The 57671-nt window shown below is 60.6% G+C and carries 47 protein-coding genes and 1 riboswitch (1 of these 48 only partly in view); of the genes, 18 read left to right on the forward strand and 29 right to left on the reverse strand.

The window, feature by feature from the left end; translation table 11 throughout:
- Positions 1-710, reverse strand: partial view of a nickel ABC transporter substrate-binding protein gene (gene nikA / locus BLU25_RS02035; RefSeq protein ID WP_016780699.1) — the beginning only. It extends 865 nt beyond the left edge of the window; 710 of the gene's 1575 nt are visible here — the first part of the coding sequence; it begins with the start codon at positions 708-710; its stop codon lies off the left edge, out of view.
- Positions 711-800: 90 nt separating this feature from the next.
- On the opposite strand from nikA, the gene nikR reads away from it, so the two are divergent.
- Positions 801-1208: a nickel-responsive transcriptional regulator NikR gene (gene nikR, locus BLU25_RS02040; RefSeq protein WP_029611385.1), complete on the forward strand. Its 408-nt coding sequence runs from the start codon at positions 801-803 to the stop codon at positions 1206-1208.
- Positions 1209-1263: 55 nt separating this feature from the next.
- On the opposite strand, the gene BLU25_RS02045 is transcribed toward nikR, so the two are convergent.
- Complete coding sequence (locus BLU25_RS02045) at positions 1264-2484, reverse strand: MFS transporter (RefSeq protein WP_016780701.1); 1221 nt, start codon at positions 2482-2484, stop codon at positions 1264-1266.
- A 247-nt stretch (positions 2485-2731) separates the two neighbouring features.
- Between BLU25_RS02045 and BLU25_RS02050 the strand changes: the two genes are divergently transcribed.
- Positions 2732-3916 carry a sugar transporter gene (locus BLU25_RS02050; RefSeq protein ID WP_016780702.1) on the forward strand — a complete coding sequence of 395 codons (1185 nt, stop codon included), beginning with the start codon at positions 2732-2734 and terminating at the stop codon, positions 3914-3916.
- Between the two features lie 45 nt (positions 3917-3961).
- Here the strand turns inward: BLU25_RS02050 and mntP are convergent, their stop codons facing one another.
- Entirely contained in the window at positions 3962-4531 is a 570-nt protein-coding gene (gene mntP / locus BLU25_RS02055; protein ID WP_083369494.1) for a manganese efflux pump MntP, read from the reverse strand.
- 6 nt (positions 4532-4537) lie between these two features.
- A riboswitch (yybP-ykoY riboswitch) is annotated at positions 4538-4711 on the reverse strand.
- Between the two features lie 794 nt (positions 4712-5505).
- On the reverse strand, positions 5506-6039 hold the full coding sequence (locus BLU25_RS02065; RefSeq protein ID WP_016780704.1) for a hypothetical protein: 534 nt from the start codon (positions 6037-6039) through the stop codon (positions 5506-5508).
- 169 nt (positions 6040-6208) lie between these two features.
- Between BLU25_RS02065 and BLU25_RS02070 the strand changes: the two genes are divergently transcribed.
- Genes BLU25_RS02070 through BLU25_RS02085 form a run of 4 tightly spaced genes read left to right on the forward strand, consistent with a single transcriptional unit; the run spans position 6209 to position 9901 of the window.
- Positions 6209-7105, forward strand: a complete 897-nt coding sequence (locus BLU25_RS02070) for a TauD/TfdA dioxygenase family protein (protein WP_016780705.1) — start codon at positions 6209-6211, stop codon at positions 7103-7105.
- Positions 7106-7130: 25 nt separating this feature from the next.
- Positions 7131-8150 carry an ABC transporter substrate-binding protein gene (locus BLU25_RS02075; RefSeq protein WP_016780706.1) on the forward strand — a complete coding sequence of 340 codons (1020 nt, stop codon included), beginning with the start codon at positions 7131-7133 and terminating at the stop codon, positions 8148-8150.
- Between the two features lie 5 nt (positions 8151-8155).
- A complete protein-coding gene (locus BLU25_RS02080; RefSeq protein ID WP_016780707.1) occupies positions 8156-9016 on the forward strand; it encodes an ABC transporter ATP-binding protein in 861 nt (286 codons plus the stop codon).
- 18 nt (positions 9017-9034) lie between these two features.
- Entirely contained in the window at positions 9035-9901 is an 867-nt protein-coding gene (locus BLU25_RS02085; protein ID WP_029611387.1) for an ABC transporter permease, read from the forward strand.
- Positions 9902-10193: 292 nt separating this feature from the next.
- On the opposite strand, the gene BLU25_RS02090 is transcribed toward BLU25_RS02085, so the two are convergent.
- From BLU25_RS02090 to BLU25_RS02130, 9 genes are all read right to left on the reverse strand, one after another.
- Positions 10194-10814 (reverse strand): TetR/AcrR family transcriptional regulator, encoded by a 621-nt coding sequence (locus tag BLU25_RS02090; protein ID WP_016780709.1) that lies wholly within the window; start codon positions 10812-10814, stop codon positions 10194-10196.
- Between the two features lie 50 nt (positions 10815-10864).
- Entirely contained in the window at positions 10865-11953 is a 1089-nt protein-coding gene (locus tag BLU25_RS02095) for an endonuclease/exonuclease/phosphatase family protein (RefSeq protein WP_016780710.1), read from the reverse strand.
- A 76-nt stretch (positions 11954-12029) separates the two neighbouring features.
- On the reverse strand, positions 12030-13289 hold the full coding sequence (locus BLU25_RS02100) for a NupC/NupG family nucleoside CNT transporter (RefSeq protein ID WP_016780711.1): 1260 nt from the start codon (positions 13287-13289) through the stop codon (positions 12030-12032).
- Between the two features lie 41 nt (positions 13290-13330).
- On the reverse strand, positions 13331-13747 hold the full coding sequence (locus BLU25_RS02105; RefSeq protein WP_016780712.1) for a cytidine deaminase: 417 nt from the start codon (positions 13745-13747) through the stop codon (positions 13331-13333).
- Complete coding sequence (locus tag BLU25_RS02110; protein WP_016780713.1) at positions 13744-15477, reverse strand: bifunctional metallophosphatase/5'-nucleotidase; 1734 nt, start codon at positions 15475-15477, stop codon at positions 13744-13746. Before BLU25_RS02110 ends, BLU25_RS02105 begins: the two co-directional genes overlap by 4 nt.
- A gap of 19 nt (positions 15478-15496) precedes the next feature.
- On the reverse strand, positions 15497-16144 hold the full coding sequence (locus BLU25_RS02115; RefSeq protein ID WP_016780714.1) for a MotA/TolQ/ExbB proton channel family protein: 648 nt from the start codon (positions 16142-16144) through the stop codon (positions 15497-15499).
- Positions 16145-16209: 65 nt separating this feature from the next.
- A complete protein-coding gene (locus BLU25_RS02120; protein ID WP_016780715.1) occupies positions 16210-18450 on the reverse strand; it encodes a TonB-dependent receptor family protein in 2241 nt (746 codons plus the stop codon).
- 45 nt (positions 18451-18495) lie between these two features.
- A complete protein-coding gene (locus tag BLU25_RS02125) occupies positions 18496-19254 on the reverse strand; it encodes an energy transducer TonB family protein (protein WP_016780716.1) in 759 nt (252 codons plus the stop codon).
- 3 nt (positions 19255-19257) lie between these two features.
- Entirely contained in the window at positions 19258-19665 is a 408-nt protein-coding gene (locus BLU25_RS02130) for an ExbD/TolR family protein (protein WP_016780717.1), read from the reverse strand.
- Positions 19666-20143: 478 nt separating this feature from the next.
- Here BLU25_RS02130 and BLU25_RS02135 point away from each other — a divergent pair, with 478 nt between their 5' ends.
- The gene (locus BLU25_RS02135; RefSeq protein WP_016780718.1) at positions 20144-21130 is read left to right on the forward strand and encodes a hypothetical protein; all 987 of its coding nucleotides are present in this window, start codon (positions 20144-20146) and stop codon (positions 21128-21130) included.
- Between the two features lie 13 nt (positions 21131-21143).
- Here the strand turns inward: BLU25_RS02135 and BLU25_RS02140 are convergent, their stop codons facing one another.
- The 5 genes from BLU25_RS02140 to BLU25_RS02160 form a co-directional block, all read right to left on the reverse strand.
- A complete protein-coding gene (locus BLU25_RS02140) occupies positions 21144-21581 on the reverse strand; it encodes a YqaA family protein (protein WP_016780719.1) in 438 nt (145 codons plus the stop codon).
- A gap of 147 nt (positions 21582-21728) precedes the next feature.
- The gene (locus BLU25_RS02145) at positions 21729-22610 is read right to left on the reverse strand and encodes an alpha/beta hydrolase (RefSeq protein WP_016780720.1); all 882 of its coding nucleotides are present in this window, start codon (positions 22608-22610) and stop codon (positions 21729-21731) included.
- Positions 22611-22629: 19 nt separating this feature from the next.
- Entirely contained in the window at positions 22630-24852 is a 2223-nt protein-coding gene (locus BLU25_RS02150) for a TonB-dependent siderophore receptor (RefSeq protein WP_083369496.1), read from the reverse strand.
- Positions 24853-25045: 193 nt separating this feature from the next.
- Positions 25046-26392, reverse strand: coding sequence for a HAMP domain-containing sensor histidine kinase (locus BLU25_RS02155; protein WP_083369497.1), 1347 nt, complete (start codon positions 26390-26392; stop codon positions 25046-25048).
- A complete protein-coding gene (locus tag BLU25_RS02160) occupies positions 26392-27090 on the reverse strand; it encodes a response regulator transcription factor (protein WP_016780724.1) in 699 nt (232 codons plus the stop codon). The genes BLU25_RS02155 and BLU25_RS02160 overlap by 1 nt, the downstream gene beginning before the upstream one ends.
- A 218-nt stretch (positions 27091-27308) precedes the next feature.
- Between BLU25_RS02160 and BLU25_RS02165 the strand changes: the two genes are divergently transcribed.
- Positions 27309-28520 carry a M24 family metallopeptidase gene (locus BLU25_RS02165; RefSeq protein WP_016780725.1) on the forward strand — a complete coding sequence of 404 codons (1212 nt, stop codon included), beginning with the start codon at positions 27309-27311 and terminating at the stop codon, positions 28518-28520.
- A gap of 301 nt (positions 28521-28821) precedes the next feature.
- Complete coding sequence (locus BLU25_RS02170; protein ID WP_371838251.1) at positions 28822-30063, forward strand: MFS transporter; 1242 nt, start codon at positions 28822-28824, stop codon at positions 30061-30063.
- Between the two features lie 652 nt (positions 30064-30715).
- On the opposite strand, the gene BLU25_RS02175 is transcribed toward BLU25_RS02170, so the two are convergent.
- Together BLU25_RS02175 and tauA are read right to left on the reverse strand one after the other, a co-directional pair.
- Complete coding sequence (locus BLU25_RS02175) at positions 30716-31711, reverse strand: GlxA family transcriptional regulator (RefSeq protein ID WP_083369498.1); 996 nt, start codon at positions 31709-31711, stop codon at positions 30716-30718.
- Positions 31712-31856: 145 nt separating this feature from the next.
- Complete coding sequence (gene tauA / locus BLU25_RS02180) at positions 31857-32831, reverse strand: taurine ABC transporter substrate-binding protein (protein ID WP_016780728.1); 975 nt, start codon at positions 32829-32831, stop codon at positions 31857-31859.
- Between the two features lie 269 nt (positions 32832-33100).
- Here tauA and BLU25_RS02185 point away from each other — a divergent pair, with 269 nt between their 5' ends.
- On the forward strand, positions 33101-35143 hold the full coding sequence (locus BLU25_RS02185; RefSeq protein ID WP_016780729.1) for a c-type cytochrome: 2043 nt from the start codon (positions 33101-33103) through the stop codon (positions 35141-35143).
- Between the two features lie 131 nt (positions 35144-35274).
- Here BLU25_RS02185 and mrdA read toward each other — a convergent pair whose 3' ends face one another.
- Positions 35275-37170 carry a penicillin-binding protein 2 gene (gene mrdA / locus BLU25_RS02190; protein ID WP_016780730.1) on the reverse strand — a complete coding sequence of 632 codons (1896 nt, stop codon included), beginning with the start codon at positions 37168-37170 and terminating at the stop codon, positions 35275-35277.
- A 155-nt stretch (positions 37171-37325) separates the two neighbouring features.
- Between mrdA and BLU25_RS02195 the strand changes: the two genes are divergently transcribed.
- Entirely contained in the window at positions 37326-38240 is a 915-nt protein-coding gene (locus BLU25_RS02195) for a 1-aminocyclopropane-1-carboxylate deaminase/D-cysteine desulfhydrase (RefSeq protein ID WP_016780731.1), read from the forward strand.
- A 1325-nt stretch (positions 38241-39565) separates the two neighbouring features.
- On the opposite strand, the gene BLU25_RS02205 is transcribed toward BLU25_RS02195, so the two are convergent.
- Together BLU25_RS02205 and BLU25_RS02210 are read right to left on the reverse strand one after the other, a co-directional pair.
- A complete protein-coding gene (locus tag BLU25_RS02205; RefSeq protein WP_016780733.1) occupies positions 39566-40114 on the reverse strand; it encodes a cytochrome b in 549 nt (182 codons plus the stop codon).
- 93 nt (positions 40115-40207) lie between these two features.
- Complete coding sequence (locus BLU25_RS02210) at positions 40208-41164, reverse strand: DUF1853 family protein (protein ID WP_083369500.1); 957 nt, start codon at positions 41162-41164, stop codon at positions 40208-40210.
- 101 nt (positions 41165-41265) lie between these two features.
- Here BLU25_RS02210 and BLU25_RS02215 point away from each other — a divergent pair, with 101 nt between their 5' ends.
- The 6 genes from BLU25_RS02215 to pepN all read left to right on the forward strand — a co-directional run bounded on the left by BLU25_RS02215 (position 41266) and on the right by pepN (position 47898).
- Positions 41266-42156: an NAD(+) kinase gene (locus BLU25_RS02215; RefSeq protein ID WP_016780735.1), complete on the forward strand. Its 891-nt coding sequence runs from the start codon at positions 41266-41268 to the stop codon at positions 42154-42156.
- The gene (locus BLU25_RS02220; RefSeq protein WP_083369501.1) at positions 42156-43127 is read left to right on the forward strand and encodes a metallophosphoesterase; all 972 of its coding nucleotides are present in this window, start codon (positions 42156-42158) and stop codon (positions 43125-43127) included. The genes BLU25_RS02215 and BLU25_RS02220 overlap by 1 nt, the downstream gene beginning before the upstream one ends.
- The gene (locus BLU25_RS02225) at positions 43124-43996 is read left to right on the forward strand and encodes a rhomboid family intramembrane serine protease (RefSeq protein ID WP_016780737.1); all 873 of its coding nucleotides are present in this window, start codon (positions 43124-43126) and stop codon (positions 43994-43996) included. The genes BLU25_RS02220 and BLU25_RS02225 overlap by 4 nt, the downstream gene beginning before the upstream one ends.
- A 144-nt stretch (positions 43997-44140) precedes the next feature.
- Positions 44141-44401 carry a YeaC family protein gene (locus tag BLU25_RS02230; RefSeq protein WP_016780738.1) on the forward strand — a complete coding sequence of 87 codons (261 nt, stop codon included), beginning with the start codon at positions 44141-44143 and terminating at the stop codon, positions 44399-44401.
- A complete protein-coding gene (locus tag BLU25_RS02235; protein ID WP_016780739.1) occupies positions 44398-45228 on the forward strand; it encodes a DUF2797 domain-containing protein in 831 nt (276 codons plus the stop codon). The genes BLU25_RS02230 and BLU25_RS02235 overlap by 4 nt, the downstream gene beginning before the upstream one ends.
- Positions 45229-45240: 12 nt before the next feature.
- Positions 45241-47898 carry an aminopeptidase N gene (pepN, locus tag BLU25_RS02240; RefSeq protein ID WP_016780740.1) on the forward strand — a complete coding sequence of 886 codons (2658 nt, stop codon included), beginning with the start codon at positions 45241-45243 and terminating at the stop codon, positions 47896-47898.
- Between the two features lie 121 nt (positions 47899-48019).
- On the opposite strand, the gene BLU25_RS02245 is transcribed toward pepN, so the two are convergent.
- From BLU25_RS02245 to alr, 3 genes are all read right to left on the reverse strand, one after another.
- Positions 48020-49255, reverse strand: a complete 1236-nt coding sequence (locus BLU25_RS02245; RefSeq protein ID WP_016780741.1) for an alkaline phosphatase family protein — start codon at positions 49253-49255, stop codon at positions 48020-48022.
- A 92-nt stretch (positions 49256-49347) separates the two neighbouring features.
- Entirely contained in the window at positions 49348-51459 is a 2112-nt protein-coding gene (locus BLU25_RS02250; protein WP_016780742.1) for a TonB-dependent siderophore receptor, read from the reverse strand.
- A 797-nt stretch (positions 51460-52256) separates the two neighbouring features.
- Positions 52257-53486, reverse strand: a complete 1230-nt coding sequence (gene alr / locus BLU25_RS02260) for an alanine racemase (RefSeq protein ID WP_016780743.1) — start codon at positions 53484-53486, stop codon at positions 52257-52259.
- Between the two features lie 324 nt (positions 53487-53810).
- On the opposite strand from alr, the gene BLU25_RS23690 reads away from it, so the two are divergent.
- Positions 53811-55079 carry a hypothetical protein gene (locus BLU25_RS23690; RefSeq protein WP_228795868.1) on the forward strand — a complete coding sequence of 423 codons (1269 nt, stop codon included), beginning with the start codon at positions 53811-53813 and terminating at the stop codon, positions 55077-55079.
- A 40-nt stretch (positions 55080-55119) separates the two neighbouring features.
- Here the strand turns inward: BLU25_RS23690 and BLU25_RS02270 are convergent, their stop codons facing one another.
- Genes BLU25_RS02270 through BLU25_RS02280 form a run of 3 tightly spaced genes read right to left on the reverse strand, consistent with a single transcriptional unit; the run spans position 55120 to position 57606 of the window.
- Complete coding sequence (locus BLU25_RS02270; protein WP_016780746.1) at positions 55120-55560, reverse strand: EamA family transporter; 441 nt, start codon at positions 55558-55560, stop codon at positions 55120-55122.
- A gap of 49 nt (positions 55561-55609) precedes the next feature.
- The gene (locus BLU25_RS02275) at positions 55610-56965 is read right to left on the reverse strand and encodes an ATP-binding protein (protein ID WP_016780747.1); all 1356 of its coding nucleotides are present in this window, start codon (positions 56963-56965) and stop codon (positions 55610-55612) included.
- Entirely contained in the window at positions 56941-57606 is a 666-nt protein-coding gene (locus tag BLU25_RS02280) for a response regulator (protein ID WP_016780748.1), read from the reverse strand. Before BLU25_RS02280 ends, BLU25_RS02275 begins: the two co-directional genes overlap by 25 nt.
- Positions 57607-57671 lie beyond the last annotated feature (65 nt).

The raw sequence follows: 57671 nt of genomic DNA on the forward strand, positions 1-57671 counted from the left end.
AGGTCAATCTCGCCGGTTTGCAAGGCGATGGCGCGGCTGTCCGGGTCGGAGATGACTTTCACCAGTACTGAACCGTAGCCCGGTTTGGCGCCCCAGTAGTGCGCGTTGCGCTCAAAACGGTCGAACTCGCCACGGCGGGTTTGGGTCAGTACCCAGGGCCCGGTACCCACCGGCACACCGGGCTTGGCGTCGGGAGCGGCAAAGCGCAGCGGACGCACCTGCGCCAGTTCCATCAGGGTCGGGTAATAAGGGTGTTTGAGGGTGAGCACCAGGGTGTGTTCGTCCGGTGCCTCGACGCGTTCCAGGGTAGAAACCAGTTCCATCCACTGATGGCGCTTGCTGTTGGCGAGCACCGCGTCAAGGTTGGCCTTGGCGGCGCTGGCGTTGAAGGGGCTGCCATCACTGAAGGTCACACCTTCGCGCAGGGTAAAGGTGTAGGTCTTGCCGTCGGGCGACACTTGCCATTGCGTGGCGAGCCAGGGCTCCAGGGTGCCTTGGGCGGTGTAGCGCACCAGGGGTTCATAGACCATCGCCTGGGCATACATCTGGTTGGGCGAGTAGCCACGAGGGTCGAGCGGGCCGGCGTTGGTCGGCCAGGAGTAGGTAAGCGTGGGGGCCGGCTCGGCGGCCCGGGCCGTGGAAATACCTGTACTCAGGCAGGCGCCAATCATCCACAAGGCCAGCTGTTTTTTAGTCCGTGACTGCTTCACACTGCGTCTCCCTCAATTGATGGCGGTTAGCCTCATCAGATGTCGGGTATGAAGTCTATGTCAAAAGTTCATAACTGCGAGGCCAATCAGATGCAACGGGTCACTATTTCGCTGGACGATGCCTTGTTGGCAGCGATTGATGAGCGGGTAGGCAGCCACGGCTACCAGGGGCGTTCGGAGGCAATACGTGATTTATTGCGCGCCGGGCTGCTGGAGCCGGAGCAGGGCAACCCCGCCAGTGCTTGTGTTGCGACCCTGAGTTATGTGTATGAGCATGGCACCCGGGAGCTGTCCAAGCGCCTGAACACGGCGTTTCATGAGCACCATGACCTGACCCTGTCGACGTTGCATGTGCATCTGGACGAGGGCAAGTGCATGGAAGTCTCGGTGCTCAAGGGATCGGTGGCGGAGGTCACGCAACTCACGCGCCAGGTGATGGCCGAACGCGGAGTGCGACATGGCAGTGCGCAGATCATTCCGTTGGGGGATATTGAGTGAGCCCAGGCCTCTGCGGCAGCGGCAGGCTCGTGTTGAAGGCGTGACGGTATTGCCGTTAAACCGCGCCCGAACCTGACGACACCGCACACGCTCCGGCCAAATCCCGACTGCGCCGCCACACCAGCCGCCCCAGGGTAATCGCCCAGTTGCCCAGGGCGATCAGCAGAATGATCCACAGCGATGCTGTCATCCCGTAGCTGACAATCACTCGCCCGGCCAGCCACGGAAAACCGAATACCCCGACAAAATACCCCATGCTGAACAGCACCAGTGCCTGTGGTGTGTAGCCAGTGGGCGCTTCGTTGGCGGCCAGCCCGTTGATCACCGAATAGGTCAGGCCATAGCCGACCCCAAGCACCACCGCAGCCAGCAGATAGGTGAGAGCGCTGCTGACAAAAAATATCAGCATCAGCACCGACACCACGATCAGGGCCGTCAGCAGGCACGACATCAGATATGGATCGCGCTTGACGATAAACCCTGCGACCAGCAAGCGGCAGGAGATCGCTGCAGTCATAAAGCCCAGGAAAAATAATGCATAATCCAGCTGGTTAAGTGCGGCATACGAGGTCTGAAAGCTTGACAGTCCCCCGAAAATCGCGCCACCCAGCCCGACCATCACAATGGCAAAGACCGCTTTGGAGCGCAGCACCAGCGCGGCGGCCCGGGGCGTGATCTTGCACACCGTGACCGGCCCCTGACCCTTGATCTTCGGGCCAAGCAGCAAGAACAACAGGCCACCCAGCAGGCTGGCGCCGGCCGCCACCGCAAATGCCGCCGCCAGCGGATAACCCAACCCCTGTGCTACACGACCGAGCAGAGGGCCTGTGCCGATCCCGGTCATCATGCTGCCCGACAGCAAGGCGAAGTACTTGACCCGTTGCGCGGGCTCAACCAGCAGGGCCACGACAATTGGCCCCAGGGTGTAAAACACCCCCCAGCCCAACCCCAGCAGCAAACCGAAGGCCAGCACCGCCGCGCCATAGTCTGGCACGCAGGCGAACCCCACGCAGGCCGCAGCCAGCAGCAACGCACCGGCGGCGATGGTGCGGGGCGCACCAAAGCGGTCAGTCAGGTGCCCGGCAAAAACCACCGCAAAAAAGGTACTGAGCATGGCCGCCGAGATGATCGTACCCGCATCCGATTCAGTGCCGCCGTGAGCGCTGAGCAGCATGGCCAATAAAAACGTAATGCCGTAGGCCAGTGACAACAGGTAGCTGGCAAGGCAGAACAGGCCGAAAACAACCTTGGCCTGAGCGGGTTGGGGGGATGACATGGGGTCTTCCTTGAGTTTCGATTATGGTTTTGCGTCGAACCTTAATAACAGACAACCCGGCAGACTCAGGATGCAAACCTTTGAATCCTGAGATGGGCCTGTTCTAAACAAACCCGTACAGAAAATTGCCTGATGTTCACCACCGGCCTCGCGAGAAGGCTATAAACTACAGACCCATGTGGTTCTGGCTCGAAACCCCCGGTCATGAACCTGTCAGATTACCGATAGCGAGTAGCGCCCCCCTTAAATGACCAACCCCACTTCTACCTCCCAGACCAACTGGCAGCCGGTTATCGCGCTGGCACTGGCCGCGTTTGTGTTCAATACCACCGAGTTCGTGCCTGTGGGGCTGCTCAGCGCCATCGGTGCCAGCTTTGACATGACCACGGCCAATGTCGGGTTGATGCTCACCATTTATGCATGGGTGGTATCGCTGGCTTCCCTGCCGATCATGCTGGTGACGCGCAACGTCGAACGGCGCAAGTTGCTGCTGGTGTTGTTCGGGCTGTTTATCGTCAGCCATGTGTTATCGAGCCTGGCGAACAGCTTTGGCGTCCTGTTGGTTAGCCGTATTGGGGTAGCGTTGTCCCACGCCCTGTTCTGGTCGATTACCGCCTCGCTGGCAGTGCGGCTGGCGCCGGAGGGCAAGCAGGTGCAGGCGCTTGGCCTGCTGGCCACCGGTACTTCGCTGGCGATGGTGATGGGGGTGCCCCTGGGGCGTTTGCTCGGGGAGGCGATGGGCTGGCGTACCACCTTCCTGGTGATTGCCGGTTTGGCGGTGCTGCTGGTGCTATGGCTGGTGCGCACCTTGCCGTTGTTGCCGAGCCAGAATTCGGGCTCGCTCAGAAGCCTGCCGGTGCTGTTCAAACGCCCGGCGCTGGTGGCGGTGTATGTGCTGACTGCGCTGGTCATTACTGCGCAATTCACTGCTTACAGCTATATAGAACCCTTTGTGCAAAACGTGGCGGGCATGAGCGGCAGCACGGTGACCTTGGTCTTGCTGTTGTTCGGCGGTGCAGGGATTATCGGTTCGTTATGCTTCAGCTGGTTTCACAAGTACGGCCCGCTGGCTTTCCTGCTGACGGCGGTAGGCCTGCTTGCGCTGTGCCTGTTGCTGTTGTTGCCGGCCAGTAGCTGGATTGGCACCCTGGGGGCGCTGAGCATTGTCTGGGGGGTTGCGATCATGGCATTCGGGCTGGCGATGCAATCCCGGGTGCTGACACTGGCCCCTGATGCGACCGATGTCGCAATGGCGATGTTTTCCGGTATTTACAATATCGGCATCGGCGGTGGAGCGCTGCTGGGCAGCACGGTGGGCAGCCACCTGGGCTTTGCATGGATCGGTCTGGTGGGGGGGACGCTGGCGGGGCTGGCCCTGGCGTGGTTTGCCTGGACCATGCAGCGGCTCAACCGCAGCGGCTCGACGACTTGAATAAAACGGGGGGGGCTGGCGCAAGGCCGGCCCCCCCCGGCAGTGTCATGCAACGCTCAGATGTTCATACAGGATCGTGGCACCCACGATCATCAGCACCACCCCTCCGACAATTTCTGCGCGCTTGCCGACCAGGCTGCCCAGCGCGCGACCCAGCATGGTGCCGATAATCACCATGGTCATGGTTGCCAGGCCGATGGCGGCTGCGGCGACGAAGATATTGACGTCGACAAAGGCCAGGCCTACGCCGACTGCCAGTGCATCGATGCTGGTCGCGATGGCGGTGACTACGAGAATCCAGAACGAGTGTTGCGAGGGTTTGTCCTCGGGTTCGTCTTCATCGGGTTTTACCCCGTTGTAGATCATGTACAGGCCCAGGCCCAACAGCAGAGTGAAGGCGATCCAGTGGTCCCATTGGGTAACGTAACTGCTGGCTGCCTGGCCGATGGCCCAGCCGATCACGGGGGTGATGGCTTCGATCACACCGAAGATCAGGCCGGTACGCAGGGCTTCGCTGAAACGGGGTTTGTGCAGGCTTGAGCCTTTGCCGATGGCGGCGGCAAAAGCGTCGGTGGACATGGCGAATGCCAGGAGAATCAGGGCAATTGGGTTCAATTGAGTCATCCAGCCGGGCTTGAGACAACGACATAGCACTGCGCGCCCGACTTCAGCACAGGTATGACGTTGGTCTCGCAAATCCAGATGGATGCTGTGGCCACGGCAGGTTGCCGAGAATGTTGACCAGAGCGCCGCCACTTGCATGACGGCCAGCTACTCCCCAAAGAGGGGCCGAGGATAACAGCAAAATGTGCAGGAAGGGTGAAAGGGTAAATTTTGTGTTGGGTTGTTCGTTTGTAAGGTTGCGCAAAAACGCTAGCCGCTGACGCCCACCATGAGGCCCCAAAGGGTGAGCGCACCCCATCGCTGGTGGGAGCTGACTTGCCTGCGACGCAGACAACACGGTCTGGCAGGTACACCGCAGCGATGCCATCGCGAGCAAGCCCGCTCCCACAATGATCCTGCAAGCCGTGAATTCTGCTGGCCATGCATAACCTGTGGGAGCTGGCTTGCCTGCGATGCAAGCGACGCGGTCTGTCAGGTATTGCGCGGCGATGCCATCGCGAGCAAGCCCGCTCCCACAATGATCCTGCAAGCCGTGAATTCTGCTGGCCATGCATGACCTGTGGGAGCTGGCTTGCCTGCGACGCAGGCGATGCGGTCTGTCAGGTATTGCGCGGCGATGCCATCGCGGGCAAGCCCGCTCCCACAATGATCCTGCAAGCCGTGAATTCTGCTGGTCATGCATAATCTGTGGGAGCTGGCTTGCCTGCGATGCAAGCGACGCGGTCTGTCAGGTATTGCGCGGCGATGCCATCGCGAGCAAGCCCGCTCCCACAATGATCCTGCAAGCCGTGAATTCTGCTGGCCATGCATAACCTGTGGGAGCTGGCTTGCCTGCGACGCAGGCAACACGGTCTGGCAGGTACACCGCAGCGATACCATCGCGAGCAAGCCCGGAACCACAAGAGTTTGGCGTTGTAGCCACTCGATTGTAATACCGGATCTCTACCGGGATTACCTGTCACCCTTCATGCCGACGTGCTGACCATCGACCCCGAGCTGCCGCTGCCCTGGGCCGTCAGTGCTTGCAGCAAGGCGGCCGTCGCCGCCTGCAAGGCCGCTGCCGTCGCCGTCACTTGGGCCTGCGCGCCAGCCACTGCCGCGGCCTTGCTGGCCTCGTTCTGGTCACTGGCCTGAATGCTCTGCAGCGCCTGCATCTGCTGCTGAAGTTGCTTTTGCAACTGCGCGATCTGCTTTTTAATTTGCTTGACCGTGTCCGAGCTGTCGTCATCCGTGTCAGCCGGCGGAGCTGCATTGGCGTCTCGCGCTGCCCGCGGCTTGACCTGTTCGGTGGCCGTCGCGCCGGCATCACTTACGGCGGTGCTGTCCGTCGCCTTGCTGGCCGTAGCGGCGGGCGTGCTCTGAATGTTCAGGCTCGATGCCAGGGGATTGATGCTGCCAACCATGTCGATGCGTCCTTTAGACTCGTTGTCATACAGGCCATCGGCAGGTTGCGCTGGCTCTTTAACGGCGCGGCTGAAAAAAGCCGGGCAAGCGCTCATATGCTTATGCAATAAAAGTATTTAAACTTAATTTCTTATATCTATAAAGTCATACCCCTGCGTACAGGTCGACCAATCGACGCGCCGCACGAAATGAACCAGCACGGAGCCTCCGTGAGTTTCTGATCGATCAGCGCGCCATTGGGCGTGCTCTGCGTGGGAGTGATTTATGTCTGCACCGTCTGCCTCTGCGATTGCCCTGAGCATCGCCCCTCAAGCCTTCGACATCCGCCCGTTCAACGGCGCCGTGGGAGCCGAGATCATCGGTCTGGATCTGGCGCTGCCGGTCAGTGACCAGGACTTTGCGCGTATCCATCGCGCTCATCTGGAACATCACGTTCTGGTGTTTCGTGACCAGCGCATTACCCCGCAGCAGCAGATCGACTTCAGCCGTCGCTTCGGCATCTTGCAGATCCATGTGCTCAAGCAGTTTTTGCTGACCGGTCACCCGGAAATTCTTATCGTCTCCAACATCATTGAGAACGGTCAGTCCATCGGCCTGGGCGATGCGGGTAAATTCTGGCACTCGGACCTGTCTTATAAAGAACTGCCAAGCCTGGGCTCGATGCTGCATGCCCAGGAGCTGCCCGCAGAGGGCGGCGATACCCTGTTTGCCGATATGCACAAAGCCTGGGACGGCTTGCCGCAAACCTTGCGCAAGGCGGTTGAAGGGCGCTCGGCCGCGCATTCGTATACGGCGCGCTACAGCGAAACAAAATTCGAAGGCAACTGGCGCCCGACCCTGACCCCGGAGCAACTGGCGCAGGTGAACGAGGTGGTACACCCGGTGGTGCGTACCCACCCGGAAAACGGCCGCAAGGCGCTGTTTGTCAGTGAAGGCTTTACCACTCGCATTGTCGGCCTGCCCGAGGACGAGAGCCGCCAGTTACTGGCCGAGCTTTACGCCCACAGCGTGCTGGAGCAGAACATCTACCGCCATCAGTGGCAGCCCCATGACCTGGTGTTCTGGGACAACCGCTCGCTGATCCATCTCGCCGCCGGATGCCCAGCCCATCTGCGCCGCAAGCTCTATCGCACCACCATCCAGGGCAACGCGCCTTTCTGATTGACTCATTTCAAGGAGCATTGCCATGCCCGCATCGTTCAAAACCGTGGCCGCAAGTCTGGGTCTGAGTATCAGCCTGCTTGCCGGCAGCCTTGTGGCGCCGAATGTCGCCCGGGCCGAAGGTGAAATCCGGATTGCCGAGCAGTTCGGCATTGTTTACCTGTTGCTCAATGTGGTGCGCGATCAGAACCTGATTGAAAAGCACGGCAAGGAGGAGGGCATCGATATCAAGGTCGACTGGACTCAGTTGTCCGGCGGTGCTGCAGTCAATGATGCCTTGTTGTCCGGTTCCATCGATATTGCCGGGGCCGGGGTCGGCCCGCTGCTGACCATCTGGGACCGCACCCACGGCAAGCAGAACGTCAAGGCCGTGGCCTCGCTGGGCAACTTTCCGTACTACCTGCTGAGCAATAATCCGCAGGTCAAGACCATCGCCGACTTCACCGAAAAAGACCGTATCGCGGTACCGGCCGTAGGCGTTTCAGTGCAGTCGCGCTTTCTGCAATACGCGGCTGCCAAACAGTGGGGCGACAAGGACTTCAACCGCCTGGACAAATACACCATCGCCGTCCCGCATCCGGATGCCACCGCTGCGCTGATCGCCGGTGGCACGGAGCTGAGCGGGCATTTTTCCAACCCGCCGTTCCAGGATCAGGCGCTGAAAAACCCCAACGTGCATGTGGTGCTCAACACCTACGACTTGCTCGGCCCCAACTCGCCAACGGTGCTGTTTGCCACCGAGAAATTCCGCAACGACAACCCGAAAACCTACAAGGCTTTTGTCGAGGCCCTGGCTGAAGCCGCCGAGTTTGCCCAGAACGACAAGGGTGCTGCTGCGGACACTTATATCCGGGTGACCAAGGCCAATATCGACCGCGCCGAGCTGCTGAAAATCATCGACAACCCGCAGTACGAGTTCAGCGTGACGCCGAAAAACACCTACCCGCTGGCCGAATTTTTGTACCGCGTGGGGGCAATCAAAAACAAACCTGATTCCTGGAAGGATTACTTCTTCCAGGACGCAAAACCGCTGCAGGGGAGCTGACAATCATGAATGCCTGCGTGCAAGGCCACACGGCCAGCCACTTGAGCGCAACAGGGCCAGCCCTGTTGTCGGTCGACCGGGTCAGTCTCGAGTACCGCACGCCCCAGCGTGTGGTGCGGGCGACTCATCAGGTCAGTTTTGAAATCGATCCGGCCGACCGCTTTATCCTGCTGGGTCCTTCGGGGTGCGGCAAGTCGACATTGCTCAAGGCCGTGGCCGGTTTTCATGCCCCCTGCGAAGGGCAGATCCGTCTGCAAGGCCAGCCTGTGACGGCGCCGGGGCCGGACCGCATGGTGGTGTTCCAGGAGTTCGACCAGCTACCGCCCTGGAAAACCGTCAAGCAAAACGTGATGTTCCCGCTACTGGTGTCGAAAACCCTGCCACGGCGCGAGGCCGAGGAACGGGCCCTGCATTATTTGGACAAGGTCGGCCTGGCCGCGTTTGCCGATGCTTACCCGCATACCTTGTCCGGTGGCATGAAGGCCCGCGTGGCCATTGCCCGGGCCCTGGCCATGCAGCCGAAAATCCTGTTGATGGACGAACCCTTTGCCGCCCTCGATGCCCTGACCCGACGCAAGATGCAGGAAGAACTGCTGCTGCTCTGGGAGGAGGTGCGCTTTACCCTGCTGTTTGTCACTCACTCCATCGAAGAAGCGCTGGTGGTCGGCAACCGTATCCTGCTGCTGTCGCCGCATCCGGGACGGGTGCGGGCCGAGATCAACAGCCATCAATACAACCTGCACAGCCTTGGCGGTGCGCAATTTCAGCATACGGCGCAGCGCATCCATCGCTTGCTGTTCGATGAAGCTGACGCCGGCAGCGGCGAACAACCATTGAACTTCGCCGATATCCGTATCGCTTATTGAGCCGTGGAGGATTGCCCGATGAGCCAATCATCATCTGTACGCCAGGAATATGAAGTGGTCCTGGAGCCTTTGCTGAGCGTACCGCTTGAGCGTGAACTGCCCTTGGGCCAGCGCCTGTGGCAGCAGGGCTGGTTGCGCAAGAGCCTGATCCTGATCGTGCTGGCAGTGCTGTGGGAACTGGTGGCCCGCTACCAAAACAACGACTTGCTGCTGCCAACGTTTTTGCAAACCGCCAGTGCGCTGTATGACGGCCTGATCAGCGGTGAGTTGCTGAACAAGGTGGGTATTTCCCTGGTGGTGTTGCTCAAGGGCTACCTGATCGGCATCGTGCTGGCGTTTGCCCTGACGACGCTGGCGGTTTCCACCCAGTTGGGCCGTGATCTGCTGAGTACCTTGACCTCGATGTTCAACCCGCTGCCGGCCATTGCCCTGTTGCCGCTGGCATTGTTGTGGTTCGGCCTGGGGCAGAACAGCCTGATCTTCGTGCTGGTGCATTCGGTGCTCTGGGCCCTGGCGCTGAACACCTACGCAGGATTTCTCGGGGTGTCGGAGACCCTGCGCATGGCCGGGCGCAATTACGGGTTGAAGGGGATTCGCTTTGTGCTGTTTATCCTTGTTCCGGCGGCGCTGCCCTCGATTCTCGCTGGCCTGAAAATCGGCTGGGCCTTTGCCTGGCGCACGCTGATCGCAGCCGAACTGGTATTTGGTGCCACCAGCGGCAAGGGTGGCCTGGGCTGGTACATCTTCCAGAACCGCAACGAGCTTTACACCGACAAGGTATTTGCCGGTTTGGCGGTGGTCATCCTGATTGGCCTGTTGGTGGAGAACCTGGTGTTCGATACCCTGGAACGGGTCACGGTCAAGCGCTGGGGCATGCAGCGCTGACCACCAAAACAGGACCGTTGCAGTTTGTAGTCGTTGACGAACCGTGCGAGGCTGCGATCGACTGCGGCTATCGAATTCACACCCGGATTACGCTTGCACCTGTAGCAGTTGACGAGTAGTACGAGGCTGCGTCCGGTTTGGTGCGCCACTGCGACGCAGCAGTCGTAAAACCAGACGCTTGCGGTGTGCCAGTTGGACCCGACTCCCTGGCTTCACGGCCGCTACGCAGCCGGACGCAGCCTCGCTCCGCGAGTCAGCTGCTACAAAGAGCCCTTGATCGGCAGCAGAATGTTTACAGGCTCAGCCCCACGCCGCGCAGAATCACGGCGGTAATGGTCTGTGTCGCCTGATAAAACTGCTGGTCGGACAGCGGCTGATGGCCGTTGAGGGCGCAGACCTGATAGTCAAAGTCGGCATAGTGCTGGGTCGAGGCCCAGATCATGTACAACAGCGCCGAGGGCTCGACCGGGTTGATGCGTTTCTCGTCCACCCACTGGCGTATTTTCAGCTCCATGAGTTTGGCGCCCTTGGCCATGTGCTCGTCGAGCATGTCCTGGAACAGCGGCGCACCGCGCATGATTTCGTTGGCCCACAGTTTGGAGCCATAGGGGCGGGTACGTGAATGGTTCATCTTTTCCATGATGTAGCTGGTGAGCACCACCCGCGGGTCGTCGAAATTCTCGAAACACGCGCCTTCCAGCTCCCAGGTATCCAGCAGGTTGACCAATACTTCGCGGTACAGCTCGTCCTTGGTGGAAAAGTAATAATGCAGGTTGGAGCGCGGCAGCTGCGCCTGCTGGGCGATATCGGCCATCTTGGTTCCGGCATAGCCCTGCTCGGCGAACACCTTCTCGGCTGCCAGCAGGATCTTCTCTATGTTCTTGCGGCGGATCTTTACTTTGGGGTTGGTCATCGGGTTCCTGACTTAAGGCGATGAGGTGCGAGGCAGACAGTGAGCATAGATCAATTGCCGTTGCGAAAGATCTCGGCGTACAACGGCCAGTGGTCTGAAACGCCTTCGCCGCGACGGCCGCCATCGAAGCGCGCCGGCGAGCCCCAGCGGTTGACCTGATACGGGCTCTGATGGACCAGGCGAATGCTCTGCGGGTCGACCTGCCAGCCGTTGAAACCGCTGGCGCTGGTCATTTGCGGTGGGAACAGAAGCATGTCGAAGAACGACCACTCGCGTTTGCTGTGGTAGTAGTAACTGCCCTTGCAACCCTCGCAGCCGATCAACTGGGACACCGCCCAGGTGCTGGCCAGGTCTTTGGCGATATAGCCGTGCTGTTGTTCTTCGCCGGCATTGATATTGAAATCGCCGCCGACAATGGGCAGCACATCGGCGGGCAGCTCGCGCTTGAGTTGGGCCAGGTAGGTCACGGCCTGCTGGCGCAGGTAGCCCGGGGCGCCGCCGGAGGGCAGGTGCAGGGAGAAAATCGCCGCCTTCTGACCGTCGGGCAACAACAGCCGTACTTCGAGAATACCCCGGGTTTTACTGACCCGCGCCGGGTCGTCATTGCCCAGCGCCTGGTAGGGCACAGTGTGCAGGCGGGCGCTGTCCCATTGCGCCAGGCGGCTAAGCACGGCGGTATCGATACCGCGTTCATCCTGGCCTTCGATCAGCACGCGGGTCTGGTAGCCGGACTGTTCAAGGCGCGCGTTGAGCTGTTCGATCACCGCGATGTTCTCGACTTCATTGAGCATCAGGATGTCCGGGCCGCGGCCCTGGTCGATCTGCTTGATCACTGCGCTCAGGCGCTTGAGCTTTTCGTCGAGCAAGGCCTGGGTCCAGTCGTTTTCTTCACATTCCTTGCGCCACGCCCGGACTTCGATTTTGGCGCAGCTGGCCAGGTACTCCGGGTGGGCGCGTTTCACGCTCAGGGGCAGGTAGGCAAAGTCTTCTTTTCCGGCATCGTGCTCGGTGTCGAAGAGGTTTTCGACGTTCCAGGTCATCAGCGAGACGCGCGCGGCCTGAGGTTCGGTGTGGTGGGTGCAGGCGCTCAAAAACAGGGCGCCAAGGGCGATCAACAGCGGGTTACGCAAAATAATCATAGGTGCTTATCCGGGATACCGTTTTTTGATGGTGGGAGCCAGCCTGTGCTGTGAGTGGCTCAAGACGGGATTGGGTTCACAGGGAAATAAACACCCCTGCCAACGCAGCACTCATCAGGTTGGACAGGGTCCCGGCGATCACGGCGCGCAGGCCCAGGCGGGCGATATCCTGACGCCGGGAGGGCGCCATGACGCCCAGGCTGCCCAGCAGGATGCCGATCGACGACAGGTTGGCAAAACCGCACAGGGCAAAAGTGACGATCACCTGGGTGGGCCCCGACAGCACCTGGATGCCTTTGGCGGCGGCTTGTACCGGGTCAAGATAGGCCGCGAAATCGACGTAGGCGACGAACTCGTTGAGCACCAGTTTTTCGCCGATAAAACTGCCTGCCACCATCGCTTCACTCCACGGCACACCGAGGACAAAAGCCAGCGGCGCAAACACATGCCCCAGGATCAGTTGCAAGCTCAGGTGGGCAAAGCCGAACCAGTTGCCCACCCAGCCCAGGATGCCGTTAAGCAGGGCAATCAGGGCAATAAAGGCCAGCAGCATTGCGCCCACATTGAGGGCCAGTTGCAGGCCGTTACTGACCCCCAGTGCGGCGGCGTCGATGACATTGGCGGGTTTGTCGTCGGGGTAGATTTCGATATCGCTGAAGCTGTCGCGCGGTACAGCGGTTTGCGGCTCCATCAGCTTGGCCATCAGCAAACCGCCGGGGGCGGCCATAAAGCTGGCGGCAATCAGGTATTTTAGTTCTACCCCGAGGCTGGCGTAGCCGATCAGCACCGAACCTGCGACCGAGGCCATGCCACCGACCATGACTGCAAACAGTTCGGAGCGGGTCATGCCGTCCAGAAACGGGCGCACCACAATGGGCGCTTCGGACTGGCTGACAAATATATTCGCCGTGGCCGACATCGATTCGGTACGGCTGGTGCCCAGTACGCGCTGCAACCCGCCGCCGATCACGCGGATGACCACACTCATGATGCCCAGGTAATAGAGGATGGCGATAAAGCTGCTGAAAAACACAATCAGCGGCAGCACCTTGATCGCAAACACAAAGCCCTGGCTGCCAAACACTTCGCTCATCTGGCTGCCTGCCAATGGCCCAAACACAAAACTGATGCCTTCGTTGCCATAGTCTTGCAGCAGGGCCACCGAATCGCTGATTGCAGCCAGAGTTGCCTGGCCCCACGGCACATAAAGGGCGAAGGCCCCCAGGCCTGCCTGCAATGCGAATGCCCCGGCTACGGTCTGCAACTTGATCGCCCGGCGGTTACTGGACAACAGCACCGCCAGAACAATCAAAACCACCACTCCAATAAAGCTCATTGAGCATATTCCCGTCTGTTGCGCATCAAGGTCGCAGCGGTTCAGAAACCGAAGGCACCGGGCAGCAATTGCTCGACCGTCCAGTCGCGGGCGGCCGTCGCATCGTGGCCGACGCAATACACCGGGCAGCCAGCGCTCATCAGTTCATGCATGACCTGGCGGCAGGCACCGCACGGGGCGATCAGCGCCACTTTGGGGGCATACACCAGCATCGCCTTGAACCTGGCGGGGGCATGGCCCTGGGCAATGGCGCTGAACAGGGCGCTGCGTTCGGCACAGTTGGTCAGGCCATAGGAAACGTTTTCGACATTGCAGCCACGGATGATGTGCTCATCAAGGGTCAGCAATGCCGCACCCACCGGGAAGTCCGAGTGCGGGCACCAGGCCGCGCGTGCGGCGGCGATCGCTTCGGGCAACAGGCGTTCGAACTGCGCCTGTGCTTCAGGGCTGCGGCTCATGGGCCGTTGCTCGCGGTGGTGTCAGCCAGGGCCTGGCCAACTTTTTCAATCCGTTGTTGCGCCCCGCCTGCTCCGGCAGGCTGGCCGGTATGGTCGCGGGCTTGCAGATAATCGACCAGTGCCTGCAGATCGTTGAGGCCGGTATCTACCCGCTGGCTGGCCTGGTTGAGGACGGTGAAGTTGTCGCCACCACCGGCCATAAACGAGTTGACCGTGACCCGGTAGCGCTGCTCGGGCAACACCGGTTTGCCATTGATTTTCAGGCTGTCGGCCAGAATTCGCTGGCCCTGGGGCTTGCTGGCATCCCAGCGATAGGTGAGGGAGGCCGATGGTTGCAAGGGGTAAAAACCGAAACCGTTGTTCTGCCATTGCTGTTCCAGCAGTTGCTTGAGCTGGGCGCCGCTGAGGGTAAGAATGTTAAGGGTGTTGTTGAACGGTTGCACGGAGGCTACCTGGCCATAGGTCAGGTGTTGCTGGCCGGGTTCGAGTATCAGGTCGGTGCGGATCCCACCCAGGTTGGTCAATGCCACGTCTGCGCCCAGGGCACGGGTGGCGTGCAGTTGCGCGTCGGCAATCAGGTCACCCATGGCCGACTCGCCGGCGTCGTTGAGGGTGCGGGTGATTTCGCGGGTGGCAATGCGCGCGACCGGCTTGTTCAGGTGTGCGTTGCTGCGCGCTTCGATATCGGCCTGCAATGCGGCAATTTCCGCCAGCGGCGGGTAGCGCGCGGGGTCGACCACGATGTTTTGTGCCTTGGCATCGAGCAGTTGGTGGTTGACCGGGTCCACGGTGAGGGTGATATGGGTCAGCAGGCGGCCGAACGAGCTGCCCTGGGTGATCAGCTTGTCGCCCAGGCGGCACAGGTAGCCCTGGTGGGTGTGGGCGGTGACCACCACTTTGATTTGCGGGTCCAGACGCCTGGCCACGTCGACGATATCGCCCTTGAGCTGGCTGCAATCCTGCTGGTCGAAGCGTTCGGCGGTTTCACCGCCCTGATGGATCACCGCGACCACGGCATCCACCCCCTGTTTGCGCAGTTCGGGCAGTTGCGCGTTGATCGCCTCGGCCTCGTCAATGGTGTACAGGCCGTCCATGCTCTGCTGGCTGACATAGGCCGGGAGGTCGCGCAACACTGCGCCGACAAAGGCGATTTTGGCGCCGTTGGCCTGCTCGATACGGTAGGCGGGCAACAGTGGTTTGCCGGTTTGCGCGTCGATCAGGTTGGCCGCCATATAGGGGAAGCGCGTGCCGCTGTAGTTGTTGTCAAACTGGCAGGCCTTGTCCGGGCGCGGCGACACGCAGCCGCCATTGATCTGGCGTTGCAACTCCAGTTTGCCCAGATCCAGTTCATGGTTGCCGACCACACTGAACTTGAGCCCCAGTTCGCCGAGGGCTTCGAGCGTCGGTTCATCGGCCCACATCGAAGACATCGGCGGGCTGCCGCCGATCATGTCGCCCGCGCCAATCAACAGCAGTTGCGGGTCCTGTTTGCGCAGTTCGCCAACCACCCCGCTGAGGGCGTTGATGCCCCCGGCCTTGAGTGACACCTTGCCAGTCGGCGCCGTGGCATCGGCATAGGTGAACGGGGTGGCGGCCAGATTGCCGTGAAAGTCGTTGATCGCGGCAATATTTACATCGACCGGTTTGGCCGGCTGCTGGCAGGCACCCAGCACCAGCGCCAGCGGGATGACCAGGCTGGCACTGTGCAAGCGCGAAAGTACATTGGACATGGGGGCTCCTCGAAGTGGGTCAGGCGGTACGCGGCTGGCCGACGTGTACGGCGTCGGGCGCAGTCGTGGCGACGTATTGCGTGCCAATGCCCGCGCGCAGCAGGAGCATCTTGAGGTTATCGTTGATCAGTTCCAGGCGATCCTGCAGGTGGCTGTTGAAGACCATGCCCACCAGTGCGATGGCGATCCCCAGTGCGGTGGCATACAGCGCCGTGCCGATGCCGCGGGACACTTCACCCGGGTCGGACACCCCGGCTTCAGCCAGGGCCTTGAAGGTATCGATAATGCCCATGATGGTGCCGAGCAAACCCAGCAATGGCGCGCCGGCCACCACCGCTTCGAGGATCCACAGGCTGTGCGACAGACGCCCGCGCATCGAGATATAGATAGCCTGGGCAAGGTCTTCCAGCTCCTGATGCGAGTGCAGGTGACGGCGCCCGTCGTAGATCTGCGAGACCAGTTGCAGGGGCAGGCTGTCGCGTTCTGTCAGGGCCTTTGGCAGGTCATCGACACTGCGCACCCGGGCGTTGATTGCCGGGAGCAACTGGCGTGCCTTGCGCAGCGAGTAACTGAAAAAGATGCAGCGTTCGACGACCACAAACGCGGCCAGGGCCGCAGCGCCGTACATGACGTAGAAGGTGATGTCGTGGAGCAGGTTCATGTTCATTCGGGGTGTCCTCTAAATACGTTCATGGCCCGGGCCTGCCGTGCTGGCAGGCCCGGGTGCGGGGGTCAGAAGCTGGCTTCGAAAGAGACCATCGCAGTGCGTTCTTCACCGACGTTGTAGTACGGCGTGGCGGCGCTGACGCCGTTGACCGGTGCGGCGTTGAGCACCACGGTGCGCGCCGATGACAGGTATTCCTTGTCAAACACGTTGAGCATCGAGACGCGAATGGCCGCCGACTTGAGGATCTTCTTGTCCACCGGCAGGCGTACCCCGGCGTTGATATCGAAGGTGGTGCGCCCGGAGATTTCCTGGTCGTTGGTCAGGTCGCCGTAGTAGCTGCCCACATACTTGGCGGCCACGTTGCCGTAGTAGCGCTTGTTGTCGTAACCCAGGCTGGCGTTGAGCATGTTTTTCGGCACGTTGGCCAGTTGCTTGCCGGAGGTGGGCAGTTCCTTGTTGCGCGTGGTCACGTCGTCCTGCTGCTCGGCGCTGGTGTAGGTATAGGAGGTGTAATAGTTGAAGTTGTAGGGCAGCAGGCCGCTCCACTCCAGCTCCAGGCCCTTGTTGACCACGCTGCCGACGTTGAGCATTTCGTAGTCACCGTCGGCATTGGTGGTCGACAGCTGGCGATCCTTGTACGAGATATGGAACAGGGTGGCGCTCAGCAGCATGTCGTCCTGGGTGAAACGCCAGCCCAGTTCCTGGTTCCAGCTCAGCTCCGGCGCCAGGCTGATCGAATCGCCGGCGTTGTAGAGCACATAGTTGGGCGGTGTGCGCATATTGCGGGTGACGTTGTAGAACGCCTGGTTCTGCTCGTTGATCTGATAACGCGCGCTGAAGTTGGGCAAAAACTCGTGGTACCTGGCGTCACGTTTTTCGGGAGCGCTGTACAGGCTGCCGAGGTTGTTGCCGTCGCGTTCGACGTACTGGTAGGCAATGCCGCCGGTGAGGGTCAGGTCAGGGGTGACCGTCCACACGTCCTGGGCCCAGATTTTCTGTGCCGGGGTGACGGTGTACTGATGGCGGCCCTGGACGGTGGCGCCATTTTTGTCGGTGAGCTGGTTACCGCTGTTGTAATCGCCCCAGATATCATCCGGCGTGCCGTTTTCGGTGATGCTAATAAAAGGCTGGGTCTGGCGCTGGCGGGCGCGTTCGTACCAGTAGCCGACATCGATGCTGTGTGCTTCGTTGAAATCCCACTTCAGTTTGGTGGTCACGCCCGGGCGCCAGCTCTCTGTCCATGAAGGGCGGTAGTAGGTGTCGTAGGCCAGCCCGCTGAGGTCGAAGTTGCCGGCCTTGTCGCTGGTAGAAGACAGCCCGGTCGCCGATTGGCCGCTGAAACTGCCGCCATTGGACCAGAAGTAGTAAGGCGCTATGGTCAGCGCCAGATCGTCACGCAGCTGAAAGCGCTGGGTCAGGGACGCCGAGGCGTTTTCAAACGGGTTGCGGTTGATCTTGTAGTACTGGGTCAGCTTGCCGCTGCTGTTGTAGATCGGGATTTCGGCATAGTCGAGGCCGCGGCCAGACTTCTGGAACTGTGCCTTGCTCAGGGTGTTGTAGTTGTAGTTTTCCTGGGTGCTGTATTTAAAGATGGCATTGGTCGAGTTGCCATTGCCATCTTCGAACAAGGTATTCCATTCAACCCGGTCGGCACGCACGGTGCCTTTGCCGCGCCATTTTTCGCCTTCGGTATGGGAGGCCGAAACAAAGGTTTTAAAACCATTCAGATCGCCGGTGTTAATTCGCGCAAATGATTTGTTCAAACTGTTGGAGCCGACTGACTGTTTGACAAAGACGCCGAAGTCTTTGGTCGGGCGCATGGTCACCAGGCCGATATTGCCGCCGCTGGAACCGATATGCGGGCCGTCGATTTCCGAAGAGCCCTGGGTGACGAATACTTCACCGAGGTTTTCCGGGTCGCCGAGCAAGTTGGCATACACCGCATAGTCGCCGGAATCGTTGATCGGGATACCGTCCGAGGACACACCGACCTGATCGGAGTTCATCCCGCGCATGGTGAAGCTGGTGCCGCTCACGCCCGAGGCGTCGGTGCTGGAGACGTTGATGCCGGGGGTGTACTTGAGTTTGTCGATGGCGTTGGCAGTGGGTGCCATTTCGTCCATCGCCTCTTTGGTTACAGTGGAGCGGCCCTTGGCGCTGTCTTCTTCGACCATCAGGCCATTGCCCAGACTCTGCCCGGTGACATTGACCTTGCCTATATCAACGGTATCTTCCGCCAGCGTAGATAGCGTCCAGCCGCCAACCCCAACGGCCAGTAGCGTTGCGAATAAAGTATTGAGTTTCAAAACAGTTTCCCCTAAGCGTAAGTGTCAGAGCTGAAATGCTTTTAGTTATGGTTCCAAGTTGTATACAAGCGTGGCGCTGAAACGGTATTTGTCCTTGCCCGAGAAACTTTCCTCGGGGAAGGGCACCACTTTGTCGAGGCGTTGCAAGCTGGTTTGTGCGGCGCGATTGAGCAGCATGTTGGTCGCCTTCTTTTCAATGCCCGAGTCGAGCACCTTGCCGCTGCGGTCAACCAGCAACCACACCACCACATTGCCTTGGGGGCGTTGCAGTGACGCTTCGCGACCTCGCGGGTATTGCTTGTATTTCTCCAGCTCCGCCAGCAACCGTGCGATATAGCGGCTCTCCAGGTCTGCCGGGTTGGCGCGTGGGGCCTGGGTTACCGGCTGAGCGGGTGCTACCGGGGCGGCCGGGGCCGGGGAGGGTGCTGGCACCGGCGCGGGAGCTTGCACCACGGCTTGTGTTTTGGCCGGCGGCGCGGCCTTGGCCACTTGCGGTTTGGGCTTGGGCGGCGGTTTTGGCGCTGGTGGCTTGGGTTTGGGTGGTGGCGGCGGTTCGATCACCACAGCCTCGACCACTTCCTCGACGGGCGGCGGCAGCTCGACGACCTCTACGGGCTCGGGTTCAGGCGGCGGTGGCGGTGGCATCAACTCATCCAGGTCGATCAGGGCCACTTCGACGCTGCTGTCGTCGTACTTGGGCGTGATCTTCAGGTCCGTGTTCATTGCACTGTGCACCGCGACGGCCAGCAGGCAAATGGCCGGCAGGCAGGCGATGGCTTTGCGTGATTTGAAAAAAACCGACATGGCCTACAGCTTCCGGGTCGCGATGGAAACGGAAGAAAAACCGCTGCCCTTGAGCACATCCATCACGCTCACCAGGCGTGCCACTTCAACCCCGGCATCGCTATTGAGGATGATCACCATCTTCTCGTCAGGTTTTTCCATGGCCTTGAGTTGTGCCACCAGATCGTTCTGGTTGAGGTCCTGGCCATCCAGTTGCAGGCGGTCTTGCAGGCCCAGGGTGATCACTGCCTTGTTTTGCGGCTTGAGCTGCTGGGCGTGGGCGGCGCCGGGCAACTGAGTCTTGATGCCGAGTGCCGGGATCACGTTGAGACTGATCAACACAAAAAACACCAGCAAAAACATCATGACGTCGATCATCGGAATGATCTCGATATGCAGGCGTTTTTTCTTAGGTTCTTCCCAGCTTCGCATCACATGCACTCCAGTCCACAGAGGGGGTCATAAAAGCTGACCATCCGTTCAGATTTCTCACTTGTGGTTTGCCAGAGCGTAAAGCGTGCAAAACCTGTCTCAAGTGACAGGTTGCAAAGGTAGAGGGGTGCTGTTTCATTTTGATTTCAGATTTTGTGTATTTTTTTGTTTTTTTTAATATCGAAACTAAACTCATATTTGCGGTTAAAAGCGGCGTATTTCACAAATTTTGTAGTCATTTACTTGAAGGGTGATGGCGGCGCAGGGTTGCCTGAATGAACTTTTAATAAGTTGACAGAGCTGTCAATTTATAGATTTAGCATCAGGAATCATTCGCCATAGCGCTGTTTTTCAACGGTTTTGCCTGCGCAGATAGCAAAGTGCTACTAAGCTGTTGTTGTTATGCAAAGGCATTGGCATGATGATGCTCATCTGAAGTGCCGGCTATTGAGATCAAGGGTTTAGCGGAGCGAACACCATGCAGTTATTCAAAAGGTTGTTGAATATTTTGGGGCAGGCTGGCTGCACGCATGAGCGCGCAGGCAAGCCATTGCTGACAGCGCCCGAGTTCGAAAGCCTCAAGCGTGATCTCAATATCATTGAGCAAGCCCGGCGTCACGGGCAACAGGGCTATCCGCCTGTGGAAGCCACCCGGTTGACGGCTGTCGAAGAAAAGATCCGCGTCACGCTTGAATCGGAACGTGACAAGGCCCTGGCCTGGGCCGAGTCATGGATCGCCTTGATCGAAAAGCGCCTCGATACACTGGATATCACCCGTATGGTGAGCAACTGCGTGCATGTTGACCAAGACTTCGAGCGTGCAGCCAACAGCCTGGTGAGTGATTACGCAGTCCGCTTGCAGCGCCTGGAATACAGTGCACGGGAGCGTGAGGCCGAACTGTGTGCGTTCAAGGCACAAAACCACGGTGGTTTTGGCAAACAGCAAAAGCGTCGCAATGAAGCCTTGAGTGTTTATCAGGATGAAATTGCCGATGTGCGCAACGAGTTGCTGGCGCTCAAGGGCGAGTACCTTGAGAAGCTTGAAGCGGATGTATTGGCGTGCAATGAGCAACTGGTCAGTTACCAGTCGGCACTGGACGAAAAACGCAATGTGAAACCGCGTCTGGCCAGTGGTTTGAACAAGGCCGAGATGATTCTGGCCGGGCTTGTGCAGTGTTACCGCGCCGAGAACCAGCTGTATCGCAATGGCCGGCGGGTACCTGCGTATTTCAGTGAAACCATAGCCCTGCAGGCGATCCGGTTACCTGACAGCGATACCGCCGAGGATGAAGTCCGCCTGGTTTCGCAACAGTTGGCACTGACAGGGTTGATTGAACAGCTTGAGCAGATTCGCGGACGTATTCAGGCGTGTTTCTATCAGAAATACAGCCAATTGATGCCGCTGTCCTGGCTGCCAGAGTACCCGCCGGTGATGGAAAACCGCATCGCCGCAGAACCGGTGTGATCCCCGCCGTGGCCTAAGACCAGCCCAGGGTGGCCGCTGTCAGCAGTAGATAGCGGGCGCCTTTGGCCAGGGTCACGATCAGCACGAAACGCCACAGCGGCTCGCGCATGACCCCGGCGATCATGGTCAGCGGGTCGCCGATAATCGGCACCCAGCTCAGCAGCAGTGACCAGCGCCCATAACGCAGATAGAAATGCCGGGCCTTGTCGAGCTTTTGCGCGCTGACCGGGAACCAGCGTTTGTGCCGAAATCGCTCGACTGAACGGCCCAATAGCCAATTCAATACCGAGCCCAGCACATTGCCCAGGGTGGCGACTGCCAGCAGCGTCAGGGCGACGTATTTACCGGACAGCAGCATACCGACCAACACGGCTTCGGATTGCATGGGCAGCAGCGATGCAGCGCCGAATGCGGCGAGGAACAGGCCCAGATAGCTGGTTAATTCAAACACGTAAACTTCCAGGGTAGATGGACACCGCCCCATACTTTGTGGGAACGGGCTTGCTCGCGATACAGGCGCTGCAGTCTGCCAGACCAACCGAGGCGCTGCCATCGCGAGCAAGCCCGCTCCCACAAAAGTTGGCTGGGCCGCCAGCAGCTACAAGTTCTGCAATACCCGCCGCAATGACGCCGACAGGGTTTCGCCGTGGCCCATGCCGTCGAATGTCTGATAGTCAACCGCCAGCCCCGGGATATCACTCAGTTCACCCGCCAACTGGCGGATCAGTCTGTCTGGCTCGTCGTTGCTCGGGCCACGCGGGTTGCCGGGTTCGGCCGTGCCGCGCATCAGCAGCAAATCGGCCTTGTGCCCGTTCATGCGTTGCTTGAAGCCGGCACCGGGGCGGATATCGGTCCACCACAGCGACGGGCTGGCCGCTGCGTAATGGGCAAATTCAGCGGGGCGGGTAAGCAGGGCGTGCAGCACCAGCAGACCGCCGTAGGAGTGACCCCACAACGTCTGCTGCTGCAGGTTGAGCGGCGCCTTGGCCGTCACCGCCGGGCGCAGGCGATCGCGCAGCAGGTCAAGGAACTCGTCCGCGCCACCACTGGGCAACCCGGTCAGCGGGTCGGTTTGCTCCGCAACGCCGGGCCTGTTCGGGGTGTAGTCGTAAGTGCGGGCCGTACGCTCGATGCGCAGCGGTGTGCGGTAACCGATGGCGACCAGCAACGGTGCCCTGCCACGGGCAAGGTCTCGCAACAAGTCGGCATCCAGTGCACCGACGGCGGCATTGCCATCGAGCATCCAGACCACCGGGTAGCCGCTTTTCGGCGGCGCGCCGTTGGGCCGTCCGATCCACAGCTGATAGTGCCGCTGGCCGTCGGCCGAGTCGATCAGCAAGCGGCTGAAGCGGTAGTCCAGGTCGGTGCGTTGCAGCAGGCGGGTGTCCATCGGCTGGTCAGGCGCTGGCCGGGCCTGGGCCGCTTGCCCCGGCAGAGCCAGGGCAAGCAGCAGGGCCAGGGGCAGGGTGAGGTTTCTCATCAGGTGATCTCGTTATGCTTTAAAACGACGCGGTCAGGCTGGTGTAGAGCGTGCGCCCCGGCTCGTTGTACGTCGCCGCACCGGCCCCGGCGATATTGGCCACACCCTGGGCGTTGCCTTCGCGGAACAGGCGCTTGTCGAACAGGTTGTCGATACCCGTGGTCAGGCTCAAGTTGGCGGTAATGGCGTAGGTGCCGCTGATGCCGGCAATGGCATAAGGCGAGAGCTGGTTGTTGGCGGTGCCGGTTACTCGGTCGCCGTGGTAATCGTATTTTTTCGGCGTCTGTTTGCCGTACCAGGCCACGCTCGCTTGCAACGACAGGTCGTCGGTGGCCTGCCAGTCCAGCATGGAGTTGAGGGTATAGCGCGGCGTGACAGACAGGGCGTCACCGGTCTGCTTGTTTTTCGATTGCAGCATGTAGGTGAAGTTGTTGGTCCAGGTCACTTGCGCCGCCAGGGGCAGGGTTAGGGTGCCTTCGAGGCCCTCGACCAGGGCCTTGGGCACGTTTTCCCATTGATAGATCGCTGCATTGGCGTAGCTGCCGGTACCGCCCACGGCATTGCCGATGGGGCTCAGGCCGGACTCGATCTTGTTTTTGTAATCGTTGCGAAAGTAAGTCAGGCCAGCGACGACGCCGTTGTCCTTGTACTCGATGCCCAATTCCTTGTTGACGCTGGTTTCGGCCTTGAGGTCGGCGTTGCCTTGCAGGTAGCAGCTGGTGCTCTGGCCGTAGCAGCCCTGGCCGCGGCTGTAGAGCAGGTAATCGGGGTTGAGCTGGTACAGGTTCGGCGCTTTGTAGGCGCGGGCGATACCGGCCTTGAGGGTGACGGTGTCGGTCAGGGCATGGGACAGGTTGAGCGACGGGCTCCAGTTGTTGCCGACCACGCTGTGATGGTCCAGGCGCAAGCCCGGGGTGAGCATGGTGCCCGGTAGCAGCTCGATATTGTCGGCGGCGAACAGCGAGAAAATCTGTGCTGAGGACGCGGTGCTGCGGTTGCTGCTGCTCAGGCCCGCGACCGTGCCGCCTTCGCTGGTGGACTGGGTGTTGGCGCTGGGGTCGTCGAGTTTTTGCTGGGTCCATTCGCTGCCCAGGGTCAGGGTCTGGTCGTAGCCTGCGTGCAGCGGCAGGTTGATCTCGCCGTGGGCGGTAAGGTCGCGCAACACTGCGGTGTAAAAGTCGCCATTGCTGAAAATCCCTTCGGTGCCGCCTGCCAGGCCCTCGTTGATCCGCGTATTGCGGGTTTTTTCGTATTGCAGGTAGGCCATGCTGTTACCAAAGTCCCATTCACCACGGTGGGTCAGGGCGTAGGTTTCGCGGTAGGTGCGGTTGGTCTCGTGGCCCAGCAGGCTTTTGACGTAGGCGTTGCTGTTGGTATTTTGCGTATCGCCGGTATAGAGGTTGCCCTGGCGGCTGTAGCCGGCTTCGAAGTCGAGGGTCTGCTGCGGGGTCATGCGCCAGCTGAGCAGGCCGTTGACATCCTTGTTGCGCACGCCTTCGCGGCCGGCGGGCAGGGTGCCGACCTGGTTGCCGGTACGGGCCGATTCATGGCCGGCGTTGATATCCCAGTCATCGGGGTCGGTCTTGGCGATATTGCCGTACACGCGATAACTCAGGTTGTCGGTGAGCGGGCCGTTGAGGCCGAAACTCACGCGTTTGCTGGCGCCTTCGTCCTTGTGGCTCGGGAAGTTGGAATAAACCGTGACGTCGCCGTGGGTTTCGGCCCCGGCCTGTTTGGTGATGATATTCACCACGCCCCCTGCCGCACCGTTGCCGTAGAGGGCTGCAGCCGGACCGCGCAGTACTTCGATGCTTTCTACCTGATCGGCCGGCACCCAGTTGGTATCGCCACGGCTGTCGCGTTCGCCGCGCCAGCCGTAGCGTACCGAGTTGCGGCTGTTGACCGGCTTGCCATCGACCAGGATCAGGGTGTTTTCCGGGCCCATGCCGCGAATGTCGATCTGGCGGTTGTTGCCGCGCTGGCCGCTGGTGGAGTTGCCGGTGAGGTTGACGCCGGGCATGGTGCGGATGATTTGCGACAGATCGTTGGCCGGCGGGCGTTTCTTGATGTCTTCGGCGGTGATGACCGACACGCCCGGGGCCTGTTTGGTTTCTTCCAGGGCCGTGGCGACCACGTTGGTGTTTTCCAGCTCCAGAGCGCTGGCGGCATGCACGGAGCTGGCCAGCAAGCAGCAGCTGGACAGAACGAAGGGGGCGATAGGGCGCAGCGCTTGTTGCAACATCGAGTGATCTCCGGGACAGCCTGATACAGGAAGATCACGAATGATAATGACTGCTAATTGAGAGTAAAGCGCATTAACTTTCTAAACACTTCACTGTGGGAGCGGGCTTGCCCGCGATGGGATCGCCGCTGTTTGCCTGTTGAACCGCGCTGGCGGCATCGCGGGCAAGCCCGCTCCCACAGGGTTTTCTGTTTCAGTCAGGGGGGCGCGCAGCTGGCAACAGCATATGCATGCACAACCCTGGCTCGCCATTGCTCGCCCACAGCCGACCCTGTTGCAGTTCGACGGCACGCTGGGCAATCGCCAGGCCCAGGCCGAAGCCTTCGCCTATCGAACCCTTGAGGCGCTGATAGGGCACGAACAGGCTGGCCAGGTCCTGCGGGTCGACGCCGGGGCCTTGGTCGCTCAGGCACAGGTGCCAGGCATCACCTTCACGCCAGCCGCTCAAGGTCACTTTGGCGCCGGGCGGTGAATGGCGAATGGCATTGCGCAGCAGGTTTTCCAGGGCCTGGGCCAGGCTGTCGAGGTGTACCTGCACACAGCAATCAAGGCCCAGCAGGCAGGGCAGGCGTTCACTTGGCCAGCCGCTTTCAAAGCAGGCGTCTTCACACAGGGCTTCCCACACCGACAGCACCAGCACCGGTTCGCTGGCCAGTTGCGGGCGCTCGGTGTCCATCCACGCCAGGTTGAGGGTGTCTTCGAGCAGGCGCTGCATATCGTCGATTTCCCGGTCCAGGCGCTGGCGCATTTGCTCCACGGGCAGATGACTGTCGTGGGCGATGCGCAGGCGCGCCAGCGGGGTGCGCAGTTCGTGGGACAGGGTGCGCAGCAGCAGGCGCTGCTGGTTGAGGCTCTGGCGCAAGCGCCCGGCCATGTGTTCAAAGGCCTGGGCCAGCTCGCCCAGTTCGTCCCGGCGTTCGATCAGCGGCGAGGGTGCTTCGCTATCCAGGTCATCGGCACGCAAGGCGTCGGCGCGGTCACGCAAACGGTTGAGCGGCAGCACCAGATGGCGATAGATCAGCAGCCCCAGCAGGGCGGCCAGCAGGGTTGGCATCACGCCGTGGCTGAGGACGTGGGTCCAGGGGGTCAGGCCGCCGGGCAACAGCCGTTCGGGCAACTGCAGCACCAGTTGGCCCTGCTCCGGCTGCCCTGGAAAGGGGATGCTGACATAGGGCAACTCGTCCTGCAGGCGTCGGCTCATGGGCCAGTTCAGTTGGCGCATAAAGGTCAGCTGGCGATAGTTTTCGGCGTTGAGCGGGGTATTGCTCAGGCTTTGCAGGGTTGGCCCCAGCACGGTTACCCAGGTGCCCTCGCTGGCCGCCAGCTGTTCGGTAAAACGCGCCAGCCCGGGCGTGCCCTGGCTGTGCCAAATGCCCTCAGCCTGCTGTGCATAGTCGGCCAGGTACTGCTGGTCAGCAGCCGAGAGAAAGTAGGTACGGCGTTCGGCCGACACCCCCCAGATCCAGATGATCCACGTCAGCAGCAGGCAGAAGGCGATTTGCAGTAGGGCCAGTTTCCATAACAAGGGATGGCGACGCATCAGGTTTTTTCCATGTCGACCAGGATATAGCCCTGGTCACGCACGGCCTGGATCTGCAGATGCCGGGCGCCAATGGCTGCCAGCTTGCGCCGCACATTGCACACATGCACATCCAGGCCACGGTCCAGCCGGGTGTAGATGCGGTGCAGCACCTGCTGGTAGAGAAATGCCTTGCTCAAGGGCTCGCCGCCATGTGCGTGCAGGGTCATCAGCAGGCGGAATTCGGAGTGGGTCAGGCCTGCACTCTGGCCGTTGTGTAGCACGTCCCGGGCCTGCTCATCGAAGCTCAGCAACGGGTTGGACGGCGACGGCGGCGGGCGCTGCAACATGGCCATGCGCCGCAGCAGGGCATCGCTGCGGGCGTCTAGTTCGGCAAGGCTGAAAGGCTTGGGCAGGTAGTCATCGGCGCCGCGGGTGAACCCGGTGATGCGGTCCTGCTCGTTGCCTAGCGCCGACATCAGCATCACCGGTACGTCCTGCTGCTGGCGCAGGGCTTCAAGCAGGGCCAGCCCGTCCATGCCGGGCAGCATGATGTCGAGCAGCACCAGATCGTAGCGCTCGCCCTGCAAGGCACGCAGCCCCTGAATGCCATCGACACAGCTGGTGACGGCAAAGCCGCGTTGCAGCAGGTGCTGTTCGAGATCGTGGCGCAGCCTGAAGTCGTCTTCGACGAGAAGTAACCGGGGAGAAGTGGTCATGGGGCTCTAATGAGAATATTTCACATTTGCGAATATCCCAGAATGGGCGGTACTGCGCAATTGCTATCAAGCAAAGAGGGGGCCTTCAGGCACAGCGGATCTGATCAACTACAGGTCGGATTCGCACAAAAAACCCCTGCCTGTATCTGTTCGAATGTTCCTCAACGACCCGCCTGCCGGCGGCTTCTGACGCTCGATCAATGACAGGGATACATGCCATGCAAATGCCGAAAACCATCCAGATCAAGAACGGCGAAAAAGTCACTCCTACATTCTCGGCCCAGGAGTACGCCAACCGCCAGGGCAAGTTGCGGGCCTATATGGCGCAGAACAATATCGATGCCGCGGTGTTCACCTCGTACCACAACCTCAACTACTACAGCGATTTCCTGTATTGCTCGTTTGGCCGCAACTACGCACTGGTGGTGACCCAGGACAGCGCCGTGACCATCAGCGCCAATATCGACGGTGGCCAGCCGTGGCGCCGCACAATGGGCACCGACAACATCGTGTACACCGACTGGCAGCGCGACAACTACTTTGTCGCCATCCAGCAGGCGCTGCCCAAGGCGGGGCGCATCGGTATCGAGTTCGACCATATGAACCTGCTCAATCGCGACAAGCTCGCCAGCCGCTACCCCCAGGCCGAATTTGTGGATATTGCCGCGCCTTGCATGCGCATGCGCATGATCAAGTCGGCGGAAGAACATGCGGTCATCCGCCACGGCGCACGGATTGCCGATATCGGTGGCGCGGCCATCGTCGAGGCCTTGAGTGATCAGGTGCCGGAATATGAAGTGGCGCTGCATGCCACCCAGGCGATGGTGCGCGAAATTGCCCGTACCTTCCCGGACTCCGAACTGATGGACACCTGGACCTGGTTCCAGTCGGGGATCAACACCGACGGCGCGCACAACCCGGTCACCAGCCGCAAGGTGAACAAGGGCGATATCCTCAGCCTTAACTGCTTCCCGATGATTGCCGGTTACTACACGGCGCTGGAGCGCACCCTGTTTCTCGACCATTGCTCGGACGAGCACCTGCGGCTATGGGAGGTCAACGTCAAGGTACACGAGGCCGGTTTGAAGCTGATCAAGCCCGGCATCAAGTGCTCGGACATTGCCCTGCAGCTCAATGAAATTTTCATGGAGCACGACCTGCTGCAATACCGCACCTTCGGGTATGGTCACTCCTTTGGCACCCTGAGCCATTACTATGGTCGCGAAGCCGGGCTGGAGCTGCGCGAAGATATCGACACGGTACTGGAGCCGGGCATGGTTGTGTCCATCGAACCGATGATCATGATCCCTGAAGGCCGTCCGGGCGCGGGCGGGTATCGCGAGCACGACATCCTGATCGTCAACGAACAGGGCGGCGAGAACATCACCCATTTCCCGTATGGCCCGCAGCACAACATCATAAAAAAATAGTCATTGCGCGGCATTGTGGGAGCGGGCTCGCTCCCACTCCGAGCTCGATACCAACGTATGCGCACACAGACTGCGCAGCGTTTTCTGACCTGTTTACCCCTGCCAAAAAGAACACAATGAGGGTATCTGTCATGTCCCATGTCCCGACGTTGCTTGGCGTTTTTCCATCACGCATCTCTTTCTCAGGAGGTGCTCAATGAGTATCCCGAGCGCAAGTATCGCTTTGCCCCTGACCCCCGAACAGCAAATCGAGCGCCTCAGCGAGCGCAAGGCGTTGCGCCGCGCCGCCACGGCCAGCTTTATGGGCAACTTTGTCGAGTGGTTCGACTACGCCGCTTATGGCTATCTGGCGACGGTCATCGCCCTGACGTTCTTCCCGCAAACCGACACCACCACAGGGCTGCTGGCTACCTTCGCTGTATTTGCCCTGTCGTTTATCGTGCGCCCGTTCGGTGGTCTGGTATGGGGGCATTTTGGCGACAAGTACGGGCGACGCAGCGCCTTGTCGTGGTCGATCCTGATCATGACCGTGGCGACTTTTTGCATCGGTATATTGCCCACCTATAACCAGATCGGCCTGTGGGCACCGGTGTTGCTGTTGTTGATTCGTCTGGTGCAGGGTTTTTCGGCGTCAGGGGAATATGCAGGGGCTTCGGCGTTCCTGGCCGAGTATGCCCCTGAGGGCAAGCGCGGTTTCTACACCAGCATCGTGCCCGCAAGCACGGCAGCTGGCCTGTTGTTCGGGGCGATGTTTGTCGCGGGCATGCATGCCTTGATGACGGTTGAGAACCTGCACGACTGGGGCTGGCGCCTGCCGTTTCTGCTGGCGGCACCTTTTGGCCTGGTGGGGCGCTATATCCGCGTGCATTTGCAGGACTCGCCCAAGTTCCTGGAGATGGAAAAGCGTCTGGAAGCCAAGGAGTGCGCAACCCATGCTCCAGTGCGTGAATTGCTCACGGTACATCGTCGGCCGGTACTGATCGGCATCGGCGTGACCTGCCTGAATGCGGTGGCTTTCTATCTGTTGCTCAGTTACATGCCGACCTACCTGTCAACCGAGATGGGCATGAGCGAAAATGATTCATTTATCGCGTCTACGGTGTCGCTGGCGACCTATATCGGCCTGATCTTCCTGATGGGCAAGCTGTCGGACCGCTACGGGCGCAAGACCATGCTGGTCAGTGCGTCGGTGATGTTCCTGCTGCTAACCTTTCCGCTGTTCGGGATGCTGGGCAACCCGTCGCTGGTGGTGATCCTGATGATCCAGATTGCTTTTGGCGCCATCCTGGCGATGAACGACGGCACCTTGCCGTGTTTTCTGGCCGAGATCTTCCCGACGCGGGTCCGGTTTAGCGGTTTTGCCTTCAGCTTCAACGTGGCCAACGCGGTGTTTGGCGGTACGGCGCCGTTTATAGCCACCTGGCTGATCCATATGACCGGCAACAAAATGGCCCCGGCCTGGTACCTGCTGGCCGCCGCGGCTGTGGCACTGGTGGCGATGCTGGCCAGTCGGGAGACCGCGCACAAGGCGTTGCAGGATTAACCTGCCCCGTCCCCCACACCTTGTAGCCGCTGAGGAGCGAAGCGAGGCTGCGATCGGCTGCGAAGCAGTCGCAAAATCAGACACCTGGTTTTATCAGATAGCCCCGGGTCTCAGGTTTTACGGCCGCTTCGCTCCTCAGCGGCTACAGGAAAACAGTTAAGTCGAGTACATATCCGGCATCTGCATCTAACTGCAATATTGGTTTCGCCCTTACGGCGAGTCACTACAGAACCTCCACTCGGCCTGTCTGGAGGCGGGAGCTGCGATCGACATATTTCCTCTGTGGGAGCCGGGCTTGCCCGCGATGCAGGCACCTCGTTCTGTCTGGATGACCGACGTGCTGCCATCGCGGGCAAGCCCGGCTCCCACAAGGGATTGGTGGTGCTTATGTAGCCACGCGATTGTCCAGACGACACGAATGCCCCTCACAGAAGGCCGAGCGCAGGTGCTGTTATGGGGGGGGGCGCGGCAGGACGCCGCGCCAGCCGCGATGGGGCGGCCGACCGGCCGGCCTGTTGGCGTCAGTGTGTGCTGCGCAATCTTTGTAGCCGCTGAGGAGCGAAGCGAGGCTGCGATCGGCTGCGAAGCAGTCGCAAAATCAGGCACTGGGTTTTTCAGATAGCCCCGGGTCTCAGGTTTTACGGGTGATGTTTTAGTGCAACGCCACCTGCTTGCGCTCACCAATGGGTGATACACCGAACAGGCGGCTATAGCATTTGGAAAAATGCGCCGCCGACACAAAACCACAGGCCAGGGCGATATCCCGCACTTGTGATTCGCTGCGCAGTAACAGGCTTCGCGCCCGCGCCAGGCGCAACTCAAGGTAGTACTGGCTCGGCGTGCGTTGCAGGTGCTTGTGGAACAGGCGCTCAAGTTGACGTACCGACACTTCGTTCAAGCGGGCCAGGTCTTCCAGGCTGACCGGCTCTTCCAGATTGGCCTCCATGATTGCCACCACCTGACTCAGTTTGGGCTGCGAAGTCCCGAGTTTTTGGCGCAGCGGTACGCGCTGCTGCTCTTGCGGGCCGCGGGCGCGATCGCACAGCAGCAGTTCGGCGGCATGGGCAGCGATTTCGCGGCCACCCGGTTCGCGGGCAATCAGTTGCAAGGTCATGTCCATCGAGGCCACTCCGCCCGAGCAGGTGTAGCGGTCGCGGTCCAGTTCGAACAACTGGTTGGAAATGATGATCCCGGGGAAGTGGTCCTTGAGGGTTTCGATATCTTCCCAGTGGATGGTGCAGCGATAGCCCTTGAGCAGCCCGGCACGGGCCAGCCAGTAACTGCCGGTGCAGATGCCGCCCAGGGCCACTTGTTCGTGGGCCAGCTTGCGCAACCAGTTGAGTACCGGGCGGCTGCTGAGGTGGGAGACGATCGGGTTCGAACCCACTACCAGTAAAATGTCCAGTTTTGGTGCATCACCGATCACATGGTCGGGCAGGATGCGCATGCCGTTGCTGGCAATGACCGGATCCAGGGTAGGGGCAATGATCACGGTGCGAAACATCTCGCAGCGCGCCGCCATATTGGCCATGCGCAGGGTTTCGATGGCCGAGGCAAAACCGATAGTGGTGAAGTTTGGTATCACCAGAAAGCCCACGGTTTTCACTGCAGGCAAGTTGATCGGTGACGCTGTAACAGGCGTTGCCATCCTTACGCTCCTTTTTATGATCCGGGACGCCTCTGGCGTCAGGGTTCACGCAGGTTTTCGCATCGCCAGAACGAAACTGGCGATGCAAGGCTCTGTGCTGTAGGGGCGTAACGAAGCATTTCTTGTGCCAGTGGCTAACAGCTTGTTATTGCGGCAAAAATTTATCGCTGACAAAGGCTGAATAGTCGGGCAAAACGCCCTCGATCTTGCCTTGGTCCTTGAGAAACAGGGCGGTTTGGGCGATATCTCTGGCCGTGCCGCCGCCCAGCAACTGCGCCGACTTTTGCTCGGCCGTCGAAGGGAAGTGCGTACCCTGCAGCAGCTCGGGGATATCAGCGGGGCTGGCACCGGTCAGTTTGGCGATCTTCTGTACCTGTGCCGAATCTGCGCTCCAGGCCGCCTGGTGGGCGTTGTAGTCGGCGATGGCGTCGAGGCTGACTTTGGCAAATTGGGCCACTATTTCCGGGTGTTTCTCGGCAAAGTCCTTGCGTGCTACCCAAACCTCAAACGTTGGGGCGCCCCATTCACTGACCTGGCCTGCATCGGTGAGGATTTTCCCGGTCTTGCGGATTTCCCCCAGGGCAGGGGACCAGGTGAACGCGCCGTCGATATCGCCACGCTTCCAGGCTGCGGTGATTTGCGCAGGGCTGAGGTTGACCACCTTGACCTGCTGCGGGGTGAGGTTCCAGTGTTTCAGCGCGCCCAGCAGGCTGTAGTGCGAAGTCGAGACAAAGGGCGTGGCGATGGTTTTGCCGATCAGGTCTTGCGGGCCGTTGATGCCGCTGCCATCACGCACCACCAGGGCTTCGGAACCCTTGATCTGCGCGGTGACGATAAAAGTCACCAGCGGCACATTGCGCGAGGCCGCGGCAGCCAGCGGGCTAGAACCCAGATTGCCGATCTGCAGGTCTCCGGAGGCCAGTGCCGACACCACTGCCGGACCCGAATCAAAACGGCGCCAGTCGATCTTTTCACCGATGGCCTTCTCGTAACTGCCCTCGGCCTGGGCCAGCTTGGTGGGGTCGATGCCGGTGATATAGCCGATGGTCAAATCAGCCGCCTGCGCGCCGAAGCTGAGGCCTGCGATGGAAAGAGCAATCAGGAGTGTGCGCACGGACATGGGTCGGACCTTGTTGTAAGGAGCTAAAGAGGGGGTGGTCCGGTGGTCCGGTGAAGCGAATCTAAGTTCTTTAAATCAAAGGGGAAAATACCGTTTTGGAACTAGCTTAGAGCGCCCCGCAATGCCGCCTTGTTGAGGTCGCCATGACCGGGGTCAAACGCCGTGCCCCGAAAAGCCGGTACAAACCCTGCGTGAGGAGTCCATAACAAAACCAGCACGGCCCGTTTCGAGGGGACCACCCCAGATCGACGCCTTAAAGGAATAACGCGATGCTTTCTACCTTCCCACGTCTGGCATTCGCTGGCCTGACGTTGTTTTGTTCAGCCCAGAGCCAGGCCAGTGAGCCGACCCCGGCAACTGCTCCTGAGAAAAACCTGATTGCGCAGGGCAAATATATTGCCCAGCTCGGCGACTGCATTGCCTGCCATACCGCCAAGGGCGGAGCGGTGATGGCGGGCGGGCTGGAGCTGAAAACACCGATGGGCACGATTTATTCGAGCAATATCACCCCGGATCCTGAAACCGGCATCGGCCAGTACAGCTTTGAACAGTTCGACAAGGCCATGCGCCAAGGGGTGACGCCAGCGGGGCAGAACCTGTACCCGGCGATGCCGTATCCGTCTTACGCGAAAATGAGCGAAGACGATATGCGCGCCCTGTACGCCTACCTGATGCAGGACGTAGCGCCGGTGAAGATGGCCAACCTTGAGGCCGACATGGGCTTCCCGTTCAACCAGCGCTGGGGGCTGGCACTGTGGAACTGGGCGTTTGTCGACAATCAGCCGTTCGCCCCCGATCCGGCGAAAAGCCCCGAGCTGAACCGTGGTGCCTACCTGGTGCAGGGGCTGGGGCATTGTGGCTCATGCCACACGCCGCGTGGCATCGCCTTTCAGGAAAAGGCCATGAGCGACACGGGCAGCGCCGGCAAGCATTACCTGGCCGGTGAAACCGTCGAAGAGTGGCGTGCCCTGAGCCTGCGCAACCTGTGGACAGTGGAAGACACCGTGCAGTTGCTCAAGACCGGGCAAAACCGCTTTGCCACGGTGTCGGGCAATATGGCCGATGTCATCCACCACAGTACCCAGCACTTTACCGATGCCGACTTGACGGCCATCGCCAGCTATTTGAAATCGCTGCCCGCGGGCAAGGATGACTTGCCGATGCCGACCGTAGCGCTGACGCCTGCAAGGGCGCCGGATACGCTGTACAGCAGTCGTGGCGGCCTGGGTTACACGCAGTTCTGCGCCGACTGTCATCGCCCGGACGGCGGTGGGGTCCCAGGTATGTTCCCGCCATTGAATGGCAACCCGGGCATTGTGGCGGCCAACCCGACCACCTTGTTGCATATCACCCTGACCGGCTGGAAAACCCCGCAAACAGCGGCGCACCCTCGGGTGTACACCATGCCCGGCTTTGCCCGGCTTCAGGATGATGAAATCGCCGAGATCCTCAGTTTTGTCCGCAGCAGTTGGGGCAATGCGGCCCCGGCGATCAAACCCGCGCAAGTGGCGAAGATGCGCAAGCAGCTCAACCCTTCGACTGATGATGAATCGGCCTTCGTCACCCCGCGTCTAGCCAACCTGCTCAGCGCCGCCAATGCCGATCAGGTGGTGCGTGGCATGCGCCTGCATCTGCAAACCAAGGCGCTGTTGCCGGACAACGTCGGCAACGCGCTCAACTGCACCAGTTGCCATTTGAACGCGGGCACCGTGGCCGATGGTTCGCCTTTTGTGGGGGTGTCGGCGTTCTTTCCCAGCTATGCCCCCCGTGCGGGCAAGGACGTGACGCTGGAGGAGCGGATCAATGGATGTTTCCGTCGTTCGATGGATGGCAAGCCGTTGCCGGTGGCCTCGGCCGACATGCAGGCAATGGTGGCGTATTTTGACTGGATGAAAATGAACACCGTGGCGGGGGACAAGGTGGCAGGGCGGGGCGTGGGCAAGGTGGACCCGACCATCAAGCCGGACCCGGTGAACGGCAAGGCCGTGTATGTGCAGCAATGTGCGGTGTGCCACGGTGACAACGGCGAGGGCTTGAAGCACGCCGATGGCAGCTTTGTGTACCCGCCGCTGTGGGGCGACGAGTCGTTCAATATTGGTGCGGGCATGGCGCGCACCTATACGGCGGCAGCGTTTGTGAAGCGCAATATGCCGATCGGCATGCACGAGAAATTCCCGCTGGGGCAGGGCGGATTATCGGATCAGGATGCGGTGGATGTGGCCGAGTACTTTTCCCATCAGCCACGGCCTGATTTTGTCGACAAGGCCAAGGACTGGCCCAAGGGCGGCAAGCCTGTGGATGCGCGGTATTAAGGGAACGCTCGCGCAAAAGCAAAAGCCCCTCACCCTAAACCTCTCCCGCAGGGAGAGGGGATGAAAGGCAAAAGCAGATCTGCGTAACGCCGCCCATCGAGCGGCCTCTGCCTACGGGTGAGGGCCGCTGTTCAAACATGCGGCGTGGTGTGCGCCTTGACCTGAGGGCTGGCGTATTGCGGCTTGAGCAGGCCCTGGTTGTCCAGCAGCCAGGCATCCATCACTTTGCGCACCACGGGGCCGGCTACGCGGCCGCCGGCTTCGCCGTTTTCGATCATCACCGAAATCACGATTTGTGGATCTTCCGCCGGGGCAAAGCCGACGAACAAGGCGTTGTCACGGTTGCGCTCGGCGGTCTTGAGGCGGTTGTAACGCTCACCCTGTTTGATCGCCACCACTTGCGCCGTACCACTCTTGCCGGCGATGCGGTATTGCACACCCTGGGCCGCCGCCCGGGCGATACCACGCGGGTCGTGCATCACCAGTTGCATGGCGTGGTTGACCTGATCCCAGTCCCGCGGATCACGCAGCACCAGGTTGGGGATCGGGTGTTCGTCCACGGGCGGTGTGCCGTCCACGGTCCTGGCCAGGTGCGGACGGTTCCATACGCCCTTGTTGGCAATCAGTGCCGTGGCCTGGGCCAGTTGCAGCGGCGTGACCTGCATATAGCCCTGGCCTATGCCCAGAATTACTGTCTCGCCAGGGAACCAGGCCTGGCGGCGGGTGCTGCGCTTCCACTCGCGGGACGGCATCAGGCCCGAGGACTCTTCGAACATGTCCAGCGAGACTTTTTGCCCCAACCCAAACTCGGCCATGTAGTCGTGCATGCGGTCGATGCCCAGCTTGGACGCCAGGTCATAGAAGTAGGTGTCGTTGGAGCGCATGATCGCCGCGTTCAAGTCCACCCAGCCGTCGCCGCTGTGGTTCCAGTTGCGGTACTTGTGGTCGACATTGGGCAGCTGGAAGTAACCAGGGTCGAACACCCGGGTCGAGGCCGAGATCACGCCGCTGTCCAGCCCGGCAATCGCCACTTCGGGCTTGATCGTCGAGCCAGGTGCATACAGCCCGCGCAGGGCGCGGTTGAATAGCGGCTTGTCGATGGAGTCGCGCAGGCCCGAGTAATCCCTGGAACTGATACCGGTGACGAACAGGTTGGGGTCGAAGCTCGGCTTGCTGACCATCGCCAGCACTTCGCCGGTTTTCGGGTCCAGGGCAATGATCGAGCCCCGGCGGTCGCCCAGGGCATCCTCGGCGGCTTCCTGCAACTTGATGTCCAGGCTCAGGACGATGTTCTTGCCCGCCACTGCATCGGTATGGCGCAGCACGCGCATGACCCGGCCCTGGGCGTTGGTTTCGACTTCTTCAAAACCGACCTTGCCGTGCAGTTCATTTTCATAAAAGCGCTCGATGCCGGTCTTGCCGATGGATTGGGTACCCCGGTATTGGGTGGCATCTACCTGCTTGGCTTCTTTCTCGTTGATCCGCCCGACATAACCCACTGAATGGGCAAAATGATCGCCTTGCGGGTAATGGCGCACAAACTGCGCCTCAACATCAATGCCGGGCAGGCGGAACTGGTTGACGGCCAACAGGGCGATCTGGTCTTCCGTCAACTCGTACAACAGGGTCGAAGGATCAAACGGATGGCGGGCCTGTTTCATCGCCTTGGCGAACACAGCGCGGTCTTCTTCGGGCAAGTGCAGGATGCTGATCACTGAGTCCAGCACCCTGGCGGTATCGCCGGCGCGCTCGCGGGTGATGGTCATGTTGAAGCTGGGCTGGTTGTCCGCCAGCAGCACGCCGTTGCGGTCGTAGATAAAACCGCGCTCGGGGGGGATGGGCAGCACATGCACCCGGTTGTTCTCGGACACCGTGGAGTTGTAGTCGAACTCGGTGACTTGCAAGAAGTACATACGGCCGATGAGGGCGCAGCTGATAGCCATTACCAGCGCCGCACAGGCGATCAGTCTTTTATTGACCAGCCGTTTTTCGGATTCGTGATCTTTAAGAGGGATCGGCTCAGGCATTCAGGGGGCTCGCGTGAAAAAAACAGATAGCAGCGCTACAAAATTCGGCGCACACCTTAACAAGAAGCCGCAGCTGGAGTCAGTTTATTGGCCGTTCTGAACATGAAAATCGACGGGCTGCGGTAAACTCGCTGTTTTTCAATTGAGCCCCAGCCATGCTGCCCTTGATCGACTGGCACCCCCATGCACCCTTGCAGCGCCTGCATCTGGACTGGTTGCACCAGGCCGGGGTGGAAGTGGCGGTGCTGCGCCTGGACCTGATCGACCCGCTGATCAGCGGCAACAAGTGGTTCAAACTCACCGAGCATCTGCGCGCCGCCTATCAAGCAGGGGCAGACGGGCTGATCAGCCTGGGGGGTGCCCATTCCAACCATCTGCATGCCCTGGCCGCTGCCGGCAAGCGTTTTGGCTTTGCCACCGTGGGGCTGCTGCGTGGTCATCCCCAGCAAACGCCCACCACGCTGGACCTTGAACGCTATGGCATGCAGCTGCACTGGCTGGGGTTTGCCGGGTACAGGGCGCGCCATGAGCCGGGGTTTTGGCAGCCTTGGCAGGCCCTGTACCCGAACCTGCATCAGGTGCCCGAGGGCGGAGGCGGGCTGGCGGGCGCCCTGGGCTGCAAATCACTGGTGAACCAGGTACGTGAGCAACTGGCGACGGTCGGTTGGGACGATTATGACGGTTGGTGGCTGGCGGCGGGTACTGGCACGACCCTGGCCGGTCTGATGCTGGGCGAAGCCGGCAGGCGGCGGGTATATGGGGCACTGGCGGTGCCAGAGGATCACGGCGTCGCCCCGCAAGTGGAGGCCATCTTGCAGGCTGGCGGGCTGCTCGCGCGCAACGTTGAACTGATCGACGCCAGCCGCGGCGGTTTTGCCCGGGTTGATGATGCCTTGCTGGGGTTTATGCGGACCAGCGAAGCGGCCAGTGGTCTGCCGTTGGAGCCGTTGTACACGGCCAAGGCTCTGATGGCGCTGGAGCAGGCGGTCAAAGAGGGGGTAATTGCTCGGGGCATGCGTCTGGTATTTGTCCACACCGGCGGCTTGCAAGGCCGCCGGGGGTTTGCATAACCCGACGCCCTGTTCAAAGAAGCTGCGACTTGCCAGGGGGGACCTAGTGGGATCGGGCTTGCTCGCGATGGGATCACTGCGGTTTATCCGCCAGAGCAGCGTCGCTGGCATCGCAGGCAAGCCAGCTCCCACAGGTTTTGTGGTGTCCCAAGACGTTGTGACTTGCCAGGGGGACGATGTGGGAGCGGGCTTGCTCGCGATAGGATCACTGCGGTTTACCAGCCAGACCGCGTCGCAGGCATCGCAGGCAAGCCAGCTCCCACAGGTTTTGTGGTGTCCCAAGACGTTGTGACTTGCCAGGGGGACGATGTGGGAGCGGGCTTGCTCGCGATGGGATCACTGCGGTTTACCAGCCAGACCGTGTCGCTGGCATTGCAGGCAAGCCAGCGCCCACAGGTTTTGTGGTGTTCAAAGAAGCTGCGACTTGCCAGGGGGGACCAAGTGGGATCGGGCTTGCTCGCGATGGGATCACCGCGGTTTACCAGCCAGACCGTGTCGCTGGCATCGCAGGCAAGCCAGCTCCCACAGGTTTTGTGGTGTCCCAAGACGTTGTGACTTGCCAGGGGGACGATGTGGGAGCGGGCTTGCTCGCGATGGGATCACTGCGGTTTACCAGCCAGACCGTGTCGCTGGCATCGCAGGCAAGCCAGCTCCCACAGGTTTTGTGGTGTCCCAAGACGTTGTGACTTGCCAGGGGGACGATGTGGGAGCGGGCTTGCTCGCGATAGGATCACTGCGGTTTACCAGCCAGACCGTGTCGCTGGCATCGCAGGCAAGCCAGCTCCCACAGGTTTTGTGGTGTCCCAAGACGTTGTGACTTGCCAGGGGGACGATGTGGGAGCGGGCTTGCTCGCGATAGGATCACTGCGGTTTACCAGCCAGACCGCGTCGCAGGCATTGCAGGCAAGCCAGCGCCCACAGGTTTTGTGGTGTCCCAAGACGTTGTGACTTGCCAGGGGGACCATGTGGGAGCGGGCTTGCTCGCGATGGGATCACTGGGGTTTGCCTGCCAGACCGCGTCGCAGGCATTGCAGGCAAGCCAGCGCCCACAGGTTTTGTGGTGTCCCAAGACGTTGTGACTTGCCAGGGGGACGATGTGGGAGCGGGCTTGCTCGCGATAGGATCACTGCGGTTTACCAGCCAGACCGCGTCGCAGGCATTGCAGGCAAGCCAGCGCCCACAGGTTTTGTGGTGTCCCAAGACGTTGTGACTTGCCAGGGGGACGATGTGGGAGCGGGCTTGCTCGCGATGGGATCACTGCGGTTTACCAGCCAGACCGCGTCGCTGGCATCGCAGGCAAGCCACTCCCTCATCAGGCTGCGGGTTCAGCTGCGCCCGGGCAACATGCGCAGCAGGGTGTTGTCCTTGATCAAGTAGTGATGCCCCAGCCCGGCCACGGCATGCAGGCCGATCAACCAGTAGCCGATGGTGCCGCCCAGTTCATGCCAACCCTTGATCTGCTTGGCGAAATCCGGGTCCTTGGCGGTCAGCGGCAAGATGTCGAAGCCATAGAAGTACACCGGCTTGTCGTTGTAACTGAGTACCAGGTAACCCAATACCGGCATGGCGATCATGAACAGGTACAGCGCCCAGTGCATCAAGGTGGCCAGGGCGGTTTGCCAGGCGGGTGGGGCCGGGGTGATTGGCGGTGCAACACCCAGGCTGCGGGCCAGCAGCCGCAGCCAGACCAGCGCAAACACCGTCAGGCCTAGCATAAAATGCGCGTCCTTCATCAGGTTGCGGCCGTCACTGTCCTTGGGGAAAATGCCGCGAAACTCGATCGAGGCGTAGATCAGGATAAACAGCAGCACCATCAGCCAGTGCAGGGCGATGGACATTCGACTGTAGTGATGGGCGGTGCTTTTCCAGGTCATGGTGGTTCCTCACGGTTCAGGTCTTGGGCCCCCGTTCTTGTTGACGGAGTGCCTTTACTTTAAAGCTGTTGAGCCATTTTGCACTGAGATGGGTCAGCTTTCAGGTGTGCCAGGCACATTTGGCCAAAGATCGGACACCAGAAACAAGCGCTCAGCCTCTTCCCAGTCACCCTCTGCATTCTCGCTCAGGCGTACCAGCAGTTGCGCCGGGGCCTGGGGGTGCAACTCTGCCAGCCAGGTATCGAGCTGTTGCGCAGTCCAGACTCCTTCAGGGCCATAGTGCGCCGGGGCCAGCCAGGCATGGCGGGGCAGGGGCTGCCAACGCCCGGCAGCACTCTGGCAAATAAACGCCGGCCAGTCGCGCTGATGCAGCCAGCGCCCGCGCAGGTGCTGCGGGTTGGCTCCCGCCGGCGGGCAGGCCTGCCCGGGCCACGGATACAGCAGGTAGCCACCGAGCCACAGATGGGCGCTGAACCCCTGCACATCCAGGCCGGCCAGGACTTCACGGCTCTCCGGGCGGCTGGACATGGGCAACTGGTGCTGGCTGAAGTGCCTGAGCTTGCGGTCCAGCCGGTCGTTGCTGCCAGGGCCGAGCCATTGCGCGTGATCTGTGCCATCGCCGTGCTGTGGCCCGAGGTAGAGCTTGATCGCCAGTTCCAGGTGATGCACACCGTCACGGTCGCGCACTAACAAGTCCAGCTCACCCAGGGTATGCCCGCCCTGGCGGATCGGCAGGTTGGCGGCAATCAACTCCACACCCGGGGCATGTTGCAGCGCAAACTGCCACAAGCGTTCGTAATAGCGCCCCAGGCGGCGGGTGGTCGCCTGGGCCAGCCAGTGCTGCAGCGGTTGGCTGTTGCGGTCCAGCTCGCGCAGCCACGCCGCCAGTTGCTGCGGGGCCTGCACCCAGTCGCTGCCCGCCAGGGGATGGCGTTGTGGCCAGGGCGTGTGGATGAGCATCGGCGGGGCGAGAATCACCCACGCCAGATCGCGCACCTCGGGGTGGCGCAATTGGTGGGGCAGGTTGAGCAAGTCGGGGAAGAGGGTCATTGTGCGAGCATAGCCGCTCGCGGGGCTGAAAGGGTTTTGTCTATCGTCGTCTTTCGCCCATAATCGTTATTTTCGCACGCATTGAATCCCGCAGGAGCCCCATGGAGCAATTTCGCAATATCGGCATCATAGGTCGTCTGGGCAGCTCGCAAGTGCTCGATACGGTTCGCCGACTGAAAAAATTCCTGCTCGAGCGGCATATGCACGTGATCCTTGAAGACACGATTGCCGAGGTATTGCCCGGTCATGGCCTGCAAACGTCGTCACGCAAAATGCTCGGCGAAGTCTGTGACATGGTCATTGTGGTCGGCGGCGATGGCAGCCTGCTGGGCGCCGCCCGCGCTCTGGCCCGGCACAACGTCCCGGTGCTGGGTATCAACCGTGGCAGCCTGGGCTTTCTGACCGACATCCGCCCCGATGAGCTGGAAGTCAAGGTTGCTGAAGTGCTTGACGGCCACTACCTGGTCGAAAACCGCTTTCTGCTTCAGGCCGAAGTGCGCCGTCACGGCGAAGCCATCGGCCAGGGCGATGCCCTCAACGACGTGGTGCTGCACCCCGGCAAGTCCACGCGCATGATCGAATTCGAACTGCATATCGACGGCCAGTTCGTCTGCAGCCAGAAGGCCGACGGCCTGATCGTCGCCACGCCCACCGGCTCCACGGCCTACGCCATGTCGGCGGGCGGGCCGATCATGCACCCCAAGCTCGACGCCATCGTGATTGTGCCGATGTACCCGCATACCCTGAGCAGCCGCCCGATCGTGGTGGATGGCAACAGCGAACTTAAAATCGTGGTGGCCAAAGACATGCAGATCTACCCGCAAGTGTCGTGCGACGGGCAGAACCATTTCACCTGTGCGCCGGGCGACACCATTACCGTGAGCAAAAAAGCGCAGAAGCTGCGCCTGATCCACCCGTTGGACCACAACTACTATGAAGTGTGTCGGACCAAGCTTGGCTGGGGTAGCCGACTGGGCGGCAGGGCTGACTGATGCTCGATCCTGCGCGCAGTTACGATCTGATCGGTGACGTGCATGGCTGTGCTCATACCCTTGAGCACCTGCTGGAGCGTCTGGGCTATCGCAAACTCGCCGGTATCTGGCGACACCCGCAACGGATGGCGGTGTTTCTGGGTGACATCATTGACCGCGGCCCGCGTATTCGTGAGTCGCTGCATATTGTCTATGACATGGTGCGCAGCGGTCAGGCCCTGTGCCTGATGGGCAACCATGAATTCAACGCGCTGGGCTGGTGTACGCCCGCGCCTGCCGGCAGTGGCAAGCAGTTTGTGCGCGAGCACACGCCGCGCCATGCCCGGCTGATCCACGAAACCCTCGAGCAGTTCGACAACTATCCCGCCGAATGGCGCGAGTTCGTGCAGTGGTTTTACGACATGCCGCTGTTTGTCGATGCTGGGCGCTTTCGCGTGGTGCATGCCTGCTGGGACAGCGAGGTGATTGCAACCTTGCGCGCGCAATACCCTGACGGCTGCATCGACGAGGCCTTCTTGCAGGCTGCAGCGGTGCCGGACAGCTTCGCCAACCTGAGCTTCAACCGCCTGTTGCGCGGCACCGACATGCGCCTGCCGGGGGGTATGACCCTGACCGGTGGCGACGGCCTGACGCGGGCGTTCTTTCGCACCAAGTTCTGGGAAGACGACCCCAAGACCTACGGCGATATCGTCTTCCAGCCGGACGCACTGCCCGAGCGGGTGGCGCAGCAGCCGCTGTCCTCCACCGAGAAAAGTGCCCTGTTACGCTACGGCATTGATGAACCGCTGTTGTTTGTCGGGCACTACTGGCGCAGCGGCCGACCCGCGCCGATCCGTCCGAACCTGGCGTGCCTGGATTACAGCGCGGTGTTGTACGGCAAGCTGGTGGCTTACCGTCTGGACCAGGAAACCCGCCTCGATCCGAACAAATTTGTATGGGTGAATGTAGATCGCCCTGAGGCCATTCAATGAGTGCTGTTGCTGTATTACGTTTGCCGTTGTCCGTGGACCTGAGCGGGTTTGTTGCCTTGTTGCGGCGCATGCAGGTGCCCCATCGGGTCAGCGAAGAGGCCGGCGAACAAGTGCTATGGGCGCCCGAGTCGATTGTCGAGGATGTACTTAGCCTCTATCAGCGCTTCCCGGCGGGTGATCCTGACCACGAGCTGCCGATTGTTGAACGCCCGCAGGTCATGAACCGCCCGGGTTTTGCGCAGCAGCTGCGCGATAGCCCGGCCACGGCCATCGTGTTGCTGTTGTGCGTGATCGTGGCTGCCGTTACCCAACTGGGGGACAATCTGTCGGCCCTGCGCTGGCTGACGTTCCTGGACTTCAGCATCCACGGGCAATACATAGAATTCACCCCGATGGCCGACAGCCTGGCGGCGGGGCAGTGGTGGCGACTGTTTACCCCGATGTTGATCCACTTCGGTTTCCTGCACATTGCCATGAACGGCATGTGGTACTGGGAACTGGGGCGGCGCATTGAAATGCGCCAGGGCAGCATCAACCTGATCGGCTTGAGCCTGTTGTTCAGCCTGGTGTCCAACTTTGCCCAGCACCTGTTTGGCGGCCCGAGCCTGTTTGGTGGGTTGTCCGGCGTGTTGTACGGCTTGCTGGGGCATGTCTGGATTTACCAGCTGATGGCGCCCAACCCGCTGTACAACCTGCCTCGCGGGGTATTGGTGATGATGCTGGTGTGGCTGGCATTGTGCATGTCGGGGCTGGTGTCGATGATCGGCTTTGGCCAGATCGCCAATGCTGCCCATGTGGGCGGGCTTGTCATCGGTTGCGTGACCGGGTTACTGGGCGGGCTGTGGGCGCGGCGCAAGCAGGCTGTATAGAATTTCGAATTGTCGTGTGGGAGCGGGCTTGCTCGCGATGGCATCAACCCGTTGATTCAGACGCACCGAGTTGCCTGAATCGCGAGCAAGCCCGCTCCCACAGATAGAAATGTCATCTGATTTTTAAAGAGCGGAAACAGAACCATGTCCTCTTTCAACGAAATGATTCAAAACATCACCCCCGAGATCTACCAGAGCCTGAAACTGGCCGTGGAAATCGGCAAATGGGCTGACGGTAACAAACTCACTGCCGAACAGCGCGAGCTGTCGTTGCAGGCGATGATTGCCTGGGAAGTGCAAAACCTGCCCGAAGACCAGCGCACCGGTTATATGGGCCCGCAGGAATGCAGCTCCAAATCGGCGCCAGTGCCCAACATCCTGTTCAAGTCGGATGCTATCCATTGATTGAGATTGGTCGCGGTGCAATCAGCAAGATGTCGGCAAGCCTGCAAACGCCGACCGTTCAGTATGCGTTTCGCCTGGGCGATACCGAAGTGCCGGTCAACCCCCTGATCGGCACAAAATTGCGTCTGGAATACTTGGGAGAGATCAACTGCTCCCACTGTGGGCGTAAAACCAAAAAGAGCTTCAGCCAGGGCTACTGCTACCCGTGCATGACCAAGCTGGCGCAGTGCGATGTGTGCATCATGAGCCCCGAACGCTGCCACTACGACGCGGGCACCTGTCGTGATCCGTCGTGGGGCGAGCAGTTCTGCATGACTGACCATGTGGTGTACCTGGCCAATTCCTCCGGGGTCAAGGTCGGTATCACCCGCGCCACCCAGTTGCCGACCCGCTGGCTCGACCAGGGCGCCAGCCAGGCATTGCCGATCGTGCGGGTCGCCACCCGTCAGCAATCGGGCTTTGTCGAAGACCTGTTCCGCTCGCAAGTGGCTGACCGCACCAACTGGCGCGCACTGCTCAAGGGCGATGCCGAGCCGGTAGACCTCAGCGCGGTGCGCGATCAGCTGTTCGATAGCTGTGCCGAGGGCCTGCACACCCTGCAGGAGCGTTTTGGCCTGCAAGCGGTACAGCCTTTGCATAGCGTCGAGCCCATCGAGATTTGCTACCCGGTCGAGCAGTACCCGACCAAGATTGTCAGCTTCAATCTGGATAAAGACCCGATCGTCGAAGGCACGCTGATGGGGATCAAGGGCCAGTACCTGATCTTTGACACCGGCGTTATCAATATCCGCAAATACACGGCCTACCAGCTGGCCGTGCATCAGTAAAAGGACTCCAGCATGCGCACCGAACAACCGCAAATGATCTACCTGAAGGACTACCAGGCGCCCGATTATCTGATCGACGAGACGCACCTGACCTTCGAGTTGTTCGAGGACCACACGCTGGTCCATGCGCAACTGCTGATGCGCCGCAACCCGGCCCGTGGCCCCGGCCTGCCGGCCCTGGCGCTGGACGGCCAGCAACTGGAGCTGCTGTCGGTCAGCCTCGACGACATCGAACAGGCGGCTGACGACTACCAGCTCAGCGACAGCCACCTGATCCTGCACCCGACCAGCGAACAGTTCGTGGTCGACACCAGCGTGCGCATCCACCCCGAAACCAACACCGCGCTGGAAGGCCTGTACAAGTCCGGTGGCATGTTCTGCACCCAGTGCGAGGCTGAAGGCTTTCGCAAGATCACCTACTACCTTGATCGTCCGGACGTGATGAGCAAGTTCACCACCACCGTGGTGGCCGAGCAGCACAGCTATCCGATCCTGCTGTCCAACGGCAACCCGATTGCCAGCGGCCCCGACGATGACGGCCGGCACTGGGCGACCTGGGAAGATCCGTTCATGAAACCGGCGTACCTGTTCGCGCTGGTGGCCGGTGACCTGTGGTGTGTCGAAGACACCTTCACCACCATGAGCGAGCGCAGCGTGGCGCTGCGCATTTATGTCGAGCCGGAAAACATCGACAAGTGCCAGCACGCCATGACCAGCCTGAAAAAATCCATGCGCTGGGACGAAGAGACCTACGGTCGTGAATACGACCTGGATATCTTTATGATCGTGGCCGTCAACGACTTCAACATGGGCGCCATGGAGAACAAGGGCCTCAATATCTTCAACTCCAGCGCCGTACTGGCCCGCGCCGAAACCGCTACCGACGCCGCGCACCAGCGGGTCGAAGCGATCGTCGCCCACGAATACTTCCACAACTGGTCGGGTAACCGCGTGACTTGCCGCGACTGGTTCCAGCTGTCGCTCAAGGAAGGCTTCACGGTGTTCCGTGACTCCGAGTTCTCGGCCGACATGAACTCGCGCACCGTCAAGCGCATCCAGGATGTGGCTTACCTGCGCACCCACCAGTTCGCCGAAGACGCAGGTCCCATGGCCCACGCCGTGCGCCCGGAGAGCTTTATCGAGATCTCCAACTTCTACACCCTGACCGTTTACGAGAAGGGTTCGGAAGTAGTGCGCATGATCCACACCCTGCTGGGGGCCGAAGGATTCCGCAAGGGCAGCGACCTGTACTTCGAGCGCCATGATGGCCAGGCCGTGACCTGCGACGACTTTATCAAGGCCATGGAAGACGCCAACGGTGCCGACCTGAGCCAGTTCAAGCGCTGGTACAGCCAGGCAGGCACGCCGCGCCTGGCCGTCAGCGAGCACTACGACGCGCAACAGCACACCTACAGCCTGACTTTTGCGCAGAGCTGCCCGGCAACCCCGGACAAGGTCGAAAAACTGCCGTTCGTGATTCCGGTCGAGCTGGGCCTGCTGGATGCCAGGGGCGGCGAAATTGCCCTGCAACTGGCTGGTGAAACGGTCGCATCCGGCACCAGTCGCGTGTTGTCGGTGACGCAAGCCGAGCAGACCTTCACCTTTGTTGGCGTCAACGAAAAACCGTTGCCATCCCTGCTGCGCGGTTTTTCGGCACCGGTGAAGCTGAGCTTTGACTACAGCCGTGACCAGTTGATGTTCCTGATGCAACACGACAGCGACGGCTTCAACCGTTGGGATGCCGGCCAGCAACTGTCGGTGCAGGTGCTCCAGGAGTTGATCGGCCAGCATCAACGTGGTGAAGCGCTGGTCATGGATCAGCGTCTGGTCGAGGCGTTGCGCACTGTGCTGGGCAATGACCAGCTGGATCAGGCAATGGTCGCTGAAATGCTGTCGTTGCCGGGTGAAGCCTACTTGACTGAAATCAGTGACGTGGCCGATGTCGAGGCGATCCATACCGCCCGCGAGTTTGCTCGCAAGCAGTTGGCCGATAGCCTGTTTGATGCCCTGTGGACGCGTTACCAGGCCAACCGCGAAGTGTCCAAAACCACGCCTTATGTGGCTGAAGCCGAGCACTTTGCCCGCCGTGCCCTGCAAAACATTGCGCTGTCGTACCTGATGCTCAGCGGTAAGCCGCAAGTGCTGGCAGCGGCGCTGGAGCAGTTCGAGCACAGCGACAATATGACCGAACGCCTGACGGCGCTGGCGGTGCTGGTCAACTCGCCTTTCGAGGCGGAAAAAGCCGCGGCACTGGCCAGTTTTGCCGAGCAGTTCAAGGACAACCCGCTGGTCATGGACCAGTGGTTCAGCGTGCAGGCGGGCAGCACATTGCCCGGTGGCTTGCAGCGTGTGCGCGAGTTGATGGAGCACCCGGCGTTCACCCTCAAGAACCCGAACAAGGTACGCGCCCTGGTGGGTGCGTTTGCCGGGCAAAACCTGATCAACTTCCATGCGGCGGACGGTTCGGGCTATCGCTTCCTGGCGGACCTGGTGATCGAACTCAATGGTTTCAACCCACAGATTGCTTCGCGGCAACTGGCGCCGTTGACCCGCTGGCGCAAATACGACGCGGCGCGACAGGCGCTGATGAAGGCTGAACTGGTGCGTATCCGCGACTCGGGAGAGCTGTCCAGTGACGTGTTTGAAGTGGTCAGCAAAAGCCTGGCGTAACGCGGGATCAAAAGCCCCTCTCCCGGAGGGAGAGGGGACTGACCGCACGCGACTTCAAGAACACCGCCAATCAGCTCCTTCTCCCTGCGGGAGAGGGTTGGGGTGAGGGCCGGCGCCTATTTCAGTGCGCCTTGTCGCCCAGGATAATCAAGCGCGACACCGGCACTTGATGCACAACCACCGTGTAATTGACGGGGCCTTCGAGTGCCTGCGTCCCGGTGTCGACATACGCCTGTTGAGTGTCCTTGAGCGTGGCGATAGGCTCGCCGTTGCGATAAATCTGCACCGGCGTGCCGGTGGGCCGGTCCGCGTGCCAGGTCAACTTCACGTCTGTCCGGCCGGGTAGCTGACGCACCGTCAACTGCCTGGCCCCCACCGGCCCGGTCAAGGGCAATCCATCCATCGAATATTGCGCGGCAGCGGGCAGGGCGCCCAGGTGGGCCAGTAGGGTCGGGGTTATGTCTGCCTGGCTGGCATAACCGTACAGGCCTTTATGGGCGGGGTTGGTCGGGTGGGCGATGGGGGCCGTCAGTTGTGCGTTGCCGGGTTTGTTCAGGGCAATAAAGGTGGTTTTCTCACTCAGGGTCTGTTTGCCATGGTCGTGGCCGTCGGGCAGGCGGCGGCCGTGATCAGGGGCGACAATTACCAGCCAGTCTTCCTGCGGGTGGGTGACTTGACGACGGCTCAATGCTGCCAGTAACTGGCCCACATGGTTGTCCACGCTCTGGATCGCCTGCTGATAGGCAGGTGAAAACCCGTCCCTGTGGCCTACCGTGTCGGTTTCGTCCAGGTGCACGAACACCAGGTCCGATTGGCCGTGCTCAAGTTCTTCGCCGGTCTTGTCGGCGACGCACTGGTCGTCTTCGGCACAGTCGACGGCGAGGTCGATATAGCCATTGGCAATGTCATCAGTGAAGTTGTGGTTAATGGTATTCCAGCTGACGATGCTGGCGGTTTTACGCTGGGGGTCTGCGAGCTTGAGCTGCTTGAACACACTGGGGGCCTGGTTGCGCCATTCATCGTTGTTGGACGGGACTTTATGCCGGTCGACCCAACTGCCGGTCAGAATCGTCGTCCAGCCCGGGCCGCTGCCCGTCGTTTGCTCGGTGGTTGTGCCGTCGATGCCGCCCACATAGCTTTTGGCCAGTTGCAGCCGCGCCAGGTTGGGCGCCATGCCCTGTTTAATGGCCTGGCGCAGTTTTTCGTATTGCAAACCGTCCACGCCAATCAGCAGGGCTTTGTGGGGATTGGCCTGGGGGGCCTCAGGTGGGGGGAGTGGCGCGGCGTGGGATACCGCGCCGCAGGTTATCAGGCCCAGACTGAAAGCGAGGGACAGCGCAACAGTGGCGTGGCTCATGGCATCTCCGCGACGTGGCATTGGTTGACGGCTCCCAGCAGTTTAGACAACCCCTGGTTATTGTCCCGACACCACATCCGGTTTTACCCCCTCTAGAACTTCCAGCTCACCGATGCCGTGACGTTACGCGGTGCTCCGTAATTGCTCTGGCCATAGCGCACGCTTTGCAGGTATTTCTCGTTGGTCAGGTTGTCGAGGTTGAGCTGGGTACTCCAGTGCGGATCGATATCGTAGCTGGTCATCAGGCCCACCAGGGCATAGGCGGCCTGGTTTGCCGCCGGGGTGTCGTCATTCTCGACCTTGCTCTGCCACTTCAGGCTGCCACCTACTTTGACCTTGGGCGCCATCGGCAGTTTGTAGGTCATGGAGGAGGTGAGCGCATTGCGCGGGATAAATTTGCGCCCGCGGTTGTTGTCGGCATCGGTGATGTAAACATAGGTATAACCGCCGCTGACTTGCAGGCCTGGCGCCAGTTCGCCAGTAGCTTCGAGTTCTACGCCGCTGCTTTTGTACGACATGCCCTCATACAAATAGCCGCCCAGGGAAGGGTTGAAGCCTGCGTAGGTGGCGACGTTGTCCTGTTTGGTGTGGAACACCGCGGCAGACACGTCGAGGCGCTTGTCCAGCAGGTGCCCCTTGATCCCGGCTTCGTAGCTTTTGCCTTCCAGCGGGTCGAGCACCTGACCCTGGGTGTTGAGGTAGTACTGCGGGTTGAAGATTTCGGTGTAGCTGGCGTACAGCGAGTACTGCGGAGTGAGGTCATAAACCACCCCGGCGTAAGGCGTGACCTTGCCATGAATCCTCACGTCGCGCCCCGAACCGTAGTTTTCACCGTCGCTGTCGGCGCTGAGCATGCGCGCACCGGTGATCAGGTGCAGGTCGTCGGTGAGGCTGAAACGGGCACCGGCGTAGAGGCTTTTCTGACGGTCGGTGAAGTCTGACGTGGCGTCGGCGTTGGCCATGTTGTAGGTGGGCTTGGGAATGACGCCGTTGAGGGCATCTTCCAGCGACACCGGGGTGTAGTAGGACGAGGTGCCGTACAGGGAGGTTTCCCGGGTGCGTGAGCGTGCCACGTTGGCGCCGACGGTCAATTGGTGCTCGCGACCGCCCAGGCTGAAGGGGCCACTGAACGAGAGGTCGCCATCCAGTTCGCGGGTCTTGCCCTTGTAATTGGACGCCAGCCCCGTGTAGCCGGTGCTGGAGGTGCTGTCGCCATAGATATAGAACATGTCGGTGTCTTCGCGATGCTCCATCGCAGTCACCGTCAGCGTGGACTTCCAGTCATTGGCGAAGTTGTGTTGCCACTCGGCAAAGGCGTGGCTGGTGCGCACGTCCCAGTACACCCAGGGCTGCGAAATATTGGCGCTGGTGCTGCTGTAGTGCAGGGCGTTGCCGCTGCTGTCGGTCAGGGGCAATGCGCCCCAGCTGGCACCGTTGGCGTTGCTTTTTTGCTCTTCGTAGCCGACGGTCAGGGTGTCGTCGTCAGTCAGGTCGAAGGCCAGCAGGCCACTGAAGATGTTCTTTTCCCGGGAGTAGCGGTCCAGGTATGAGTTACCCACTTCGTTGGCATAGATCAGCCGGCCGCGCACATTGCCCGAATCGGTCAGCGGCCCGGACACATCCAGGTCGACCCGACGCTTGTCCCAGGAACCGGCGCTCACGCTGACCTTGGCCTCGGGTTCATAAGTGGGCCGTTTGCGGATGAAGTTGACCGTGGCCGAGGGGTTGCCGCTGCCGGTCATCAAACCGTTGGCGCCGTGCAGGATATCCACCTGCTCATAGGGTGCGGTGTCGATATCGCCCACCAGCACCCCGCCGGCCAGGCCCATGCCCATGCCGTCGTACTGGAAATTGGTGATATCGAAACCGCGGGCGGTGAAGTAGGTGCGGTCGGTTTCGACCTTTTGCACATTGACCCCCGGGGTACTGTCCATGATATCGCGAATGCTGTTGAGCTTGAAATCGTCCATCTGCTCGCGCTTGATGCTGGAAATGCCCTGAGGGGTCTGCCCGGCGGTGAGATTCAGGCGCGTGGTCGTGGCACTGGGTTTGGCTTGATAGCCTTGCGGCGCTTCATCGTCTGCGGTGGAGGTGATGCTGGTGGAGGGCAGATTGAGGGTGTTCTCTTCGGCAGAAGCCGTGTTGAGAATCCCTAGTGCGACAAGCGTAAGGGCAGACGTAGGAAGGCTGAACAGTGAGCGCATGATCTGCGAATACTCCGGCAGGGAAATACGTAAACGAGAATTAGTTACAAATAATTACATTTACGCAAATGATAATCAATGCCGTTAACGTATCTTTACTGTTTGTTGCCAAACCGTTGTGACGGCCTTTCGATCTGCTATTGATCTGGTTTTTGATCTGGCTTTTGATTTTGATCTACTGCCCCATCGGGAGGCCGAGTGGAGGTTCTGCCAAGGGGGCGGCCGAGCTGTTTGAATGCAGGATTTGTTACCGACATATTTCCTCTGTGGGAGCCGGGCTTGCCCGCGATGCAGGCACCTCGTTCTATCTGGATGACCGAAGTGCTGCCATCGCGGGCAAGCCCGCTCCCACAAGGGATGGGTGTTGTTTGAAATTTTTGCTTTTGCTGTTGCCACTCGATTGTCCAGGCGACGCGAATGCCCATAACAGTGCCCGAGTCAAGGCAGAAGACTCGATAGCCAGCTTCTTGGCGTCCGCTGCAGGGAGACAGGCCCACCAAAAAGGCTTGCCCCTGGCGTCCGGCCTTCGCTGCGCTCAGGTTCCCTCGTGCAGGTTAGCTCCGTGGGTACGCCGCCACGGGCCATCCCTGGCCCATCGCGGCTCTCCCGGCATCCATGCCGGGAGGCCCACTACGCAGAACCTCCTCTCGGCCTCCCGATGGGGCGGTAGATCAAAATCAAAAGCCAGGGCCAGATCAAGATCAACAATTCTCCGCTTTTAGGGGGGGTGACTGATGCCCTGAAAATCCCGACGGGTATCAAGCATTACCTCACGTGGGCGGCCGAGAGGTTGTCGGTCACTTATCGATCAGCACCTTGGGGTTGGAGTTGCCCCACACCGTATAAAGGTCGGCCAGCAATGCACCGTTGATGTCTTCAACTTCCGCCTGGCTGATTTCGGCCTTGCCCTGTTGCCCGAACAGCACAACCTCATCGCCGCTTTTCACATCCGGCGCGTCTGTAACATCGACCATCAGCGTATTCATCGACACCTTGCCCACCACCGGCACACGATGGCCGTTGATCAGCACGATACCCTTGTTGGTGAAGGCGCGACGGTAGCCGTCCGAGTAGCCCACGGTGATGTTGGCCAGTTTCGAGTCACGGCCCAGGGTCCAGGTGCGGTCGTAGCCCACGGTGTTGCCCTTGGGGTAGCTGTTGACCGAGGCCACATGGGACTTGAATTGCATCACGCGCTGGTAGTCGGTGTGCGACGGCACGGTGTCGCCGAACAGGGCGCCGCCCGGGCGAACCATGTCCAGGTGCGATTCGGGCACTTCCAGGGTGGCGAACGAGTTGGCCGCGTGCAGGGTGATTTTGCTGCGGTCAAGCTCGGCCACGCTCATCAGCCATTGCGCCTGCTCGTTGAATGCCTTGAGCCCGGCGCGCACGTCGTCGGCATCTTCAACGGCAAAGTGGGTCATGATCGCGCGCACCTCAAGGTTCGGCACCTTGGTGATGGCGACGGCGTCGCGGCGGCCCTCGGCGGTGGTCATTTCCACGCCGTTGCGGCTCATGCCGCTGGAGTTCAGGCCCAGGTGAACCACCAGCGGACGGCCGTGTTTTTCGGCGATCAGGCTGGCTTTGACGGCGAAATCAAGGTTGCCCACCAACTCTTCCATATTGTATGGCAACGCTGCTTCCAGCTCGCTGAGTGCTGCCGTGCGCACGCGGATCAGTTGGCCCTTGAAGCCGCTTTCGCGCACCACACGGGCTTCTTCATTGCTGGCCACGCCTACGCAAGGCACACCGGTGGCGATGATCGAGGGCATCAACAGGCCGATGCCATGACCGTAGGCATCGGCCTTGAGCACGGCGCAGATTTTCGATTTGTCACCGACAGTCGCTTGCAACACGCCAATGTTGTGCACGAACGCAGCTTTGTTGATCTCGACCCAGGCGTTGCTGTCTTGTGTATTGACCTGGGCAACGCCGTCAACCATCGACAGGGGCGGTGCCGCGAACGCCGGGTTTTGCAGGAGAGCCATGCCCAGGGAAAGGGCGAGAAGGGTACGGGTGAAGGGCATTTGTGCAGTTTCCATACGTTATTTTTTTAGGGGGGGCAGGGTGAAGCGCGGCAATACTAGAACCCGCCTGTAGGAAAAGTCACTCCCTCGGCCGCAGATCTGTCTGAAAGTGTCGTGGTGCAATAGGGCACGCGTTAGTCAAGCGTAACGACGTCTTCCAACCGGCATGGGCGGGAACGCTGTGTGGGCAGTGGGAACGACACGATTTGTAGCCGTTTATTGGTGGACTGGGCAAGGCAGGTTAGGTCTATTATTAGTTAACTGGCACCTGCAGGATGGGGTGTCGATTCACGGTAACCGGTCTGCCAAGGTCAAACCCCAGCCATGAGCAAGCTTGATAAATCCCCTTTGAATCTGCAGGTGCAAGCAGGTTTTTTTCTATGGTTTTGCCTGCTGCTGGCGCTGTTTGCAGTACCCAGGGCTCAGGCGGCAGTGGTCGAAATAACCGCAGTGTTCTCGCCGGATCCGACCAATCCGAATGTCAACGAGTTCATTAACACCACGCCCACTTCCGGGTTGTGCCTCACGTTTCCGAGTATGTGCAAGCCGCCGCTGTACAGCATCCGCCTGGGAGTGGAGCCCACTACGCAGTACGCCATCCCGGCTAACCCCTCCAGTCTTCGGGACAGCGCAATGTTCAAGGTCCCAGCGGATACCAGAACCGTTCAAGTGACCAGCCCATCGGGGCAAACGGCCGAAGTGGCGTTTTCCATTACGGCTTTCAGCGCGACTATCAGAACGAATCCGTACGTAAACACAATAACCGGTGTCAATTCAGGACCGTTTTTAGCCCATGATGCTTTGTGGGGGCAGAACTGGTCTTATTATGCGGCCGCCCCCTGCACACTTGGGGCTCAGATGACTGCCCTCTCTTATCTGGATGCAGATTTTTTCTGGTTTACACCTGTGCAGCAAGCCTGTGGCAAGCTTCCGAAGTTTGAAATCCCCTGGTTGCGGTTACGCAATACCAGCGTGGCTTACAGGATGACTACCCCGGACCCGCTGAGCATGGAAAGAGGCACCTACGTCGGCTCCATCACCTACTCGATTGGCCCTAATGGCGACTTCGATTTTGGCGACAATCTGACCACCAGTGAAACCGAGGTCACGTTCAATTTATCCCTTGATGTGCAGCACACGCTCAAGTTCCAGTTTCCGGCCAACTATAGTCGCATCAGCCTGTACCCGGCAGGTGGCTGGCAACAATGGCTGGACCGCGGGCGGCGCCCGGAAGCACTGGCAGCGAGCCAGGTCTTCAATATCTGGACATCGACGTCATTGAGCGTCGAGCTGCAATGTGAATACACCGAGGCCTCGGGGTGCGGTATACGCAACCCCGCAGGCCATACGGTCGCCGTGGACACCCGGATAACCCTGCCCAACGGCCTGCGCGATGCCTCCAGTCAACCCGTGAACCGCTATCTGTTGACCACAACCCCGACCATTTTTTCACCGAGCCACTATGTCGACAATGGCGCTGCAACATTACAATTCAGCGTTGAGCGCGATCAGGTGGCCAGTATGATCGCCGATCATTCAGGCAGCACCTATAGGGGCACCATCACCGTGATCTTTGACAGCGAACTGCACTGATGAGGGGGGCAAGCCTGGCGGCCGCCAACGGCAGAATAGCCTAGCGCCGCCACGCCAGCACCACCACGCCCACAGTGATCAGGCCGATCCCGGCCCATTGGCGGATGTCGAGCTTCTCGCCCAGAAAGGTCACCCCCAGCACGGCGACAATCACCACGCTGAGCTTGTCCACGGGGGCTACCAGCGACGCCTGGCCCAGTTGCAGAGCCCGGTAATAGCAGATCCACGAGGCTCCTGTGGCCAGCCCCGACAACACCAGAAACAAATAACTGCGTGCCGAAATCGAGCTCAGCGACTGGTACTGGCGCGTGGCATAAAGGATCCACGCCAGGCTCACCAGCACCACCACGGTACGCAGTAAAGTGGCAAAGTCGGAATTGATGCCGGTAATGCCGATCTTGCCGAAAATGGCCGTCATGGCGGCAAACACTGCCGAGAGCAGCGCCCAGAAAATCCAGGATGAAAGCAGAGGTGTGCTCATAAGGCCTGCTGCGGTGGTGGTTGGGAATGGCGCAAAGCATACGCCAGCTTTAGCCCCTGGCGCAGGGGAACCAGAGTGAAACACACAGCCCGCGCCGGCTGGTTTCATCAGTAAAACCCAGTGCAACCCTGGCGCCTACCCGCTCGGCAATCGCCCTCACGATCGACAGCCCCAGCCCGGAGCCCGTTTCACCCGAGCCCAGGGTACGGTAGAACGGGTCGAACACCCGATCGTGCTCCTCGACGCTGATGCCAGGGCCCGAATCCTTGACCTGCAGGCATACACAGGTGTCGGTCTGTGCCAGGCACAGGTCGATGGTGCCGCCTGCTGGGGTATAGCGGATGGCATTGTCCACCAGGTTCTTGATCAGGGTGAACAGGTCCATCGGGTTTATCAGCAACTGCACATCTGCGCTATCTTCAACACCGATATCGAGGTGTTTTTGCTCGGCCAGTGGCAGCAAGTCTTCGAGCACCCGCCGGTACACCGCGTGAACCCCAATCCGGGCTTGCGGGCGGGGAACGGCGGCCTGGGCGGCGGCCAGGCTGAGCAACTGATCAATCAACTGACGGCTGCGCTCAATGCCCTGGCACAAGGGCAGCAGGCGTTCGCGTGCCGACACCTGCAAGGAGCAGGCGGCCAGCCGCTCGGCTTGCAGGGACAACGCTGTCATGGGCGAGCGCAGCTCATGGGCGGCATCGGCGACAAAGCGCCGCTGGCCGTCCATTGCCTGAGCCACCCGGGTCAGTAAACGGTTGATGGCCACCACAAACGGGCGTACTTCGGCAGGCAGGTGCTGTTCGTCAATCGGGTGCAGTAACTGTTCGCCCCGGCGGTCGATTTCAGCAGCAAGGCTGGCGATAGGGCGAAACAGTTTGCGCACCAGATCACCGACCACCAGCAGCAATACCGGGAACAGGATCAGGAACGGCAGCAGACTGCGCCAGGCACTTTCGCGGGCGTCCTTGTCGCGCGCGCCCACCTCCTGGGCCACGGCTATGCGCTCGCCGCGGCTTGTGCTGTGCACCAGGACACGAAAGGCTTCGCCACCGACATTAACCGTGGCCAGGCCATCGACCAGGGTGGCGGGCAGTGGCAGTGGCAGGGTTTCGTCACCATTGGCCAAGGCCTGGCTGCCGTCAGCCAGGTGCTGGATGATGACCCGGGACTCTTCGTCATCGCCCTCCAGGGCCGGGCCTTCGGGATAATGCAGGGTCATGTGCTGGCGGTCATACAACATGGCCACCTGGCGCAGGGTGTCGTCCTGCAGTTCATGCGCCTCGTCGAGAGCCGAAACAAATACGAACGCGCTGGCTGCCACGGCCACCAGCACAATGGTCAATGACAGGGCCAACGACAGCCTGAGCTGGACCGATTCGCTCAGGCGCTTTTTGAAACCATCCATCCCAGCCCCCTGACATTCCTGATGACATGGCTGCCCAACTTGCGCCGCAAGGCGTGGATCAGGAACTCGACAGCGTTGCTTTCAACTTCGTTGCCCCAGCCGTACAGGCGCTCTTCGAGTTCACTGCGCGACAGAATCGCCCCGGGCCTTACCAGCAGAGCCTGCAACAGGGCGAATTCACGGCTGGAGAGGGCCACGGCGTGGTGTGCTGCGGTGCTGGCCTGCTTGTACACCAGGTCCAGCGATACGACGCCATTGCCAAGCACGGGCACGGCGTTGCCGCCCAGGCGGCGCAGCACCGCGCGCATGCGCGCCAGCAGTTCGGCCATTGCAAATGGCTTGAGCAGGTAGTCGTCGGCGCCACCGTCCAGGCCGCGCAATCGGTCATCCAGGCTGTCGCGGGCGGTGATAATCAGCAGCGGCACCGGGTTGTTACGCGCCCGAATGCGGGCCAGTACCTCAAGGCCGTCCTGGCCGGGCAGGCCGAGGTCCAGTAGCACCAACGCGTAGGTGTGCGTGGCCAGGGCACTGAGGGCGTGCGCGCCGTTCTGTACCCAGTCAGCGGCATAGCTGGCATCCGTCAGCGCACCCTGTATCGCGTCGCCAATCATGGGGTCATCTTCGACCAGCAATATGCGCATGTCCTTCTCCATCAAAAAGCCAGTGGCACAGATCCAAGTGAAGCATCTGTGCCGATATTCGCTGG

It is taken from the genome of Pseudomonas fragi, from assembly GCF_900105835.1.
Classification (GTDB): domain Bacteria; phylum Pseudomonadota; class Gammaproteobacteria; order Pseudomonadales; family Pseudomonadaceae; genus Aquipseudomonas; species Aquipseudomonas fragi.

Excerpts from the sequence above, each read along its gene's own strand:
- nikR (WP_029611385.1), top strand. The coding sequence starts at position 801 with ATGCAACGGGTCACTATTTCGCTGGACGATGCCTTGTTGGCAGCGATT.
- BLU25_RS02045 (WP_016780701.1), bottom strand. The coding sequence starts at position 2,484 with ATGTCATCCCCCCAACCCGCTCAGGCCAAGGTTGTTTTCGGCCTGTTC.
- BLU25_RS02050 (WP_016780702.1), top strand. The coding sequence starts at position 2,732 with ATGACCAACCCCACTTCTACCTCCCAGACCAACTGGCAGCCGGTTATC.
- BLU25_RS02065 (WP_016780704.1), bottom strand. The coding sequence starts at position 6,039 with ATGAGCGCTTGCCCGGCTTTTTTCAGCCGCGCCGTTAAAGAGCCAGCG.
- BLU25_RS02070 (WP_016780705.1), top strand. The coding sequence starts at position 6,209 with ATGTCTGCACCGTCTGCCTCTGCGATTGCCCTGAGCATCGCCCCTCAA.
- BLU25_RS02075 (WP_016780706.1), top strand. The coding sequence starts at position 7,131 with ATGCCCGCATCGTTCAAAACCGTGGCCGCAAGTCTGGGTCTGAGTATC.
- BLU25_RS02080 (WP_016780707.1), top strand. The coding sequence starts at position 8,156 with ATGAATGCCTGCGTGCAAGGCCACACGGCCAGCCACTTGAGCGCAACA.
- BLU25_RS02085 (WP_029611387.1), top strand. The coding sequence starts at position 9,035 with ATGAGCCAATCATCATCTGTACGCCAGGAATATGAAGTGGTCCTGGAG.
- BLU25_RS02090 (WP_016780709.1), bottom strand. The coding sequence starts at position 10,814 with ATGACCAACCCCAAAGTAAAGATCCGCCGCAAGAACATAGAGAAGATC.
- BLU25_RS02095 (WP_016780710.1), bottom strand. The coding sequence starts at position 11,953 with ATGATTATTTTGCGTAACCCGCTGTTGATCGCCCTTGGCGCCCTGTTT.
- BLU25_RS02100 (WP_016780711.1), bottom strand. The coding sequence starts at position 13,289 with ATGAGCTTTATTGGAGTGGTGGTTTTGATTGTTCTGGCGGTGCTGTTG.
- BLU25_RS02105 (WP_016780712.1), bottom strand. The coding sequence starts at position 13,747 with ATGAGCCGCAGCCCTGAAGCACAGGCGCAGTTCGAACGCCTGTTGCCC.
- BLU25_RS02110 (WP_016780713.1), bottom strand. The coding sequence starts at position 15,477 with ATGTCCAATGTACTTTCGCGCTTGCACAGTGCCAGCCTGGTCATCCCG.
- BLU25_RS02115 (WP_016780714.1), bottom strand. The coding sequence starts at position 16,144 with ATGAACATGAACCTGCTCCACGACATCACCTTCTACGTCATGTACGGC.
- BLU25_RS02125 (WP_016780716.1), bottom strand. The coding sequence starts at position 19,254 with ATGTCGGTTTTTTTCAAATCACGCAAAGCCATCGCCTGCCTGCCGGCC.
- BLU25_RS02130 (WP_016780717.1), bottom strand. The coding sequence starts at position 19,665 with ATGCGAAGCTGGGAAGAACCTAAGAAAAAACGCCTGCATATCGAGATC.
- BLU25_RS02135 (WP_016780718.1), top strand. The coding sequence starts at position 20,144 with ATGCAGTTATTCAAAAGGTTGTTGAATATTTTGGGGCAGGCTGGCTGC.
- BLU25_RS02145 (WP_016780720.1), bottom strand. The coding sequence starts at position 22,610 with ATGAGAAACCTCACCCTGCCCCTGGCCCTGCTGCTTGCCCTGGCTCTG.
- BLU25_RS02150 (WP_083369496.1), bottom strand. The coding sequence starts at position 24,852 with ATGTTGCAACAAGCGCTGCGCCCTATCGCCCCCTTCGTTCTGTCCAGC.
- BLU25_RS02155 (WP_083369497.1), bottom strand. The coding sequence starts at position 26,392 with ATGCGTCGCCATCCCTTGTTATGGAAACTGGCCCTACTGCAAATCGCC.
- BLU25_RS02160 (WP_016780724.1), bottom strand. The coding sequence starts at position 27,090 with ATGACCACTTCTCCCCGGTTACTTCTCGTCGAAGACGACTTCAGGCTG.
- BLU25_RS02165 (WP_016780725.1), top strand. The coding sequence starts at position 27,309 with ATGCAAATGCCGAAAACCATCCAGATCAAGAACGGCGAAAAAGTCACT.
- BLU25_RS02170 (WP_371838251.1), top strand. The coding sequence starts at position 28,822 with ATGGGCAACTTTGTCGAGTGGTTCGACTACGCCGCTTATGGCTATCTG.
- BLU25_RS02175 (WP_083369498.1), bottom strand. The coding sequence starts at position 31,711 with ATGGCAACGCCTGTTACAGCGTCACCGATCAACTTGCCTGCAGTGAAA.
- tauA (WP_016780728.1), bottom strand. The coding sequence starts at position 32,831 with ATGTCCGTGCGCACACTCCTGATTGCTCTTTCCATCGCAGGCCTCAGC.
- BLU25_RS02185 (WP_016780729.1), top strand. The coding sequence starts at position 33,101 with ATGCTTTCTACCTTCCCACGTCTGGCATTCGCTGGCCTGACGTTGTTT.
- mrdA (WP_016780730.1), bottom strand. The coding sequence starts at position 37,170 with ATGCCTGAGCCGATCCCTCTTAAAGATCACGAATCCGAAAAACGGCTG.
- BLU25_RS02195 (WP_016780731.1), top strand. The coding sequence starts at position 37,326 with ATGCTGCCCTTGATCGACTGGCACCCCCATGCACCCTTGCAGCGCCTG.
- BLU25_RS02205 (WP_016780733.1), bottom strand. The coding sequence starts at position 40,114 with ATGACCTGGAAAAGCACCGCCCATCACTACAGTCGAATGTCCATCGCC.
- BLU25_RS02210 (WP_083369500.1), bottom strand. The coding sequence starts at position 41,164 with ATGACCCTCTTCCCCGACTTGCTCAACCTGCCCCACCAATTGCGCCAC.
- BLU25_RS02215 (WP_016780735.1), top strand. The coding sequence starts at position 41,266 with ATGGAGCAATTTCGCAATATCGGCATCATAGGTCGTCTGGGCAGCTCG.
- BLU25_RS02220 (WP_083369501.1), top strand. The coding sequence starts at position 42,156 with ATGCTCGATCCTGCGCGCAGTTACGATCTGATCGGTGACGTGCATGGC.
- BLU25_RS02225 (WP_016780737.1), top strand. The coding sequence starts at position 43,124 with ATGAGTGCTGTTGCTGTATTACGTTTGCCGTTGTCCGTGGACCTGAGC.
- BLU25_RS02230 (WP_016780738.1), top strand. The coding sequence starts at position 44,141 with ATGTCCTCTTTCAACGAAATGATTCAAAACATCACCCCCGAGATCTAC.
- pepN (WP_016780740.1), top strand. The coding sequence starts at position 45,241 with ATGCGCACCGAACAACCGCAAATGATCTACCTGAAGGACTACCAGGCG.
- BLU25_RS02245 (WP_016780741.1), bottom strand. The coding sequence starts at position 49,255 with ATGAGCCACGCCACTGTTGCGCTGTCCCTCGCTTTCAGTCTGGGCCTG.
- BLU25_RS02250 (WP_016780742.1), bottom strand. The coding sequence starts at position 51,459 with ATGCGCTCACTGTTCAGCCTTCCTACGTCTGCCCTTACGCTTGTCGCA.
- alr (WP_016780743.1), bottom strand. The coding sequence starts at position 53,486 with ATGCCCTTCACCCGTACCCTTCTCGCCCTTTCCCTGGGCATGGCTCTC.
- BLU25_RS23690 (WP_228795868.1), top strand. The coding sequence starts at position 53,811 with ATGAGCAAGCTTGATAAATCCCCTTTGAATCTGCAGGTGCAAGCAGGT.
- BLU25_RS02270 (WP_016780746.1), bottom strand. The coding sequence starts at position 55,560 with ATGAGCACACCTCTGCTTTCATCCTGGATTTTCTGGGCGCTGCTCTCG.
- BLU25_RS02275 (WP_016780747.1), bottom strand. The coding sequence starts at position 56,965 with ATGGATGGTTTCAAAAAGCGCCTGAGCGAATCGGTCCAGCTCAGGCTG.
- BLU25_RS02280 (WP_016780748.1), bottom strand. The coding sequence starts at position 57,606 with ATGCGCATATTGCTGGTCGAAGATGACCCCATGATTGGCGACGCGATA.